The sequence below is a fragment of the Xanthocytophaga flava genome, from assembly GCF_030068545.1.
Classification (GTDB): domain Bacteria; phylum Bacteroidota; class Bacteroidia; order Cytophagales; family 172606-1; genus Xanthocytophaga; species Xanthocytophaga flava.
Genome location: NZ_JASJOR010000015.1, coordinates 115,343 through 173,013, shown reverse-complemented (window position 1 = coordinate 173,013; position 57,671 = coordinate 115,343). Strand labels below are relative to the sequence as shown.

General features: G+C 38.9%; 39 protein-coding genes (1 of these 39 cut by a window edge). 21 read left to right on the top strand and 18 right to left on the bottom strand.

Annotated features, from left to right (window positions below; translation table 11 throughout):
• Positions 1–272: 272 nt before the first annotated feature.
• The gene (gene bla, locus QNI15_RS21690) at positions 273–1,016 is read left to right on the top strand and encodes a subclass B1 metallo-beta-lactamase (protein WP_314033458.1); all 744 of its coding nucleotides are present in this window, start codon (positions 273–275) and stop codon (positions 1,014–1,016) included.
• 65 nt (positions 1,017–1,081) lie between these two features.
• Positions 1,082–1,825 carry a dual specificity protein phosphatase family protein gene (locus QNI15_RS21685; protein WP_314001021.1) on the top strand — a complete coding sequence of 248 codons (744 nt, stop codon included), beginning with the start codon at positions 1,082–1,084 and terminating at the stop codon, positions 1,823–1,825.
• Between the two features lie 21 nt (positions 1,826–1,846).
• Here QNI15_RS21685 and QNI15_RS21680 read toward each other — a convergent pair whose 3' ends face one another.
• On the bottom strand, positions 1,847–2,686 hold the full coding sequence (locus QNI15_RS21680; protein WP_314033457.1) for an AraC family transcriptional regulator: 840 nt from the start codon (positions 2,684–2,686) through the stop codon (positions 1,847–1,849).
• 151 nt (positions 2,687–2,837) lie between these two features.
• Between QNI15_RS21680 and QNI15_RS21675 the strand changes: the two genes are divergently transcribed.
• Positions 2,838–3,809, top strand: coding sequence for a phytanoyl-CoA dioxygenase family protein (locus tag QNI15_RS21675; protein ID WP_314033456.1), 972 nt, complete (start codon positions 2,838–2,840; stop codon positions 3,807–3,809).
• Between the two features lie 115 nt (positions 3,810–3,924).
• Here the strand turns inward: QNI15_RS21675 and QNI15_RS21670 are convergent, their stop codons facing one another.
• Entirely contained in the window at positions 3,925–6,321 is a 2,397-nt protein-coding gene (locus QNI15_RS21670; RefSeq protein ID WP_314033455.1) for an ABC transporter permease, read from the bottom strand.
• 309 nt (positions 6,322–6,630) lie between these two features.
• Here QNI15_RS21670 and QNI15_RS21665 point away from each other — a divergent pair, with 309 nt between their 5' ends.
• Positions 6,631–7,224, top strand: a complete 594-nt coding sequence (locus QNI15_RS21665) for a hypothetical protein (RefSeq protein ID WP_314001013.1) — start codon at positions 6,631–6,633, stop codon at positions 7,222–7,224.
• Here the strand turns inward: QNI15_RS21665 and QNI15_RS21660 are convergent.
• The 5 genes from QNI15_RS21660 to QNI15_RS21640 form a co-directional block, all read right to left on the bottom strand.
• Positions 7,176–8,735: a GH3 family domain-containing protein gene (locus QNI15_RS21660; RefSeq protein ID WP_314001010.1), complete on the bottom strand. Its 1,560-nt coding sequence runs from the start codon at positions 8,733–8,735 to the stop codon at positions 7,176–7,178. The two genes, QNI15_RS21665 and QNI15_RS21660, sit on opposite strands and share 49 nt — an antisense overlap.
• Positions 8,736–8,850: 115 nt before the next feature.
• Entirely contained in the window at positions 8,851–9,324 is a 474-nt protein-coding gene (locus QNI15_RS21655) for a response regulator (RefSeq protein ID WP_314001008.1), read from the bottom strand.
• Positions 9,308–12,334, bottom strand: a complete 3,027-nt coding sequence (locus QNI15_RS21650; RefSeq protein WP_314033454.1) for an ATP-binding protein — start codon at positions 12,332–12,334, stop codon at positions 9,308–9,310. Before QNI15_RS21650 ends, QNI15_RS21655 begins: the two co-directional genes overlap by 17 nt.
• 30 nt (positions 12,335–12,364) lie before the next feature.
• On the bottom strand, positions 12,365–13,117 hold the full coding sequence (locus QNI15_RS21645) for a hypothetical protein (protein ID WP_314033453.1): 753 nt from the start codon (positions 13,115–13,117) through the stop codon (positions 12,365–12,367).
• A 130-nt stretch (positions 13,118–13,247) separates the two neighbouring features.
• The gene (locus QNI15_RS21640) at positions 13,248–13,703 is read right to left on the bottom strand and encodes a response regulator (protein WP_314033452.1); all 456 of its coding nucleotides are present in this window, start codon (positions 13,701–13,703) and stop codon (positions 13,248–13,250) included.
• A gap of 430 nt (positions 13,704–14,133) precedes the next feature.
• Between QNI15_RS21640 and QNI15_RS21635 the strand changes: the two genes are divergently transcribed.
• The 6 genes from QNI15_RS21635 to arsN2 all read left to right on the top strand — a co-directional run bounded on the left by QNI15_RS21635 (position 14,134) and on the right by arsN2 (position 18,865).
• Positions 14,134–14,466 (top strand): ArsR/SmtB family transcription factor, encoded by a 333-nt coding sequence (locus QNI15_RS21635; protein ID WP_313982454.1) that lies wholly within the window; start codon positions 14,134–14,136, stop codon positions 14,464–14,466.
• A 78-nt stretch (positions 14,467–14,544) separates the two neighbouring features.
• On the top strand, positions 14,545–15,156 hold the full coding sequence (locus QNI15_RS21630) for a sigma-70 family RNA polymerase sigma factor (RefSeq protein WP_313982456.1): 612 nt from the start codon (positions 14,545–14,547) through the stop codon (positions 15,154–15,156).
• Between the two features lie 48 nt (positions 15,157–15,204).
• Entirely contained in the window at positions 15,205–16,152 is a 948-nt protein-coding gene (gene trxB, locus QNI15_RS21625) for a thioredoxin-disulfide reductase (protein WP_314001003.1), read from the top strand.
• Positions 16,153–16,220: 68 nt separating this feature from the next.
• Positions 16,221–16,850 carry a protein-tyrosine-phosphatase gene (locus tag QNI15_RS21620; RefSeq protein WP_314033451.1) on the top strand — a complete coding sequence of 210 codons (630 nt, stop codon included), beginning with the start codon at positions 16,221–16,223 and terminating at the stop codon, positions 16,848–16,850.
• A gap of 122 nt (positions 16,851–16,972) precedes the next feature.
• On the top strand, positions 16,973–17,845 hold the full coding sequence (locus QNI15_RS21615) for an arsenite methyltransferase (RefSeq protein ID WP_314033450.1): 873 nt from the start codon (positions 16,973–16,975) through the stop codon (positions 17,843–17,845).
• A 75-nt stretch (positions 17,846–17,920) separates the two neighbouring features.
• Complete coding sequence (arsN2, locus tag QNI15_RS21610) at positions 17,921–18,865, top strand: arsenic resistance N-acetyltransferase ArsN2 (RefSeq protein ID WP_314033449.1); 945 nt, start codon at positions 17,921–17,923, stop codon at positions 18,863–18,865.
• On the opposite strand, the gene QNI15_RS21605 is transcribed toward arsN2, so the two are convergent.
• Complete coding sequence (locus tag QNI15_RS21605; protein WP_314033448.1) at positions 18,840–19,661, bottom strand: hypothetical protein; 822 nt, start codon at positions 19,659–19,661, stop codon at positions 18,840–18,842. The two genes, arsN2 and QNI15_RS21605, sit on opposite strands and share 26 nt — an antisense overlap.
• A 69-nt stretch (positions 19,662–19,730) precedes the next feature.
• Entirely contained in the window at positions 19,731–20,159 is a 429-nt protein-coding gene (locus tag QNI15_RS21600; RefSeq protein ID WP_314033447.1) for a hypothetical protein, read from the bottom strand.
• A gap of 274 nt (positions 20,160–20,433) precedes the next feature.
• Here QNI15_RS21600 and QNI15_RS21595 point away from each other — a divergent pair, with 274 nt between their 5' ends.
• Both QNI15_RS21595 and QNI15_RS21590 read left to right on the top strand, forming a co-directional pair.
• Complete coding sequence (locus QNI15_RS21595; RefSeq protein ID WP_314033446.1) at positions 20,434–20,787, top strand: hypothetical protein; 354 nt, start codon at positions 20,434–20,436, stop codon at positions 20,785–20,787.
• Positions 20,788–20,801: 14 nt separating this feature from the next.
• The gene (locus QNI15_RS21590; RefSeq protein ID WP_314033445.1) at positions 20,802–21,161 is read left to right on the top strand and encodes a hypothetical protein; all 360 of its coding nucleotides are present in this window, start codon (positions 20,802–20,804) and stop codon (positions 21,159–21,161) included.
• Positions 21,162–21,245: 84 nt separating this feature from the next.
• On the opposite strand, the gene QNI15_RS21585 is transcribed toward QNI15_RS21590, so the two are convergent.
• A complete protein-coding gene (locus QNI15_RS21585; protein WP_314033444.1) occupies positions 21,246–22,307 on the bottom strand; it encodes a DUF6340 family protein in 1,062 nt (353 codons plus the stop codon).
• Between the two features lie 839 nt (positions 22,308–23,146).
• On the opposite strand from QNI15_RS21585, the gene QNI15_RS21580 reads away from it, so the two are divergent.
• The 5 genes from QNI15_RS21580 (at position 23,147) to QNI15_RS21560 (ending at position 27,418) form a co-directional block, all read left to right on the top strand.
• The gene (locus tag QNI15_RS21580) at positions 23,147–23,791 is read left to right on the top strand and encodes a Crp/Fnr family transcriptional regulator (RefSeq protein ID WP_314033443.1); all 645 of its coding nucleotides are present in this window, start codon (positions 23,147–23,149) and stop codon (positions 23,789–23,791) included.
• An 87-nt stretch (positions 23,792–23,878) separates the two neighbouring features.
• Positions 23,879–24,682: a sulfite exporter TauE/SafE family protein gene (locus tag QNI15_RS21575; protein ID WP_314033442.1), complete on the top strand. Its 804-nt coding sequence runs from the start codon at positions 23,879–23,881 to the stop codon at positions 24,680–24,682.
• Positions 24,683–24,781: 99 nt separating this feature from the next.
• The gene (locus tag QNI15_RS21570; RefSeq protein WP_314033441.1) at positions 24,782–26,203 is read left to right on the top strand and encodes an MBL fold metallo-hydrolase; all 1,422 of its coding nucleotides are present in this window, start codon (positions 24,782–24,784) and stop codon (positions 26,201–26,203) included.
• Positions 26,204–26,271: 68 nt separating this feature from the next.
• Positions 26,272–26,841: a YeeE/YedE family protein gene (locus QNI15_RS21565; protein WP_314033440.1), complete on the top strand. Its 570-nt coding sequence runs from the start codon at positions 26,272–26,274 to the stop codon at positions 26,839–26,841.
• A gap of 34 nt (positions 26,842–26,875) precedes the next feature.
• Positions 26,876–27,418: a DUF6691 family protein gene (locus tag QNI15_RS21560; RefSeq protein ID WP_314033439.1), complete on the top strand. Its 543-nt coding sequence runs from the start codon at positions 26,876–26,878 to the stop codon at positions 27,416–27,418.
• A gap of 398 nt (positions 27,419–27,816) precedes the next feature.
• Here QNI15_RS21560 and QNI15_RS21555 read toward each other — a convergent pair whose 3' ends face one another.
• Both QNI15_RS21555 and QNI15_RS21550 read right to left on the bottom strand, forming a co-directional pair.
• Entirely contained in the window at positions 27,817–28,404 is a 588-nt protein-coding gene (locus QNI15_RS21555) for a Crp/Fnr family transcriptional regulator (RefSeq protein WP_314033438.1), read from the bottom strand.
• A gap of 55 nt (positions 28,405–28,459) precedes the next feature.
• Complete coding sequence (locus QNI15_RS21550; RefSeq protein WP_314033437.1) at positions 28,460–31,840, bottom strand: DEAD/DEAH box helicase; 3,381 nt, start codon at positions 31,838–31,840, stop codon at positions 28,460–28,462.
• Positions 31,841–32,048: 208 nt separating this feature from the next.
• On the opposite strand from QNI15_RS21550, the gene QNI15_RS21545 reads away from it, so the two are divergent.
• Entirely contained in the window at positions 32,049–35,798 is a 3,750-nt protein-coding gene (locus tag QNI15_RS21545) for a sensor histidine kinase (protein ID WP_314033436.1), read from the top strand.
• 370 nt (positions 35,799–36,168) lie between these two features.
• Here QNI15_RS21545 and ppk1 read toward each other — a convergent pair whose 3' ends face one another.
• The 5 genes from ppk1 to QNI15_RS21520 form a co-directional block, all read right to left on the bottom strand.
• Positions 36,169–38,262: a polyphosphate kinase 1 gene (ppk1, locus tag QNI15_RS21540; RefSeq protein ID WP_314033435.1), complete on the bottom strand. Its 2,094-nt coding sequence runs from the start codon at positions 38,260–38,262 to the stop codon at positions 36,169–36,171.
• 129 nt (positions 38,263–38,391) lie between these two features.
• Positions 38,392–40,602, bottom strand: a complete 2,211-nt coding sequence (locus QNI15_RS21535; protein ID WP_314033434.1) for a sensor histidine kinase — start codon at positions 40,600–40,602, stop codon at positions 38,392–38,394.
• A gap of 502 nt (positions 40,603–41,104) precedes the next feature.
• On the bottom strand, positions 41,105–43,129 hold the full coding sequence (locus tag QNI15_RS21530) for an alpha-ketoacid dehydrogenase subunit alpha/beta (RefSeq protein WP_314033433.1): 2,025 nt from the start codon (positions 43,127–43,129) through the stop codon (positions 41,105–41,107).
• A 383-nt stretch (positions 43,130–43,512) separates the two neighbouring features.
• On the bottom strand, positions 43,513–44,241 hold the full coding sequence (locus QNI15_RS21525; protein WP_314000962.1) for a head GIN domain-containing protein: 729 nt from the start codon (positions 44,239–44,241) through the stop codon (positions 43,513–43,515).
• Positions 44,242–44,460: 219 nt separating this feature from the next.
• Entirely contained in the window at positions 44,461–45,495 is a 1,035-nt protein-coding gene (locus tag QNI15_RS21520) for a PorP/SprF family type IX secretion system membrane protein (RefSeq protein ID WP_314033432.1), read from the bottom strand.
• Positions 45,496–46,048: 553 nt separating this feature from the next.
• Between QNI15_RS21520 and QNI15_RS21515 the strand changes: the two genes are divergently transcribed.
• Complete coding sequence (locus QNI15_RS21515; RefSeq protein ID WP_314033431.1) at positions 46,049–50,650, top strand: Ig-like domain-containing protein; 4,602 nt, start codon at positions 46,049–46,051, stop codon at positions 50,648–50,650.
• 303 nt (positions 50,651–50,953) lie between these two features.
• Here the strand turns inward: QNI15_RS21515 and QNI15_RS21510 are convergent, their stop codons facing one another.
• A complete protein-coding gene (locus QNI15_RS21510) occupies positions 50,954–53,221 on the bottom strand; it encodes an aconitate hydratase (RefSeq protein WP_314033430.1) in 2,268 nt (755 codons plus the stop codon).
• Positions 53,222–53,827: 606 nt separating this feature from the next.
• Here QNI15_RS21510 and QNI15_RS21505 point away from each other — a divergent pair.
• Positions 53,828–54,193, top strand: a complete 366-nt coding sequence (locus QNI15_RS21505; protein ID WP_313982509.1) for a hypothetical protein — start codon at positions 53,828–53,830, stop codon at positions 54,191–54,193.
• 17 nt (positions 54,194–54,210) lie between these two features.
• A protein-coding gene (locus tag QNI15_RS21500; RefSeq protein ID WP_314033429.1) for an Ig-like domain-containing protein crosses the window boundary here: on the top strand, positions 54,211–57,671 show its 5' end (the start). It continues 17,275 nt past the right edge of the window; 3,461 of the gene's 20,736 nt are visible here — the first part of the coding sequence; it begins with the start codon at positions 54,211–54,213; the stop codon falls past the right edge of the window.

Genomic DNA, 57,671 nt, shown 5'->3' with positions numbered 1-57,671 from the left:
AACTTCTTGGAGATAAATCTCTACAAGCTGTGTATTCGCCTGCATTAAAAGAAATAGATGTATGGGTATGTATTGAAAGTGATTTTTCGATAGTAGTTGTTCACAGTGAAAATCTGAAATGATGTATTTTCTGTCTCAGGCTTTTTATTTATGTTAACTTTCAGCAAAAAACTATCATCAGCAATGTATAACCGCATCATTTCAACTAACGGATAATTCTAAAAAGCTATATCTTTAGAGTGCCATCACTTCTTCTTTCTTACTGCATACACATGATAAAATATATCCCAGTCGTACTTCTGACGGTTTGTCTTCTGGCCTGCCATTCTACCAGGGTTGCAAAGAATTCACTAAGTCATACTACTGAAACTTTGATTGTGCAAAAGGTGGCTAAACATGTATACCAGCATACCTCATTTCTGAATACAGAGAGTTTTGGCAAAGTAGCCTGCAATGGAATGATTGTGTTTGACAAAAAGGAAGCTATTGTATTTGATACACCAGCTGATACTAAATCGTCTGAAGAACTGATACAATGGATAGAAGATAGCCTGAACTGTAAGGTCAAAGCTATTATCCCGACCCACTTTCATGATGATTGTTTAGGAGGACTGGAAGCCTTTCATAAAAAAGGTATTCCTTCCTATGCGAATAATCTGACTATACAGTTTGCCCGAAAACAAAATGTAACTCTCCCACAAAATGGATTTGATTCGCAACTTGAACTAAAAGTAGGCAGTCGAAAGGTAATGACTGAGTTTTTGGGCGAAGGACATACCAGGGATAATGTAATTGGTTATTTCCCTTATGAAAAGATCATGTTTGGTGGCTGTCTGATTAAGGAGGTTGGAGCGGGTAAAGGCAATCTGGCCGATGCCAATGTCAATGACTGGTCGCAAACTGTGATAAAGGTGAAAACAAAGTATCCTGATACCCAAATTACTATTCCCGGACATGGTAAATCAGGTGGGACAGAGCTGTTGGATTATACTATTAAACTATTTGAGAAGAAATAGGTTTTATTCATGGACTGCAAGGAAATTACAATTGTAGCTAAATAAGATATAAATATTTTCTATAGATGGAACAGTCCAAATATCATTGGATAACAGATCATATTGCTTTAGGAGAAGAACCTGACCTAAAAATGATAGATCAGTTAAAAAAGGAAAATGTTAAAAAGATTTTGGATCTAAGAACATGGGAGCAAAGAGATATCGAATTTCAAAATGAAGTGCAACAACAGTTTTTTTATCAGAATGTTTCTATTGTTGATGGAAAGCCTGTTTCTATAGAGACTATATCATCGTGTATTAGATTTATATCAGAAAGTGTACCTAAAGAGAGGATATATCTTCACTGTCAGAGAGGAATTTCACGTTCACCCATGATATTGATGTGTTATCTTATCTATAAAGGCTATAACGGACTTGCTTCTCATAATTTAATTAAATCTAAGCGAAAGTGTATATGGATTAATATCAATTTTCTTGATAGTATTCTGCATTATGAAGATCAGATCATTGACTTAAGGGGGCGGAAACGTAAGCTTGATAAAGATGTATATGAAAGTATTAGAAATCAGTCTTATCGGAAACTATACGATTTTCTTAAAAGAGTATTGAAAAATAGAGAGACTGCCTCTTTTTACCAGATTGCTATTTCACCAGAGGGTATAATTGATTTAGATTCATTAATTACTTTATTATTTACCCGATATGAATTTCGGACATGGGTAAACAAAGACTCATTATTTCATATGATGAATCGTATTAATTGTCCTATGTTGAAGGGAGTGAATAATAGTGTTTTATTAAATGAGTAGCCAATGGTTATCTCAACCTGCTTACTTATATCTCTTTTTAAAAGCGGAAGGATTCTCTCCAACAATTTTATTGAAGAGTTTATTAAAATAAGATAGACTTTCGAATCCCACCTCAAAGCAGACTTCTGATATGGATTTGTCTTGTAGCAACAGTGTTTTGGATTGTGTAATCCGATAGTGATTGACAAAGTCTGTAAATGTCATTCGTGTTTGTTTTTTGAAATATCGGCAGAAGGCAGCTGTACTGAGATTTACACTGGATGCTACTATATTAACATCAGTAGTTTCATGGTAGTGACTGTGAATGTATTTATAAATAGCTCCCATCCGAATCTTATCATTTAAGAAAAGTTTGATACTGGTGTCCTGGTCGTTGAGTTCTGTTACTTCCTGAGATAAAGCCAGAATCTGAAAGATTTCCAGTAGATGTAACAACTGATCGAAGTATTCCAGATTTTGCATCTCTCTGAGTTTTTTAGTGACAGTTTTCTTTGTCTCTCCTGTAAAAGACAAACCCTTATACGCTCTGGCAAACAAATGCTGGATAGGGGCAAACTCGGGAGTATGTTGTAAGGCATCTCCCAGAAAGTTTTCTTTTAGCTGTACTACAATCTGCTTATACTCAGTTTCTATGCCATAATCGAAGTTTAAGTGTGGGATATTAGGCCCAATCAGTACCAAATCACTTTCCATGTAACTGGAAATATGCTGTCCTACATGGCGTATACCCGTAGATGCTTCTACAAATACCAGTTCGTATTCGGGGTGATAATGCCAGTAAAAGTAATTGCGCAGGCTTGGCTGAAATAGCTTGAAAGATTTACCCGGATCAGGTATAACTACTTCCTTCTGTATCTTCATATCTCTGTATTTTACTGTGAATATACTATTATGTAGCCATGATTCTGTAACATAGTCAATAGAGAGCAAAAGATAGTCATAGGAGTGGATGAAAAGGAATAGGAGCAAGGCTACCTTTGAACTATTCTATCACTCCTAAACACTAGGTTATATGCAAACACAGACAATGGTTCCTACTATGGTTCCTGATAATGCGCATAAGGATATACCAGGCAATCCATCTACTGCAATTACCAGTAAGATAAAACTTAATGACAGAAGTAATAGTCAGACTTTGCGGATACTAAGTGAACAGGACTGGCAATTCTGGATTCACAATGGATACATAGTAATTAAGAATGCCGTACCCAAAGAGCAGGTAGAAAGACTGGCAAACTTCTTATGGGAATTTGAAGAAAAAGATCCTGCTAATCCTGACACCTGGTATGCGCCAGCCCGGTCAGAAATGAAAATGAAAGAGCTAACCAATACAGGGATGGTAGAAGTATATAATCACCAATACCTCTGGGATAACCGCCAATATCCAAAAGTACATGAGGCTTTCTCAGACATCTGGGGAACGGAAAAGTTATGGGTAACCATTGATAGAGCCAATCTGAATTTTCCTATCCGGCCTGGGCATGAGTACAAGGGATTTATTCACTGGGATTATGATCCGGAAACCAAACCTCAGAATGTACAGGGCGTACTGGCATTAGCTGACCAAACAGATCCCAACATGGGTGGATTTCAGTGTATACCGGAACTATATCGTACCTACGATACCTGGAAGTTAACCCAACCTGCCGACCGAGATCACTTTAAGCCGGATGTAACAGGTTTTGACATTGTAAAGGTTCCTATGGAAGCAGGTGATTTGCTGATTTTCAACAGTACGCAGCCACATGGCATCCGGGCTAATACAAGTGGAAATAAAGTACGTATGGCACAGTATATTTCCATGATGCCCGCTGAAGAGGAGAATGAAGCTTTACGTCAATGGCGTATTTCTTCCTGGAGAGAACGAAAAGCTCCTGAAGGATTTGCCTTTCCTGGCGATCCGAGAGGTTGGGAACAAACCAGATACAACACTGCAGAATTATCTCCTTTAGGCCGTAAACTCCTGGGACTGGATAAATGGTAGTGTCGGGTAAACTACTTTGATTTTTTCTATGGTTTAGAAAGTACAAATGTGTATAAAAAGTATAAGGACATCCTAAACTGTAAGATGTCCTTATATCTCTGACCAACTCGGATTTTTATTCTGTACGTAGTGATTTTACCGGATTAGCTAATGCACTTTTGATAGCCTGGTAACTTACTGTTAGGAGTGCAATTGTCATTGCCAGAACTGCTGTGAGTAAAAAGATTGACCATCCAATATCTGTTCGATAAGGATAGTTTTCAAGCCATTTGTTTGCAGCGAACCAAGCTACTGGAAAGGCGAATACAAAGGAAATTCCCACCAGTTTTATAAAATCTATGGAAAGTAATTGAACGATACTGGATACACTGGCACCTAATACCTTACGAATGCCAATCTCTTTTGTGCGTTTTTCTGCAGATAGAGTAGCTAAGCCAAACAATCCTATACAGGAAATAAATATAGTGAGAATAGCTCCAAATAACATAATTTGTTTCCACTTTGCTTCCGATTCATAGTTTTTAAGGTTCTCCTGTTCCCTGAATGTATATATATAAGGGTTAATGGGAAATAGCTTTTTAAATACTTTCTCAATATGCTGAAGACTGGCAGTTTCTGTATGTGGTCGGATTTTAATAAATGCCATACCATATTGATTCTTGGGCTTCATCGTGAATAGTTGAGGCCGGATTTTTTCATTTAGAGCGCTAAAGTGATGATCTTTCACAACGCCTACTACTGTATATCTCTCATTGTCGTTATACCAAAAATTGACTTCCTGGCCAATAGGATTTTTCCAGCCAGCCTCTTTTACAAAACTTTCATTGACTAACACAGACTTTGTAGAATCTGTAGGTAGCTCTCCTGAGAAGTTACGTCCCTTACTAACAGGGATGTGTAATAATGGTAAATAGGTCGCATCTACCGTCTCATAGGAAAACTGAATGTCTTGATCTTTATTGATTCTGGCACTAGTACCCCAACTACCTCTGTTTTTTAAGGCAACATCTTCAATTGCAGGGTTAAGTAAGAGCTGTTCTTTTAACAATTTGCCTTCTGTACGAGTCAAATTGCTTTTAGGAATAGTAATCAGATTGTGATCATCGTAGCCAAGATCTTTATGAGTCAGATAGGAAAATTGGTCAAATATTGTGAGAGTAGCAATGATCAGAAAAGAAGCAAGAGAAAACTGTAGTACTACAAGCGACTTTTGCAGATAATTCTTTCCTGAGATCTGAAACCGATTGTATAAGGTTTGCACTGGATTGTAACTGGACAACACCAAAGCAGGGTAGAAGCCTGCCAGTGCTCCTGTAAGTAAAAACAGGAGAATGTAGGTAGCTATCAGTTTTACATCTACTAGATAGGATAAGGCTAATTCCTTATCGGCTAGCTGATTAAATGTAGGAAGAATAATTTCTACCAATCCTATCGCTAATCCAAACGCAATGGAACACAAGACAAACGATTCCCCCATAAACTGCATAATCAGTTGTTTTCTGCCGCTGCCTACCACTTTACGTACTCCAATTTCTTTAGCTCGTTTGAGTGATCGAGCCAGCGTCAGATTCACAAAGTTAATACAGGCAATGAGTAAGATAAATAAGGCAATACCAGACAGAATGTAGGAAAACATGGGATTACTAGCATTCTGCAACCCATTTACTACTGGTAGTTCCTTACTGAGGTGCATATCAGTGAAGGGTTGAAGTCTGTAGTAGGTAGTATTTTTGAAGTTGTATTTTTCATGCATACTCTGGATTGCATCTTTTGCATCTCCTAAGTATATTCTATTCATTTTGGCTTCAAGAGTAGAAGTGTTTGTTCCGGGTGCTACCAGAACAAACGTATTCAGAAACATATTAAACCAGTTTTCTTTATTCTGTATTTCCTCTTCAGTTACCACTATAGGCATCAGGATATCAAACTTAATAGACGAGTTTTGGGGACTCTTTTGAGCAATGCCGGTAACTGTATAGGGTTCAAAGGTTTCCTTGTCTTTAATCAGCATCACTTTACCCAGAGCATCAGTGGTTCCAAATTGCTTAAGCGCCATTTCTTCTGTCAATACTATTGACTTAGGGTGTTGCAGTGCCGTTTTGGGATTCCCTTTGAGTAATGGAAAGGAAAAGACCTTGAAAAAACTGCTATCCGTAAGATAGATTTCCTGTGACTTGACTTCTGTTCCTTGTTTGACATCGAGTTGGGTAGAATGATATCGTACAAAGGATAGTACTTCAGGAATAGTTGATTGAAACTTTGGACCCTGTAGATAGCCGGTAATCGTACTTTTCCCTTCTACATCGCCATTAGGTGTTACATTATCACTGACTATCCGATATAAACGATCCTGGTGAGCATGAAAGCGGTCATAACTGACTTCATCTTTGGTATATAATAAGATCAGCATAGCTGCTGCCAGACCAATCGTAAGTCCTGCAATATTAATGAGGCTATATATTCTGTTACGAACAAGATTACGTAAGGAAAGAATAAAGTAGTTCTTTAACATAGATAGAAGATAGGTTTGGATGTCTGTTCATAAAAAACTTGTCTGAATTACTGAAAGAAATACAGCAAGTTGTTAAATGTCGCAAACACAAATCTCTTGCCAGAATGGTAAAAATAGGGTGTAATGATACTAAGAGCTATCGAAGTAACAATACCTTAGGTTATGTGTATCAAAACCGAACACTTCCTGTACGCTTTAGGACGTTCAAAAAATGGTAGATACATATCTTCGCTGATAAATAAACAGCAGGTATCGGATTTGTTATGTATCTTTAAGCGATCTGATGTTTAGATTTTTATTTGATGGAGTATGCTGGAACCTACTAAACACTTATCTCAGTCTGTAGATTGGGAGTCTCTGGCTCACAAAAAGCTAATCCCTGAGGAGTTACGAGAAGAAATTTTAATAGCACTATCCTATTTCCCGGAGTTAAAAGATACTCAGATTGACTTTGTTTATGTGGAGAATATCCGTTCGTCAATCATGCAGGCACAGCCTAAAGCACGAACACTATTCAGAAAAAAACATCGTCGTCATTATATTATTCGTATAAGTCGATATTTTCATCTGAGCAAAACCCATATGAAGATCGAAGACTTGCCTAAAGACGTTTTGATTGGCTGGATCGGACATGAACTTGGACATGTAATGGACTACTTGTATCGGGGTCGACTGGGAATGGCCCGATTTGGTGCTGGATATGTATTCTCTAAAAAGTACATTCGTAAAGCCGAACGGGTTGCCGACACCTATGCCGTAAAGAGGGGACTACTAGATTATATTCTGGCTACCAAAAACTTTGTTCTGGACCATGCCGAACTGCCAGCATGGTATAAGAACAAAATCCGGCGACTTTATCTGTCACCGGATGATGTCATGGCATTAGTTACTTCTTCTGAGTGAGATTTTACAAACTCTTCCCACTCATTGAATTGCTGTTCCTTCATTACTCTAGGCACTTTTGTCTGCCCTCCCAGCTTTTTGGTCGCTGCATTCCAGTCATGAAATAGCTGTGTAGGAATAACAGTGACCTTCACATCTTTCAATGCACGACTACGAGCTACTGCATAGTTTTTATTGATTTCGCACAATGTATGATCCAAATGAGCTGCTATCTGTTCATTGTCTATAACTGTATTGGCTCCAACATACCATTGGTGAATAAATTGTCCATCTCTGCGTACTTCTGCTACAGTAAATTCTGTAATATCCATGGAAAAATGTTGATTCAGCTCCTGAATCCCTTGTTCCATCTGATTAACAGACAGCTGGCAACCAACAGCATTGAGGAAAAATTTCGTTCTTCCACTAATAATAAATTCATAGCGACTTTTATCCGTAAACCGTACTGTATCTCCAATCATGTAACGCCATGCTCCTGCTACTGTCGATATGAGTAGCACATAGTCTATTCCTTCCTGAACTTCTTCAATAGAGATGGCTTTAGCAGACGGGTCTAGACCTCCATCTTCCTGAATGATATTTTCTTCAAAAGGCACAAACTCAAAATAGATGCCATTGTCAAAAACAGGACGCATACTTTCTGTATCTGGACGATGCTGAAAAGCCAGGAACCCTTCTGATGCCAAATAGGTATCTGTATAAATCATCGGGCGGCCAAATAGTTTATCCAGACTACTTTTATATGGACCTAAAGCCACTCCACCGGAGGCATATACCATCAGGTTAGGCCATATATCATGAATAGTATCTACTTTATGGTATTCAATAACACGCTTAAGCATCAGTTCTATCCAGGCCGGAATCCCTGATAGACTACCAATATCCCACTCCTTTGCATGTTGAGCAATCTGTTCGATCCGGGTATCCCAGTCATCAATACTGGATATTTCAATACCAGGCTTGTAATAACTCCTAAACCAGAAAGGGATATTGCTGGCACTGATACCACTAATCTCGCCTTCTTTGTGATCTTCTTTCTCTTTAAGATGTGTGCTTGAGCCAAGCATCATAATCTGTTTCTCAAAAAAAGAAGGTGGAAGGTTAAATTCTGATAAACTCATTATTTGTCTGATTGCAGAGGTTCGGATGGAGGCCAGCATCTCATCTGTTACAGGAATATGCTTACTATGACTGGTTGTACCCGAACTTAATGCAAAGTAATGAGGCTTTCCTGGCCAGGTAATGTCAGTTTCTCCAGCCAATACCTGATGCCACCATTCACTATGCATTTTATCATAGTTGTGGAAGGGTACTGTTGCTGCAAATGCTTCTTTCACAGATGGGCTTGCTAATATTCCCTCAAATTGATAATGCTGACCAAATGCGGTATCCTTGGCTTTTTCCAGTAATGCACGTAAAACTTTTTCCTGTGCTTCAGCAGGGCTGCCTTCATTGACAAATGTGTCGCTAAACTCAATCAGTTTTTTTAATAGTGCACCGATAACAGGCATAAGATTATAGTTGTTATATTGTTTACTATAATCCTGAACAAAAGTAATGCCTTGCTAGTGGTTAAGATTTGATAATCAGTGAGTAGGGAAAATTATACTCAAGCCTTGCACAAGATTAATTTGTATCCTGGCTGATGCGTCTGGATTCGGTTTGAAGTGCTTCTTTCAAGGTGGAAAGTGGCGTTTGGACTATAATGGTTAGAAAGTTCTGCAGATGTCTGAAATCATCCGGTTTTGTCAAAAAATAAAACGCTCCAAGATCCTGAGCAATTTTTACATCTTTTTCGTGAGAAGAGGTTGAATACATTATAACAGGAACCTGTTTATACTTTGCCATACTTTTTAACTGAATCAAACATTCCCAGCCACTCAGATCTGGTAAGTTGATATCTAAAAAAATAAAATCAGGAACAGATATATTATCTGATTTTAGTCTTTTGAGTGCTTCTTCTGCTTTGGAAGCAGTATAACATATTGCTGTTGGATCTGCTAATGATAATGCTTCTACAAACAACTCCCTATCATCCGCATCGTCATCTAGTAAAAAAAAGCTTTTGGTCATAATGTTTTCATTAAATACTTTCTTCATTTTGTTTCAGAGGTAGACATACTATGAAGGTAGCTCCTGTTTCGTTATCGGATGAAGCATAGATATGGCCATGATGCCTTTCTACTATTTTTTTACAAAGTGCCAGACCAAGTCCGGTACCTTCATACATGTCTTTGGAGTGTAACCTGGTAAAGGTGTTAAATATATCCTCTGCATTCTCCTGGTTAAATCCAATTCCGTTGTCTGAAATCTGGATATTGGCAAAATCGATACTATTGTCTTTCTCGATTAAACTGGAAATGGAAATAACAGGTTGCCTGTCAGGGCTGGAAAATTTAAGAGCATTATTAATAAGATTGTAAAACAACTGATAAATCAAGACGGCAGCTCCTTCAATAACAGGTAAGGATTGCCAGGTAATAATGGCATTTTTCTGTTGAATTAACAGTTCAAGGTCTGTCTTAATATGTCTGCATACTTCATTCAGATCAATAGGTTCTGAGTGTTGTTCACTTGCATTTAATTTGGAATAGGCCAATACTCCATCTACCATCGATGTCATTCGGTTTGTGGCATTCCGTATTTTTTCAAGAAAGATTTTTCCCTGTTCTGGAAGAGAGTCACTATATTCATCCTGTAATCTGCCACTAAATGTTTTTATCTTTCTTACGGGCTCCTTCAGATCATGACTGGCAACATGAGCAAACTGTTGCAGATCCTCATTCGATTTTCTGAGCGATAGATTCAATTCCTGTAACTCCAGCGTACGTTTTTTCACTTCAGTTTCCAATATGGTTGCATATTCGCGTGAAACATGAATATCAGTAGTTGTACCAAACCATTTCGTTATAGTACCTTGTTCATCTTTCTGAGGGATACCACGGCTTAAATGCCAGCGATAACTACCATTATGCATCTGAAAGCGATGTTCATATTGGAAAGTTGTTTGATGTGTAACAGCTTCCTGCCACAGACGATTGGTTTCGGGTTGATCATCAGGATGAATTAAATCCTGCCATAACCAATTGCCATTTTCCAGTCTATGTGCTCCTGCAAATTCTGAAATCCGGTTATTAAAATACTGAATTTCCCCCTCAGGAGTGGATACCCATACCAACTGAGGCATAGCATTGGCAAGTTCATTCAGCGATTGTTCACTTTCTTCTATCTTTTTGCGGTTCTGAACTGTTTCGGTGATATCCATCGCAAAGTTCAGGATCCCTTGTATCTCCCCCTTGAGATCATACCAAGGCTGATAAACAACGTTCAGGTATTTCTTGGAAGATTCTCCTTGTTCATTTAGTATTGTCAAAGGCGTTTCCTGTTGATTAACCGTCTTGCCTGTACGATAGACCTCATCCAGCAAATCAAATACTTCTTGTTCAAGATCTGGTAAGGCTTCTTTGATGGTGAGTCCGGTAAAATCTTTATCACCGAAAAGTTCTTTGTTTTTGGGATGGAAGAATTCATACCGATGCTCTGGTCCTTTGAGTACATTAATGATAGCTGGTGTTTGCCTGAATAGCAGATAAAATTGTTGTTCTGTTGCACGACGTATCTGATTAATACGAATATGGTTACTAACCCGGACAAGTAATTCTTTGGCTGAAAATGGTTTTACCAGATAGTCATCTGCCCCAGCATTTAACCCTTCTACTTTGGCTTCCTCCCCTGCCCGGGCAGATAAGAAGATAACAGGTGTATTTGTTATATCCGGATGGTTTCGTACATTTTTTAGTAGTTCGAAGCCATCCATTTTAGGCATCATGATATCTGAGATAAGAAGTTCTGGCCTAAACTGAAGCATTTTATCTAATGCATCTTCACCATTAGTAGCGGTGATGACTGTAAAATGGTCTGATAACAAGCGTTGTACATAATCCCGCATATCCGCATTATCATCAGCAAGCAAAATCCGGTTTTTATAGGTTTCAGTTGTATGTGTAGATTCTGACTCTGTATGCCATGTAGATTGATTGGTAATCTGTTCTGAAGAAGATTCTGATTGAGGCAACCATTTTAAGGCTTCCTGAACAAATGCTTCTGTTTGTAGAGATGCAAGCTCATAGGTAACACTTTGGGTTATTTTATCTTCAGGCAAATGATCTTTTCCGGTTGGAAAGACAATTGTAAATGCAGAGCCAGCACCAAGAGTACTTTTTACAGAAATGGAGCCTTTATGTATTTTAACCAGTTCCTGTACCATCGCCAAGCCAATACCCGTGCCTTCCTGACTTCGCCCTTCAATATTCTCAATCCGATGAAAGCGGCTAAAGATTTTTTCCAGTTCTTCCTCCGGTATACCAATCCCTGTATCTGTAACTGTCACATGAATAGTATTGCCACTTTGTGCAGTATGAAGGCTGATAGTTCCCTTGTGACTATATTTGAATGCATTGGATACCAGGTTCAGAATAATCTTTTCCCACATATCTATATCAACATACACTTCATCCGTAATAGAATTATGGGTAATCTTTAATTCCATTCCTGCTTTTTCTATAGCTGAACGAAACGTACTTGCCAGGTCAGTAGTAAGAGCCACAAGATCTACTTTGGTAAATTTGCCTTCTACACGACCTGCTTCAATTCTGGAGAATTCCAGTAATGTATTGACAAGCTTTTGCATCCTTAAGACATTCCGGTAAGCTACTTCCATACGGGACTTATTCCGTGCATTGGTTTGTTCGTCATTGAGTGCATCCTCGATAGGACCTAACAGCAGGGTAAGAGGAGTGCGAAACTCATGACTGATATTCGAAAAGAATGTAGTTTTGGCACGGTCTATTTCTGCTAATGCTTCTGCTCTTTTCCTTTCTTCTTCCAACATATGCACATTACTAAAGCTTGTCGCAATCTGATCTGTCACAAGGGAGAAAAATCCACTATATTTTTCATCTAACAGCCTATAGGGATTACAACCTATTACCAGAAATCCATAAGGATCTTTGGCACCAGGCTGTACAATAGGTAGAATAATTGCCTTATCAGAAGAAATTTCCCATGCTCCGGTTGGCATTATTCCTATTGTGTCCTGCAGCTTTTCCAAAGTTTGTATCTTACGACTTGAGGAAGCCTCCTATAAAAGATCGGCGATCGGGGATGAAAGACTTAGATCTATTTCTTTGGGTACTATCTGTAGAGAATCTCCCAAATCTGTAGACGAAGCAAAGGTAGCCTTATTATCTGTCAGCATATAGAAGACAGCAAAAGGGAAGTCATGTTTGTTCTTATTAAGAGTAGATATCGTCTCACCAATAACTTCTCTGTTTGATTTGGCATCTGTGAGTCCTGAACTCAGTTGAGTTAGAGTTTTAAGTTGACGTTCACTAATGATTCTGTCTGTATCATCCGTATTGGCACAAATCATTCCCGCTGTTCCTCCATCATCTCCGGGAATGGGAGTATAGGAAAATGTGTAATAGGTTTCTTCCGGATACCCATTACGAACCATGATAAGTAATTGAGATTCTACATAGGTCCCTTCGTCTTTTTCCATTACTTGTTTGAGCATAGGCTCAATATCCCGCCAGATATCTTTCCAGACAACAGATGCGGGAGAACCTAATGCCCAGGGATGCTTGCCGCCTACAATGGCTTTATAAGGGTCGTTATAAAATTTGATTAGTTCTTTACCCCAGCCAATCCAGATCGGTTGGCGAGATGTTAGCATAATCCGTATACAGGTACGCAGACTTTGTGGCCATGTGTCTACAGGACCAAGCGAGGTCTTTGACCAATCATATGTCCTGATAAGTTGCCCCAGTTCACCTCCTCCTGACAAAAATTCAGGTGTATTGGTTAGTGTATTAGAAGGGAGAGGTGTATCCATAAATCAAAAGAAAAACGGTAATGATAACGTATACTTTTGTAACCATTTTCTGTAAGATTTTATTAAAGCAACAGATTGGTTTCAAAAGGAAGCTGTGATTGTAATTGTAATAGATATAGTTATCTCTTTCTCAAATCAACTGTAAATATTTGTATACTGCTTCGCAAATAGAATCCACAGCTTTTTTATTCATCTTTTCAACAACTATTTCCAGTATTGCCTTTAGACGTTTGAAATCGTCCGGTTTGGTAAACAGGCAAATTGCACCTCGTTCCTTAGCAAGTTTTTTATCCTGAGTATGAGATGATGTGGTATGAATGATGACAGGTATATTTTTATATTCCTGAAGGGATTTTAATTGATTTAGACAGTCCCATCCATTCATTACTGGCATATTCAGATCAAGAAAGATAATGTCAGGCTGATCTATTGCCTGAGATGCTAGCTTCTCTATCGCAGTTTGTCCATTGGCTGCACTATAAAGTACAACTTCTGCTTCTACAGCTGTTAATGCTTCTCTGAATAGTTCTCTGTCATCACTATCATCATCTACAATCAAAAATCTTTTTCCAATGTTTATACTCATCTGCTCATTAGCTTTAATAGTATTAATTCTTTAGTTTACGTTGTTCTTTCTTAATCAATTGAAATATAGTATAAAAAGCTTGTCTATATAAAAAACATAGAAATAAGTTATAATATAGATGTTGCCTTTAGGTTAACGAGCTATCTTTATACTATCTACATAAAGTCTGTATCTATCACAGGTTGATATCTCTATAAAAAAGTGTTCCTTACATTTAACCATCCTATCTAGTGATAACAAGTTCCTGATACAACAGGAAAGTGAGAAAATTGTTGATCTGGAGTATTGATGATCTCAATTCTTGATTTTGTTAGCAGATTTACCTACTAGTCAATAAATAAAGGATCTTTTTTGTTTATTGTCTTGTTCTCTAAATATATTAATCGTAATATTGCAATGAAGCAATTGACTTTGTTTGAACTTTGTTGTTATGGGACTTACTAAAACAGAATTTTTTACGCAAGAACAGAATCAACTGGCCGCAATCTTTAAAGCCTTGGCTCATCCTGCACGTATAGCAATCTTACAGGTTCTTATCGAAAAAGATACTTGTATCTGTGGGGACATTGTGGAAGAACTACCGCTTGCTCAACCTACCGTATCGCAACATTTGAAAGAATTGAAAAGTGTAGGACTTGTCAAGGGTGAAATCGAAGGAACAAGTATCTGTTATTGTATTAATCAGGAGACCTGGAGTCAAGTGAAGCATCTAGTCGATGATTTGTTTACTGCTTTATCTGTTAATCAGAAGTGTTGTTCCTAAGAATTTTAGTGTTCCCCAGTTATGGGGCTTTTTTTGATTCTGTTTTATCGTAATATTACAATATAAATAGGATTAGGTATGTACGGACCCTATGATACTCCTAAGTTTTGGAAAGACTACAACCAACTGCTGACAAATTTTGTGCGTAAGCGGGTGGCTTGTCATGATGATGCCAAAGATCTTTTACAAGATATCTTCTATAAAATCTATACGTATTGCCAACGGCACGAATTTTCCTGTGAAAAAGCAGGTATCCAGAATCTCCGTTCATGGATTTTTCAGATAGCTCAAAATACCATTACTGACTATTATCGAAATAATAGAAAGTATCTTGATCTGGAAACGGTTGCTGTTCCAGTGAGTAATTCCGATATAAATACGTATGGTGACATGTCCGAATATGTGGAACCACTTCTTTCATGTTTGCCTGAGATGTATCGTATTCCACTGGCAATGGATCTGGAAGGTACTCCTCAAAAGGAAATCGCTGTAAAACTGGGAATGGGTTTGCCCGCTATTAAGTCACGCATTCAACGATCAAGAGTTCTGATGAAAGAATTATTGTACGAATGTTTTTACCTGAAAATAGACAATTTAGGTCAGATTGATTTCTTTGAAGTAAAACCAGATTGTGAGACATTGCAATGTTTTCTGGAAGAAAGAAAATGTACTGCCAAGACCTGTATTTGATTCATACCAATATAATATATATACTAAGTATCCTTATCTTTTAAGAAAATGGAACATATTCAAACTATAATTATCGGGGCTGGTCCTGCTGGATATACGGCTGCTATTTATGCTGCAAGAGCTAATCTCAAACCTGTCATGTATGTAGGTTTACAACCAGGTGGACAACTAACTACTACTAATGATGTAGAAAACTTTCCTGGGTTTCCGGATGGTATTGAAGGTCCGGAGATGATGGAGCTATTTCGTAAACAAGCCGAACGCTTTGGGACAGACATTCGCTATGGTGTGGTCACAAAAGTAGATTTTAGTTCAACACCTCATCGCTTAACTATTGATGATACAACAGACATAACAGCTGATACAGTAATTATTGCTACTGGAGCAACTGCCAAATGGCTGGGTTTACCTTCTGAGCAAAAGCTGAATGGTTTTGGAGTTTCTGCCTGTGCTGTATGTGATGGTTTCTTTTACAGAGGCAAAGAAGTGGCAATTGTAGGAGCTGGAGATACTGCCTGTGAAGAAGCCTTGTATCTGGCAAAGTTATGTACGAAGGTGCATATGCTGGTTCGTAAAGAAACTATGCGGGCATCCAAAATTATGCAGGAACGCGTGAAGGCTACTGCCAATATTGAAGTGCACTGGAATACAGAAACAGAAGAGATTTTAGGTGATAATGTAGTAACAGGTGTAAAAGTAAAAAACAATCAGACAGGTGAATATAGTGAAATACCTGTAGATGGATTTTTTGTGGCTATTGGTCATCAACCTAATACCTCTTTGTTTAAGGGGCAATTAGATATGGACGAAGCCGATTATCTGGTTACTAAACCTGGATCTACCAAGACAAATATACCAGGAGTTTTTGCCTGTGGAGATGTACAGGATCGTCAATTCCGTCAGGCTATCACTGCTGCCGGAACAGGGTGTATGGCGGCTCTGGAAGCTGAACGTTTTCTGATTGCGCTTGAAACGCCTGTAGTTGTTACTATTTAATTATATACACACATACAATCCCGAATTTCTGTAGAAGCAGAGATTCGGGATTTTTAGTTTTTGTACCTATGACTAAATTATTTACTTCTCTTCAACTATATGTCAATGAGCTAGTGCAGGAGTTCGACCAGATTCCTGCTAAACGTAAAGGATTGCTCTTACATCTGACATATTACATTCAGTCTTGTATAAATCAGCGGAAAGAAGTGGCACTCACCTTTATCTGCACACATAACTCCCGCAGAAGCCACCTTTCACAGATATGGGCACAGACAGCAGCTTGTTATTATGCCGTTCTAAATGTAAGCACATATTCTGGAGGGACAGAAGCTACTGCATTTAATCCAAGAGCTGTGAAAGCTATAAAAAAAGCTGGTTTTCAGGTAGAAGCAGAGGATGATACCGATAATCCTGTATATCTGGTTCGGTTTGCAGCAGATCAAACGCCTATAAAGGCATTTTCAAAGATCTATGACCAGGGAGGTAATCCTGTCAGACACTTTGGAGCGGTAATGACCTGTACGCATGCTGATGAAAATTGTCCCTATATTCCAGAAGCTACCCGTATCTCCCTGCCATTTGATGATCCCAAGGCTTTTGATGATACACCTCTTGAAGAGACTAAGTACGAGGAACGAACACGTCAGATAGGACGGGAAATCTTCTTTGCCTTTAGTCTGGTGAAGGTATCTGAATAATTGTAAAAAATATTTCTCAAAGTTTGCATCTTTTGGAAGATGACCCCGTCATGAATGTGATTTTACTGATTAAGCATTCATTATATCAATTTTAGTATCGTTCATCTAATCTAATTATGTGTATGGAAACTTTGATTAACAATGGCAGCAGTACTTCTACATCAGAAGTGTTAAAACAATTGGTTCGGGATAAATATACCCAGATAGCAGATCAGTCAAAAGAAGCCAATGAGACTTCCTGTTGTGGAGTGGGATGCGGATGTTCTACCATCGATAGCGCTATCATGGCTGAGAACTACCAGCAACTGGAAGGATATGTGGCTGATGCTGATTTAGGATTAGGGTGTGGATTACCTACTGAATATGCCCATATTAAAGAAGGAGATACCGTTGTTGATTTAGGAAGTGGAGCTGGAAACGATGCTTTTGTAGCCCGTTCTCTTGTAGGAGAAAAAGGTAAAGTGCTAGGGATTGACTTTACAGAACGTATGATAGAAAAAGCGCGTGAAAATGCTGAAAAGCTAGGCTTCAATAATGTGGAATTTCGTCAGGGTGATATTGAAAAGATGCCTCTATCGGCAAATGTAGCAGATGTAGTGGTGAGCAACTGTGTATTAAATCTGGTTCCCAATAAGTTAAAGGCATTTGCGGAGACACTGAGAATACTCAAACCAGGTGGTCATTTCTCTGTATCAGACATTGTACTGGAAGGGAACCTGCCTGAGGGTCTACAGAAGGATGCCGAAATGTATGCTGGGTGTGTGTCTGGTGCAATTCAAAAAGAAGATTACATGCAATTGATTGAGATTGTCGGATTTAAAAACGTACAGATTCAAAAACAAAGACGGATAAATATTCCTGTCGAAATATTGCAGCAATACTTGTCTTCTTCTGAATTGGAGGCCTATACAACCGGGCAAAAAGGAATCTTTAGCATTACTGTATACGGAGAGAAGCCCGTGCCTTGTTGTGAACCTGGCTCTGGTTGTTGTTAAGTGTCTTACGTCTGGTTGCCTATAAAACAGGCAGTCAGACGTAGTTTGTTCACATCCTGTTAACTACATATTCCCATGACATTTTCCATCCGAACTCTCGTATCTGAAGATTTGCCTGTTGTTAGGGAAATCTACCAACAAGGCATTGATACACATATAGCAACTTTTGAAATACACGCACCTGATGTAGAAACCCTTGATAAGAAGTTTTTACCTGTATGCAGATTAGTAGCTGAGTGGGATAATAAAGTGGTTGGATGGGCAATGCTTTCAGCTGTGTCAACACGAGATGTATATGCAGGTGTTGCAGAAGTAAGTATTTATATTAGTCCTATCTATAGAGGAAAAGGAATTGGTAAGGCACTAGTACAACAACTGATTAAAGAAAGTGAACAGCATGGATTCTGGACACTTCAGGCTGGCATATTTGCTATCAATAAATCCAGCATTGTTCTTCACGAAAAAGCAGGTTTCCGTATGGTAGGCTATCGGGAAAAAATCGGACAGTTGTATGGACAGTGGTATGATACTGTGTTGCTGGAACGAAGAAGCCATGTAGTCGAATATACTTCAGATGATAGCATACTAGAAATAAAGCGGATTGAATCAGGCGATTTGGAGAATATAACTCAGTTGCTTACGGATGCTCATCTTCCAATCAGTGATCTTCCATCCGGATTGCCTCATTTCTTTAAAGCGATTCCTGATAAAGGTGGTCAGATAGCCGGAATCGTAGGTCTGGAATTATATGGACCCTATGCACTACTTCGTTCTCTGGTGGTAGATTCGTCATTCACAAATAAAAAAATAGGCTACCAGTTAGTACAGCATGCCCAGAAGTATGCAAGTGAACAAGGGGTAAAAGAATTATATCTGATCACCAATACAGCCGAAGGTTATTTTGAAAGACTAGGATATAACCGGGTTGAGAGAAATGTGGTTCCAAAGGAGATTCAGGAGACACAACAGTTTCAAGGTGTGTGCCCCAGTAGTGCTACTGTGATGTATTATCGACTTTAGTTGATGTTCTATTTAGATCTACCCATATTGTATCAAGTTCTGCTTCCTGATTACGTTGTATAATTCTTATTTTACCCTTTCTTCTTTGGATGATAAATCCTTTAAAGCTTTTGAGATCGCGTTCTGCGTTCTGATAGGTTGTATCATGGGATACATCATCGATTTCTTTATCCACGAGACCAAAAAGTCCATAGTTGTTCTTTACTTCTGGTAAATCGGGCAACTGCCAATCCCAGATACCAAAAGTATACAGTTCTTCCCATTTTCCGTTTTGGTATGTCATAATTACATAGGTATTTATGTTAGACCAATCAGCCCAGTTTACTACATATGATAGTTCATCTGTACCATCCTGATTCAGGTCTCCTTCATTTCGGGCAAAAGCAACTCCCAACAATTGCCCACCTGAAGCAATCTCTAAAGTATCAATTTGTGAATCAGAACAGGTAAAAAAAGACACAGGATTCTTTTGTATGGTTAAAGCAACCAATTGATCATAGTCTTTTAATCCCTGATAAAATTTGTTAGTCTCCTGATGAGTGATTCCATTGATAAAATGTTCCTTAAGTACTTCTTTATATCCGTCTCCATTGAAATCTCCTTGTATATGGAATCGATACCCAAATACTGGTTTTACAGAATCGGAAATAGAGTTTAGTGTCTTGGCAGTTAAGTCTTGCCTTGCTGGTTCTTTTTTATGGGTTGTATCTTTTTGAGATTCAGTATGTTCTGTACTGGTATGACATGATGGTAATACTATGCAGAATAATATAAAGAATAGAAATATGTTTAGCATAAGTCACTGAGTAGTATTTTGTTATTCAAATACTGGAGGTGTCAGAAATATTCATCTATCTTACAGTCCTTAAACAATGGTCTGTCTTAGATTTAACCAGTATCGTATAGTCCTAATCTTGTTTGGGTCAAGTTTTAGTGCGTCATGCTCTTCAAGTACCTCTTGTAGTTTAGGTAAGCCATAATTGATTTGTAACCAGATAGGTAGCTGCTCAACACTCACATTCCATTCTTTAGTTGTACGTGTCAATACTTCTTTGAGGTCTTTATGAGTTTTTGGGTTTATTTCTTCTAAAACTTTTCCGGCAAACTCCTGGGCCAAGAAGTTATTGGTGTTTTCAAAGATCCTTATTATTCCTTCTACAATAATTTCCTGGTCTTTTATAAGCAGTAAGATTTTGATGAATTGTCTTATTCTAAGGTCGCCAAAGTTTTGGGCTTTTTCTGATGAAATCAGAATTTCATTTTCTATATCTTCCGGTGTTTGTGGAAATTTCATTGATTAAAATAGAAGATGAGTTAGCAAAATAATAAATTTACTGTACTGTTTCTTTGCAAAAGACTCATACATGTTAAACGGTATTTCTTTTAAATTAAAAGATCATAGAGTTGATAAGATCCTTCAAAAAGAAGGATATCAACTTGCAGAATGTGAAATATTCTATAGCCCTATTCAATCAACTTTAAATTATCTGGCTTTAGGCTTTCTTATACTATTACCTTTATCGATATTCTTGTTAATAAAAATAGACATGTACTGGCACTATCTCTGTATGTATTTCTTACTAGGGTATGTAGTATGCGGATATCTAAACAATACATTTGTATTTACTACTGACAAACTTTTGGTTATCAATCCTAACTTTCCTTTCACCAAAGTTGTGACCTATAAGCTGAATCAGATTGAGAATATAGAGATATATCGATCATTATGTATACAGGGAATTGGCTGGATATTCTTTCAGTCTGGCAATTATGTAACAATAACTATTGGTGGAGATAGATTCCGATATTACTGTGGGTCTTTATGTGTAGATACGTTTGATGAAGATATAACCGAAAAGACAATGGATGATTTTCATTATGCTTTGAAAGAGAGAAATATCTCTGTCCAATTCAGATTATAAGAATACATAACAACATGGATGAAAACTTTGAGACTACAGAAGAGGTTGTTTCTTATCTGTTAACTAATTATACCAACTTGATGACACTGAGCGAAAATGCCGCTTGGCGTAATTTTTCACTCGATCCTAGGCTAAAAGCCTATCAGCCAACAGGATCTCTCTATATAGATAGAATTGAGGCATTGAGAATCAATGTACCGCAGGTTACTGCATTAATGAAAGATGGTTATGATACTTTCATTCAAAACTGGATCAAGCGAATATTGAACGAGGATCTGGACAAAATTCATTTTAATTGTTGTATCCAATGTGGGGCATTGGCACGAACTCCCTTGGCACAACAATGTCGGTTTTGTGGGTATGACTGGCATTAGTTGGTACTATATTTTGTAAGTGCGAAAGCCACCTTCTAGTAAGTTTAGGTGGCTTTTGTGTAGATAGAATAGGTATAGATCTTCTTATTGCTGGCTATCAGCGGTCTGACGTCGTTCTATTTCCTGTACATGTGCTTTTCTTTGTTTGAGTACATTCAGATAACGTAGCGCTAAACGGTTTTTGTAGTCTGTATAGGCTCTCCCTGCCCATTCTATTGCCTGATCCAGATTGCCATTGATTTCGCTACTGATCGCCATGTTGTAACAGGCTCTGCCTGCTACTTTGTTTTTGGGATGTTGAGTTTCTCTTTCCCACAGTTCTGCTGCTCCTGCCCAGTTACCAGTTTGTGCTCTGCGTTTGCCTACTTTAAATGAGTCGGTACCCCGTACATAATATTCGCGCCATACCCGGATTTGGTAAGGAAGTAAACTAGTGGCATATACCTGACCAATCTGGTAACTGGTTTGTTTCACAGCTTCTTTTCGCTCCAGCAGTGCTGTTGCAGCTGCTACAGGATTAATGCCCTTACCCACACTGGTCATTTGCCTTGACATAGGATGCTGGTCAATGATCACTTTATTTTGTGGGTCATAGATGCGCCACCCTGTTTTTATGGAAGTAAGCATAGTCGCCTGATGTTCAACAGCTGGAATTTTTACTCCCAGTGGGCCATTTAAGGTGATAGGTGTAGCAGAATAATTGATCTTGGAGTTGGTGTCAAAAAACTCCAGTACAAACAATGCATCCAGTTGATTTTCCTGGCATATCTGAGAGACAGTTTCCCATGCTAAAGGAGCAGGAAATACATCCATGCCTGGTCCTGTGAGTTCAGGTTTATCCAATTGCTTCACTAAAAGAAATCGGTTGTTTTTCTCCAGATCAGCTGCTAATCCACGAATGCTTTCTTTCGCCCCTTCCTTATCTAGTCTGGCTCCTTCTATAGACAAGACCTGATCTACCTTATCAATGGCTCTGGTTTGCTCTGATGGCTGAGTACGACCAATGATACCTACTTTCTTCAAATGAGGAGGCATCCAGATAGGAGCAGGTTCATTTACGTTCAAAGTTAATCCATTGGTAGATCTGCAAGCTATCCATGCTGGAATACATGCAAGTAAAATAAGGGCTCTAAATACGGTTTTCATAGCTTTTATTGATCTCATACAATACTGTCCTACAATAAGAACATGGATACACTATCTCTATAGAAGAGACACAAACATAAGTATTCTACAGAGTCTATATTGTAATAAGGGAAAGGCTAAATTACAGAGGTATGATTTTGATGGGTAATGTATTTGTACTTAACTGTATATCAGGAGATATGATTGTTACTTTATTACAATGTGCTAATTAGGTGAGTGGCATGATAAAGCACTACTTCTTTTACCACATCCGAAATAAATAGGGTACTGACTGTAGAGGTGAAGTGGACTGTTCCCAAAACTGCTCCCCAAGCTAATTTACCTCGATTCGTAACTATCAGAAAAATGATAGAAAAGAGTGATTATCAAAGTTCTGATAATTATTTGCAACCATCAGAACTTTGATACTAATAAAGCTTCATCCGTTTTCTGATAGTAGCGAACAATTACTGGATTTCTGATCATCAGTATAGGCAGATAAATTTTTATCCAATATCAATTCGTTCATTGTTTTATCAGAAGTCTGATAAAGAAGCTGTTTAAACAAATTAGTAAAGGCTACAAAGGCATCTTTTGGGCTGCGCCTTCACCTATTTTTCGGCCCATAGCCGCTGGCTATGCCCCTTCAAAATACGCTCGTCTCGCTCCAAAATCTACTCTTTTTGCTTCTTTAAAATTTGTTTAAACAGCTTCAAACGTAAAATATCTATCAGATTTCTGATCTGTTCTACATCCTGAATTTTATTTTGATATTATTGTTATACTATTTATCTCCATTATTTTTAGTGAAATAAGCAGAGAAACAACATCTAATATCTCACACCACCGCGTATAGATAAATGTCATTATCTTCTACAGAAACACAGTTAATGCAGCAACAGTTTACAGGAGTATTTGAAGCACAACTTCTACAGGAATTATCTCAGGTAGGAAAGTTTATGGAGGTAGAAGCTGGTACAGTGTTGATGCATGCAGGAGGATATATTCGTTCTGTTCCTATTTTACTTAGTGGTTCAATTAAGATTCTTCGGTCAGATGCGGATGGACGAGAAGCGTTGTTATATTATCTGGGGGCAAAAGATTCTTGTGCTATGTCATTAACATGCTGTCTGAATCATAAACAGAGTGAAATTACCGCTATCGTAGACGAAAAATCCAAGCTAATATTGGTCCCTATTGACAAAATAGAAGAATGGATGGGGAAATACAGATCCTGGAAACAATATGTTTTTAGTACGTATCAGCAGCGTTTTGATGATTTATTAGTGGCTATTGATCAGATTGCTTTTCATAAATTGGATGAACGATTATTGCTACTTCTAAAAAGAAAGTCAGAACAATACAATTGCCAGGTATTTAATGTGACGCATGAAGAGCTTGGGAACGAACTTGCTACTTCCCGAGAAGTAATCTCCCGATTACTTAAACAGCTGGAAAAGATGGGTAAAGTAAAGCTGGCTCGTAATCGAATAGAACTTTTGTAAAAAAGAAGCGCCTTTGTAACATATATCACTGAACCGGAATCTAAGCCAGTCTACTTTTGTGCTATTAACTTTCTTTTGTACAAAAGTATGCAAATCACAGATGTTTTTGGTTTCTTATCTTCTATACTAATAGGTGTCAGTCTTGGATTGATTGGGGGAGGAGGTAGTATACTTACGCTTCCTGTGCTGGTATACCTGCTTCATATCAATCCTGTTCTTTCTACTTCCTATACTCTATTTGTTGTTGGCATTACATCACTGATTGGGTCGTTGAACTACATGCGACGTTCTCTGGTCGATTACAGAGCTGCTGTGATTTTTGCTGTCCCCTCATTTCTAACTGTCTGGCTTACCCGTCACTATCTTCTGCCTCTGGTTCCTGACGTATTATTTGAAATCTCAGGATTTAGTGTGTCTAAGGATCTGACGATTATGCTGCTGTTTGCTTTGGTTATGTTGCTGGCATCTGTATCCATGATCAGGGGCCGTAAAGCGATGGTAACAGAATCTATACAAGTGTCCTTTAATTATCCATTGATTGGATTATATGGTGTTGCCATCGGTATACTTACGGGAATAGTAGGTGCTGGAGGTGGATTTCTGATCATTCCGGCTTTGGTGTTATTTGCACATCTTCCTATGAAAATGGCAGTAGGAACTTCATTGCTCATCATTGCTGCTAACTCTCTGATAGGATTTGCCAGTAACGTAGCAGCTATCTCTATTAACTGGCCCTTTCTGTTTGAATTTACGGCTCTTTCTGTAGTGGGTATCTTTGTAGGTTCCTATATGTCCAGATTCATTGCCGGAGAAAAATTAAAAAGAACCTTTGGATGGTTTGTATTGATCATGGGGGTTTATATTCTTTCCAAAGAATTGATTTTTAGATAATTTTATAAATAAAGCTTCTGTGTAACATATATCACTGACAGAGTCTATAGTAAATCTTAATTTTATATCCAATACATCGAATACTATAAATATAAAAATATGCTAATCGAACAAATCTATACAGGATGTTTAGCTCAGGGGGCCTACTACATCGAAAGCAAGGGAGAAGCGGCTGTAATTGATCCCTTGCGGGAAGTACAACCTTATCTGCAACGAGCTAAACGGAATGGATCAACAATCAAATATATTTTTGAAACCCACTTTCATGCAGACTTCGTTTCTGGTCACCTGGACTTAGCCAAACAAACCGGAGCCTCTATCATTTATGGACCCAATGCCAATCCTGCTTTTGAAGCCATCATTGCACAAGATAATCAGCAGTTTCAACTCGGAGAACTCACCATTCGGGTACTGCACACTCCTGGACATACCCTGGAATCGAGCTGTTTTCTGTTGATTGATTCACAAGGCAACTATCAGGCAATCTTTACCGGAGATACGCTTTTTATTGGTGATGTAGGTCGTCCCGATCTGGCTCAAAAATCAAGTTTGACAATGGAAGATCTGGCAGGGTATCTGCACGATTCATTGCATACCAAACTGATGCCTTTACCTGATGAAGTGATTGTCTATCCAGCCCATGGAGCAGGCAGTGCCTGTGGTAAGAATATGAGCAAGGAAACGTCTGATACGCTGGGACATCAGAAACAAATCAACTATGCCCTGAAAGCCACTAGCAAAGAACAGTTTATCAAAGAGGTAACCGATGGACTTTTGCCTCCTCCTTACTATTTTCCTCAGAATGTACAGCTTAACAAACAAGGATATGAAAGTGTAGAAAAGGTGGTATCACGAGGGTTGACTCCGCTGAATGCGGATACTTTTGAGCTGGTAGTCAACGAACAACATGCCTTAATTCTTGATACTCGAAAGCCTCAGGTATTTAAAGACGGTTTTATTCCCAATTCGATCAACATTGGCATTGACGGCGATTTTGCCCCCTGGGTAGGAACACTGATCACTGACATCAACCAACCCATTGTGCTGATAACGGAAACAGGCAGAGAAGAAGAAGTAGTTACCCGTTTGTCCAGAGTAGGCTATGATCATACCTTGGGTTATTTGCAGGGAGGAATACAGGCATGGAAACAAGCGGGAAAAGAAATTGATCAGATTGAATCAATCTCTGCTGATGAGTTTGCTTCCCGCTTTCAGAAGGGTAACTTACAAGGCGATACTTTACAGGTAAAAGATGTACGTAAGCAAAGTGAGTATGAAGCAGAACATATGGAAGGGGCTGAGAATGTGCCTTTGGCGTATCTGAGTGAGCATATGGGTGAATTTTCCAAAACAGAACCTACCTATATTCATTGTGCAGGAGGGTATCGGTCTATGATTGCTGCTTCGATTCTCAAAGCCAGAGGATATGACAATATTATTGATGTAGCGGGGGGATTTAAAGCCATTGCACAAACCAACATATCTAAAACAGAGTACGTGTGTCCCTCCACATTGAAATAACAAATCAGAATAGCGCAAAGCATAAGTAAATAATAAACATCTTACTTAACCAAAATTTTGTTTTTAGTATGTTAGAATTGATTCGCCACCCCTGGCATTGGTCCATTGCTGGTTTTTTGATTGGACTCACTGTACCTGCCTTACTACTGATTGGCAATAAGTCTTTTGGGATTTCTTCTTCGTTGCGACATATCTGTGCGGCGTGTATACCAGCAAACATTCCTTTTTTTAAATATGACTGGAAAAAAGAAGTCTGGAATTTGTTTTTTGTGGCCGGAATCTTGATTGGTGGATTTATAGGTAACTACTTTTTATCTAACCCAGATGCCATTGTAATTTCCCCGAATACACAGGAGACTTTACAACAATTAGGAGTGAAAGATTTTTCAGGGCTGATGCCTGTAGATATTTTCAGTTTTGATAATCTATTGACAGCGAAGGGTCTGGTGTTTTTTGTAATCGGAGGATTTATGGTAGGATTTGGAACACGCTACGCAGGAGGTTGTACATCCGGACATGCAATAATGGGTCTGTCCAATTTACAATGGCCATCACTGATAGCGACCATCTCCTTTATGGTGGGTGGCTTTGCTATGACTCAGCTTTTGTTGCCATATATCATGAATTGGGTAAACTAAATAGATCCTCTCTTACAACTTTGTATAGCAAATTATGGAAAAGTCAGTAAAAATACCTCACGCAGATGAGTTTGTAATTCTTCCTGAGAAAGGAGAAAAAGTATATGTCAATCCTCATCCTGTAGAATGTGAAGCGCCTAATGAACAGGTGAAAAAAGAAACTATTTTCTCTAATCTGAAATATCTTATTGTTGGAGCTATCTTCGGAATTGTCTTTGTGAAAGCAGAGATTGTTTCCTGGTTCCGTATTCAGGAAATGTTTCGTCTGAACTCCTTTCATATGTATGGGGTGATAGGTACAGCAGTGGTAACAGGTATGTTATCTGTCCTGCTAATCAAGCGGTTAAATATAAAAACTTTGCAGGGAGAGAAAGTACAATTTCATCCAAAGACATTTAATAAGGGACAAATTTTTGGCGGATTGATATTTGGTTTGGGTTGGGCTATTACAGGAGCTTGTCCCGGGCCATTGTTTGCTCAGATTGGGGCAGGTTTTGGTGTTGTGATTATAACATTACTCAGTGCTATTGCTGGTACGTGGGTATATGGTTTACTTCGTGAAAAACTTCCTCACTAATAGTAAAAGCCATTACATTTACTATACAATGGAGCAACACTTGCAACAAATAATGCAACGAGCTGCCAGTCTTTTGTATTGGCCGGCATGGGGATTTTTGTCATTGCACTACGTATTAGTATATGGGTTGGAACCTTGCTTCTACATGTAAAGGAAGGTAGTAGATTAATTGCAAAGGAACATCTGCATTCACCAGATAGTTTGAAGCAAGACAATATTTATGTGAAAATACCTTGCATGGCCGGAAACTGAATAAAACCAGTGTCTTAGCTTTGGACAAACCGTTCCTTCGGGTGTAGTTGAAGTAATCCTTAAGCAGGAGCAAGGATGGGCTTACCTGAAAGGTGGTTTATAATAGCATTTTGTATAATCTATGTGCTGATTTACTATAACTATCCTTACTTGTTTTGCTTCAACAAATCATTCCGCATTTTGCTTAAAAACTCAGGAGTAACTCCAATATAGGAGGCAATATATTTCTGCGGAATATGATTGATCAGGGTTGGATACCGCTTGCAAAAACGTAGGTAACGATCCTGAGCTGTCATACTGAGATTTTCCAGCGTCCGTTCCTGGTAGCTGACAAGCGATTTTTCTGTGATGATTCGAAAGAATCGTTCAAACTGAGGTATCTGAATGTATAACTTTTCCTGATCTGCTTTGCTTAACAAAAGGACCTCTGTTTCTTCAATAGCATCAATAGTAATATGCCCTGGTTGTCCACTGATAAGGCTATACATATCTGCTATCCACCAGTCAGGAGGAGCAAAGTTAAGAATGTGTTCAAATCCATTGAAATCCGTAGTATAGCCACGCATACAACCACTGAGCACAAAAGTCGAGTGTTTACAAACCTCTCCCCGATACAAGTGAATTTGTTTTCTCTTAAGTTTCAGTGGCTGAAGCAAACTCATGAAATGTGCCTGCTCATCTGCTTCCAGATGGATGTGTTTAGCTATATTATTTAGGATAAGTTCGTTATACATATTCTTTTGTACGGTGATTGCCTGCAGGACCCGAAAAATAGAAAGTACAGATCTATTAACCAAGCAGGGCCAATAGATCCATACGTGAAAGGGATTTCAGCATATCTGAGTCTGTTTTAATCAGATCACCAACCAGATCCTTTTTCGTCTCCTGTAATTTCATGATTTTTTCTTCGATGGTATTGGGACAAATCAGTCGCACTGCCACTACATTTTTCTTCTGTCCGATACGATAACACCTGTCAATAGCCTGATTCTCTACAGCAGGGTTCCACCAGGGGTCAACCAGATAAACATAGTCAGCTTCAGTCAGATTTAGTCCTATTCCACCTGCCTTCATGCTGATCAGGAATACACGGACATTGTCCTCTGTTTGAAAAGTCTCTACCTGTTCAGCTCGGTTTTGAGTTTGTCCGGTAAGGTAGGCAAAAGAAATATTTCTGCTTTGCAATTCTGTTCGGATTAAGTCGAGCATGGTTACAAATTGCGAGAATACAAGTATCTTATGATAGGGGGACTTATTCTCAATCTCTTCCAATAATGCGTCCAGTTTTGCAGAGGCTGTTCCATAATAGGCTTCATCACTAAGCAGTGCAGGTGAGTCGCAAATTTGGCGCAGTTTGGTTAGCCCCTGTAGGATGTGCATAGTTTCCCTGGTAAGGTCGCCTTCGTCTTTTGTCAGAAGGAAATTGCGAAACTCATCGGTATACGCATTGTACAGATTACGTTGTTCAGTTCCCATTTCACAGTAGATCACCATTTCTGTCTTTTCAGGTAGTTCATGGGCTACTTGCTTTTTAGTGCGCCGTAATATAAACGGATGAATTCGTTTTTGTAACTCCCGTGCTCTCTGACTGTCTTTAAACCGGTCGATAGGGATTGCATAGATATCTTTAAAGCGTTGACGTGTGCCCAATAATCCAGGGCAGGCAAAAGACAACTGGCTATATAGATCAAAGGTGTTATTTTCAACAGGAGTGCCTGTCAGTACAATCCGGTTTCGGGATTGTAGCATACGTACTGCCTTATATCGTTGCGAATCCGGATTCTTAATGGCTTGGGATTCATCCAGAATCACATAGTTGAATGAATAATGTTTCAGAAAACGAATGTCTGACAACAGAGTCCCATAGGTAGTGAGAACAATTTCATAGGCATCAAACTGCCGGGGATTTGTGATACGATATGCTCCATGCAATGTCAATACCTGAATGGATGGAGCAAACTTTTCAATTTCTGCCTGCCAGTTAAAGATAAGAGAAGTCGGGACTACTACCAGGTTCGTATTTTGCTTTACTTTATTCCGTTGAGATAAGATAAAGGCAAGAACCTGAATTGTCTTTCCCAATCCCATATCATCTGCCAGACAACCTCCAAATCCAAATTCATCCAGAAAGTGTAACCAGTTTAATCCCTGATGCTGATAGCTTCTAAGGGTTGCTTGCAAATCATGGGGAACAGGAACTGTTTCAATAGTATCAAAATGAGCTATTCTGGATCGTAATGTTTTGAGCTGGTTTTGCACATCAGCGGACAACATATCCTCATCATAGAGTTCTTCTATCAGGGAGAAATTCACCTTCGCTGTTCGAATGGATTCGTCCACAACCTCACCTGCCTGGAAATAAGAAGCTAACTTCTCAATCCATTCCTGAGGAAGAATGCCTTGCGTGCCATCTCCCAACTGTACAAATTTACTTTTGTTACGAACTGCCTGAAGCAAATGTTTTAGTGAAACCTTCTCTTTTCCATAACGGATAGTGACTGTCGTATCAAACCAGTCAATACCGCTGTTTACAAGGATAGAAATTTTGGCTTTGTTCTGATTGAGAGAATTGTTCTTTATATCATTGAAGCCAAATATTGTAATATTCTGATTGGTCCATTCTTCAAATACATCCAGAAACCAGTCTTCATTGAGGAAGTCTTTTTTGGGCAGGAAGAAAAAGTCTTTTCCTGCCTGAGTCATAAAGTCCAGATGTTGTCGGAATATAATGGCAGTAAACCAGCGTTCAATTGTCTCGTTTCGGTCAACCATAAACGGCTTACCCAACAAATCGAGTGAATAGATTTGCTTTTTCGAAAGTACAGGCACCTCTACTTCTCCATATCTGATCACTGGAGTAATGAGTACATAATTTTCCCAGTCTGACAGATAGATAAGGTATTCAGGTGCATTCGTGAAATTATGTAGTGCCAGTTGCTGAGGAGTCGCCGGTTTTACATACGAGTAAATGATTTGAATCTGGTTTTCCAACCGGGAAAGGATAGTCTCTCGAAAACGTTCATATCTGGATTGATGGACAATCAGAGAATTATGGTGTTTTTTGAAAAAGCTGATTAGTCGTAACAGATCCGGATTAGCAATAAGATAGAGTGTATCTGCTATTTGAATAAAGTAGTCATACTTAATTTGCAGGGTCTTTAATGCATAAGCTCTTTCTTCCAATACAAGTTGGCCTGTGATTTCAAAAAACTCTCCCTTCTGATCAACTGACAAACGCATCTCAGAAGTCATTACCTTTAGCTGGATAGGGACTATAGAACTGGCATTAATCTGACTGGATACATTGGCATCATGGTAAAAGAAATCCAACTCCAATGGATTCTTAATCAGTGCTGTCAGACCTTCTATGTCTGTTTCCGATTTGCTGGAATCGTAGTTGTGTTGAAATTTGGCAATAGCTGTATAAAAACGTAACTCATCTGTCTGATTGGTGGTCCATAACAGATCCAGAGGATTAATACTTTCCAGAGGACTTTTTACTTTACCCTCACGGGTTACTCCTGTTTTAAGCAATTCTACAGTCAGATGGTCATAGTACTTGTGTTTACGAAGTACAACAATGTATTTTGCGTTAACTGCCGAATGAGTAGTAGTAGAGAGAATAGATTTTGGATTGGAGAATAACTGCTCCAATATATTTGCCTGGCTGGTTTCATTTACTGGAAAGAGTTCTTTCATGCGTGGTTTGATAGAAACATCTCTGCCTGTATATTCTAGTTCGAAGAATTTATCCAGATTAGTTACTTGTTCCAGACCATAATCTATAGCAATTTGCCGGATTCGGGTGTGACGTAGTTTATCATCAAAGAAGATTCGAAGTTCATCTCTCTTCACTAGATTATACAGTACTTGTCTCTGCGATTCACACAATGAAGACTCTGAGTGGTTACAGGTACAACGCGCAATGATATCATTCGTTTGCTGATGAATAGTAACCTGAGCAATTAATGGATGAGAAAACGAAGCGGAATCTAGCGATATGGAAGTTGGGACAAGATCAAAAAAGCCTCGGGTATCAATGGGGGGATGTATACTACTATGTGCTTCAATCACTGTAGAAGTAAGCGTTGTAAGTACGTGTCCTTCCAGAATATAGAAATGTGGTTCATTCGTATCGGGTAAATACTCCTGTAAGTTTTCAGATAGCATGTTGTCTTTTCCTTTTCTGCAACAGTCAATGTTATTTGAGGTGGAAAGTTAATGCATTTCATGCTTCTTTTCTGTATAAAAGAAGTTAGCTTTCTATTTAAAGGCGAAGGACGAGTAATTTGGCAAGCGGTTTGTGCAAAAGTATGTAAGAGTGCCAGACTGCGGAGAGATCGTGAATACTGTTTTATTTTGTAAAACCTCTACTTTTGTGAAAATACTTCGAATGCATACAAAGTTCTGGAATATCCTGCGAACCTATAGTTTAGTATTGGTGCTTCTCATACTAGCTGTAGGCCTGAGTTGGTTTTATAAAGCCTATTATCATGATGATGCCCGACAAAAAGTAGAAACACTCCGTATTCAGGTTTGGCGGGAGATTGCCAGAACTGAGCAGGAGCAGATTGAGATAGAAAAAGAATATATGCGGAAAAAGCTTCCAGGCCCTGCTGTTCTTGATGTTTCTCCTACTCATCCATTCTGCATTTTTAAAGAAGGTAATCTGGTATATTGGTCAGATAATCGCCTGGTGCCACAGTATAACCAGTTGGCGAGTGATCAGAAAACACGTTTGGTGAGTTTGAAAACAGGAAAGTTTCTTGTGAACAAGCGAGCCTTTAAGTGGGTAAACGATGATATTGAGATATTTTCATTGATTTCTCTGCAACGTCGGTTTAAAATAGAAAACGATTATCTTCAGGAAGGATTCAACCACCGGATCATTCCTTATTCCAATGTACAGCTTGGAACAGAGCTATCCCGTAACGGTGCTAATATCTATTCTCCGGACGCAGTATATCTGTTTTCTCTCGAATTGCCCGAACAAGTACCCGAATCTCAGAGAAAAACATTTTTTATACTCTTTTCTGTAGCTCTGATGGCATTTATAACGGGTGCTGTATGGCTTAAAAACTTTCTCTCAAAAATACATTTACATCCATCACCTTTCCGATACGAAATAGGTTTTGGTCTGTTAGCTGGTTATCTGTTATTGTTGCGATTTTTGATGCTTCGGTATTCTATTCCCAATGCATTGATTGAAACAGAGTTTTTTAATCCCAGGTACTACGCCTCGTCCCGTTATACTCCTTCATTGGGAGACTTGTTATTAAACTGCTTTACAGCCCTTGGTCTGGTTACTTATCTGATTCGATATTTTTTTCGGTCTCAGACTTGTAAATTAATACTACAACTGCCACAACGTTCTAAATGGATGTTGACTGTAGGATTGATGGTTGTGAGTTTTGGTTTGTTAACTGTTCATTTTTTATTTATTCGGACTTTATCTCATTACTCGCAGATTAGCCTGGATATTACAGAAAGTATTCATTTTCCTGATCCACGAATTCTGGCACTGGTTACCTTCGTACTAAATACCATCTTATTCTTTTTAGGTTCTTATCTGATTGTTCGTATCCTGATGCCATTTCGGTTATCCTGGTATGCATTATTTTTAGCACTGGCAGTTGCTGTTAGCCTCTATGATGTTGTTGCCTGGTTTATGGGTGAATTGCATCCGGAGATACTTATAGGTGGTAGTTTGTACTTACTTATTTGTTATTATTTCCAGTTGTCCCGTTTACTGGTAAAACTGACTTACAAGATTTCGTTGTATTTTTTCCTGACAGCCGCTTTATGTGCTGCTTTAGGTGCCTGGGCAATATATGAAATGGAACTGGATAAGCGATTGACAGATAAGCGAGACTTTGCCAATCAATTATTGTCTGAAAATGATCCGTTGGGAGAATATTTATTGAATGGTGTAGCTGATGATGTTCGCAAAGATGAATTTATACAATCCCGTTTTGTTGGACCGTTTATCTCTAAAAATGACATTATAAAGAAGGTCAAACGCTACCTGGGAAGTTATTTTGACAGATACGATGTAAAAATCAGTGTCTTTGATCCCTATGGCTTAAATTTAAAAGGAGATGATTACCCGCAGAGTTACGCTGATTATGTGGTGAATTTCCAACGTATGGAGAATGGAAAATATGTGTATGGGACAACCTACGACCATTTGTATTTTATGCCCTCCATGGGTGGTTCTGTCATCAAACAGTACGTAAGTCTGATTACGATTATCCGGCAAAGTGCAATCATTGGATTCATTGTACTGGATCTTCAGCAAAAAAGAGTAGTTCCAACCAATGTTTTTCCCGGATTGCTACTGGATAAGCGATTTGTTGCTTCTCCTGCTGCTCGTACATATAGCTATGCCATTTACGATCGTGATAATCTGGTATACCATGAAGGAGAGTATAACTATGAAAAGTATTTCAATACCAAACGTCTGCATAGTAAAGAATTATTTGAAAGTAGTTTGGTAACAGATGTTTATCAGCATGTGGGGGTAAAGAACGACAATGGAAGAGTAGTTGTAGTCTCAGCCTTAAAATACAAGTATGCCAGTATCTTCAGTAACTTCTCTTTTCTGTTTCTGATCCTGGTGCTGATAGTGGGTGTGTATGTTATTTTCTACATCTTATTTTTCCAGACGCCTTATGCCCGAAGTGGGTTTGCTACCCGTATTCAGATATACCTGAACCTGGCATTCTTTTTACCGCTGATTACAGTAAGTGTGATTACAGTAAGTCTGTTAAGTGCTAACTATCGGGAGAATCTGACACAGTCTTATCTGGATGTAGCACAGAATATCGCAACAGAGCTTCGCTTCCGGCTGGATGATTTGTGGCAAAAAGGAGTGAATATAGATACGTACGAGCCAGAAATCAATGAACTAGCTCGTTATACCCGATCAGACGTCAGTATTTTTGATCGGGATGGAGAACTTATGTTATCTAGTCAACGACAGATCTATGATGATGAATTGTTATCTCCCTATATCAATCGTCAGGCATGGCATGCTATTGCCAGACAAAATTATCTGAGTCAGCAATTGAGTGAATCTTTGGGCAACTTGCAGTATAATGCTGTTTATGTGGCTATTCGGGATGCTTCAGGTAAAGACTTGCAAGGGATTCTCAGCATTCCTTTCTTTGATTCCAAAGCAGAACTGGATCAGCAAATCGGGACTGTGTTAGCCACCATTCTGAATATATTTACCTTTATCTTCCTTGGATTTTTATTACTTTCCTACTTTGCCTCACGTATTCTTACTGTTCCCTTAAACCTTATCACACAGAAGTTAGGAAAAACATCTTTGCAAGAAGAAAACGAACCTTTGGAGTGGAAGTCAGAGGATGAAATAGGATTACTGGTACATGAATACAACCGCATGTTACGCAATCTGGAAGAAAGTAAAGAGGCTTTAGGTCGTAGTGAGAAAGAGTCTGCATGGAGAGAAATGGCACAGCAGGTAGCACATGAGATCAAAAATCCTCTGACACCCATGAAGCTTACTTTACAGCATCTGCAACGAACACTCTCCCGACAGGAACCAGAGGCATTGATGCGTGCAGAAAAATCCATTGGTACATTGCTGGATCAGGTAGATACGCTCAGTGATATAGCAACATCTTTTTCTGCTTTTGCCAAAATGCCTATACCCAAAGACGAACAGTTTGATGTAGCTGCTCTTCTACGAAAGATTACAGAATTATATATTTCTGATCCGAAAATTTGCTTTGAGATTTCAATTCCGGAAGGCGTTTTTGTTGTGAAAGGAGATGCTCAATTGATGGGACGTATTTTCACTAACCTGATATTAAATGGAATACAGTCGGTGCCAGAAGGGCGTACGCCTTGTATTGAAGTAGCTCTTGTCTGTCCTAATGGACATGTAATGGTATCTGTAAAAGATAATGGATCAGGTATTCCGGACTCTATTCGGGGAAAAGTTTTTTTACCTCATTTTAGTACCAAAACTTCTGGTTCTGGTATTGGACTGGCTGTAGCTAAACGAGGTGTAGAACATGCTGGTGGGCAGATCTGGTTTGAAACAGAAGCAGATAAAGGAACAACCTTCTATGTTCAGCTTTCCTTATACAAGAAAGAATGACTACATGATTTACTCTAAATTTCGAGTAAAAGAATTTGATTTTGAAGCCATAATAGTGGATTAGAATAAATAAGCTACAAAGAGAGTATATATTACTTCAATCGCGAGTGGTGGTGTAGGTGCGGTGGCCATCTTTTTCCCGCGAGGTTGGCCTTTGGCCTTGCGGGGGGAAGGATCGCTGGAGGTGTCCTTTTTTTGGTTACTTTTTTGGGCAAGCAAAAAGTGACAAGGCGATAAGAAGGGATATGTTATGGATTTTAAACAAATGAAGAAAGAGAGCTTTCATAAAAATTACCTCAAGCCTACACTATTTTCAAAAGTATAGGCTTGGGTTTTACTCAAATCCAACATCCGAGATGACTCATGTAGATTAGTCTATATCTGCTGGAACTGGTTGCTGAGCTTCTTTCAGAAAAGAGTAAATAGCTTGTTGTGCTTGTATAGGTAATTGTGAATTACTTATAGGATGCATTTTCATGTATTGATCAATACTACATGCTTGTTGGTTGTCTGCTAACTGTAATTGAATGATCTGTTGAATCTCAGATTGCAGTGTCGGATTATATAGTGGGAAACATACCTCAACTCGTCTATGTATGTTCCGGTTCATCCAGTCGGCAGAACCCAGAAAGGTTTGAGGCTGACCATTGTTATGAAAAATAAAAACACGCGCATGTTCCAGGTAACGATCAACAATTCTACGTACTGTAATAGTGGGGCTTATATTCTTTTGTTGAGGTATAAGACAACATATGCCTCTGACAATCAAATCTACAGGTACACCTGCTTTACTTGCTTCATACAGCTTATCAATCATATGTCGCTCCTGCAGATTATTCAGTTTAATTGTGATCCGGGCAGGTAGTCCTGCCTGATGATTGGCAATTTCCTGATCTATCAAGCTTTCAAATTTATTTTGTAAATTGAAAGGTGCGACTAAGAGATGTTGAAAAGAAAATGATTGATTGACTGGCTGCTCTCTGCTTTGTAAATAGGTAAATAAAGTATCCAGTTCTGACATTATGCCTTCATGACAGGTAAGTAATGCATGATCCGTATAAAAACGGGCTGTGCTTTCATTGAAATTTCCGGTTGCCAGTAATCCATAACATTGGGTCTGTATAGCTGAGGCTTTGCGTTTAACAAGCGCTATTTTAGCATGGACTTTCATGGATGGAATACTATATACAAGATGAATTCCTGCAGCCTGCATCTTTTTTGCCCATTTAAGGTTATTAGCCTCATCAAACCTGGCCTTTAATTCTACAAATACAGTTACCTTCTTTCCATTTTTGGCAGCACTAATTAATGCATTGGCAATAAAAGAATCTGAGGCTATTCTGTAGAGTGTAATCATAATCTGTTCTACAGTAGGATCTATTGCTGCTTCATTAAAAAATCGTAGAACATAGTTATAGGACTGATACGGAAAGTGTAATAGCCGATCACCCTGCTCGATGGAAGTAAAAATTGATTGATTCCAGTCTATGTCTTTATGATGTAATGGGAGTTGAGGGGGATAGTTCAAATGTGCTTGTTCTGCAAGAGGAAGTGAAGAGAGATCTTTGAGATTATGATATCGTCCACCTGCAATCATCTCCTGAGGATTGAGTACAAAATAATCTGCCAGAAATTGTTGTAATGATGTTGGCATACTTTCATCAAATAAGAAGCGGGTAGGAAAGCTTGCCTGACGATCTTCCAGCATCTTGGCAATTTGTTTGTCAATTTCGCCAGAGAATTCATCTGCAATATCTATATCTGCATTTTGATTCACTTTGACACAATAACAACCATAAATAGTTTGGTTTGGGAAAATCTGAGGCAGATACTCCCGAATAATATCGTCAAGAAAAAGGATATGTGTATCTGCATTTGGGTGAGTAATCTTAAAGAAACGGGGTAAAGACGAATGGGGGATATTAAGCAGACTATAACTTATCTTTTCAGGTTGTGCTGAGGTCGAGAACGCTAGTATAAAATACAATACATTGTCAGTGAGTTGAATCTTACCTTTGTGTTCAGGGGTAAGTTGTTCTGGTTGAAGGAAAGATAATATCCTGCTAAAGAAATACTCAGAAATAAATGGCTTATCAATATCTGAAAGGTCTTCCTTGTAATATAGATGAATGGATTGTTGTTGCAGTTCTGGTAGAATCTTCTGCGTAAGTAGTAAACCAAATTCTTCCTGTTGTTTGATAATGGTATGTTGCACCTCTTTCAGTAGCTCTTCTTCTGAACTAAATACGGTAGAAGATAATTCTTCGTTGACAGATAGTTGAGTAATCGCCTGCAGAGAACGCATTCGAACCCGAAAGAACTCATCCAGATTAGAAGAGAAAATAGATAGAAACCGAATTCTTTCAAATAACGGGACTTTGGAGTTGTTTGCTTCTTGCAGTACGCGATAATTAAAACTTAACCAGCTTAGGTCCCTATTAAAATAGTGTGCAAAAGAATTCATAGAATGGTTTGAACATGGGTTGATTAGAGAGCAAGTGTACTAACAAATGATTACAGAAGATAGCGAAAAAGAAAAAATAAAAATATAATAACAATACGTTCTTTTTCTTGTAAAAGAACAATGGAGATATTACAAAGTGGGGATGGGGATATTTTTACAGGGAATAACAACCTGAAATTGGGTAAGACCAGAGGATGACTCCACTAGTGAAACAGTTCCATTTAGCTTAGCTGCCGCACGTTTAACCATAAAAAGTCCCATTCCGGTATTACGATATTTATCAGCAGCTTTACTGAACATATCAAAAATATATGGAACGTCACTGGCTGGAATGCCTATACCATTATCTGTGATCTGAATGACCAATTTATGGTCCACTGCTTGAATACAGATTTTGACATAGGGCTCTTTTTGCTTCAGATCCTGAAACTTAATAGCATTTTCTGTCAGATGGCTCAGCATAAAGAGCAATACATTATAATCTGATTCAAAATAGAGGTTATTGTCGACTTCAATCTGGAAATCAACACGTCCAAAATTGTCAACAAAGATTACTTTGTTAAGGAGATCATCCTGTAACTTATTAAAGTTAATGGGAATGATATGTATTTCCGATTGATTAATCTCATAAGCTACAGACAACCGGGTCAAAATAGAATCCAGATGTAGAGCCTGGTAATATAGTTTCTCGAAATAATCAAGTGCTGTAGTGTCTTTGACATCAATATTAGCAACCAGGCACAAGCCTAATAACCGGGCGAGAGGTCCCCGAATATCATGACTGGTACGATAAATAAATGTATCCAGCTCCTGAACAGCTTGTTTCAGCTTATTAGTTCGTTCCTCAACAATGTATTCCAGTTGGGAGTTGGTTTCTGCCAGTTGTTGGTTTTGAAGCGATATGGTGCCTTGTAATTCCAGCAAGGTTTCATTGGCCTGTGCAAGCTGAGTATTCTGGGCTTCTATTTCTTCTTTCTGTTCCGTAATCTGAGCGGTTCGCTTCAGAATCTTTTCCTCGAGTTCTTTATTTTTTTGAAGGATTAACTGTTCTCTCTCATCAATAGTACTTTGCTCTAATCGTTGATTTTCTGCTATCTGTAATAAGAGTTGATTTTGTATCCAGTCAATACGCTTTACCAGACCCATTGAAAAAATCGAAACCTGGAGGACTGCTCCAATCTGGATTCCATAAGATGCCCAAGGTATTGTGCTCTCCAATAACTGTTGGCCAGCATAGATCAGACAACTAATAAGAAAGATGAGATTGGCTGTCAGAAAATACCATGCAGGTGAATAACCTCTGTGCAAAGCATTGATTGACAAATAAATAAGGAAAGGGATGCTTATAAGCGTAAGAATTATAGACATCATTCTTCCTTCATACCAGTATCCTAGCAGGATGAGGCCTATATTAAGAAGAAACGCAATTAATAAACCATTCGCAATCTTATGGAGCCATGTTGCATATTTCCTTTCAAGATAGGAGCAGCTAAAAGCAATATAGACAAACAATGTTACCGGAGCTGAACAAAACTTTAGATACGTGTCCAGTTTGGGGAAATTTTCGAGCCAGAATATATAAAGATAACCACTATTGGCAGAGATATAGATACATAAGCTCAAAAGGAATGATGCAAAGAGAAGATAAGTAGATTGCCGGAGAGAAACGTAAACAAACAAGTTATATAATAGCATTACCAGCATTGCTCCATAAAAAAGGGCCTGGCGTGCCATGCTTATAGTATATCGGTTCTGATACTCTATTTCAGGATATAGCTTGCTGTTTTTTATGGATCTGACTAGTAGACTTGTGGATGATGGCTTTGTAATTTCTAAACGGAGGTACAATGTTGTTTTCTCCCTATAAAGAAGTTCAAAGCGATGCATATCTTCCAAGCCAATAGATGCATTTTCCTTAGTAAGAGGGTAGCTTATTGTATATTTTTGATCAGATGTAGGTATATACAGAAGCGTTTGCGCTGTTGGTACATTCAGTACAAAGGTTGTATGCAATGAGTCTGTATTATATAACTGAAAACGTATCCAATGAACAGATCTTCTGGATAACGCTGTCTGCTCAGAAGCTGAGAGAGACGAAAAAGGGATAAACCGTTGATTAGTAAGTGTTTTTAAATCTAAGGCTGTATCAGATAGGTTAATAGATGGAAGTAGGATCTGTACATGGTCAGCGATAAAATAACGTGTTTGGCCTTTTTTAAGGGATAGGGTAGATAGAGAATACTGTGCATTCACAGGCATCCCCATAATGACAATGATGACTATACACAAACGCCAGGCACGAATACAAATAGCTTCTGAAAGGAGAAAAAACGCTTTCAATGAATCTCCAGTTTGAAGTGAGACTTTAACAGATCAGATAGAATGCAATGAAATTATTGAATGTTAAAGAAGCAGAATTTATCTGCAAAAAATAAGAGTTCTTACAGACATACACTACAATGCAATAATTAAGAAAAAAAAGTATCTGATTTTTATAGCTCCCTGATTCAGATATATATAGGGTACACCCTGATAACATATTTTTACCTTAATGTTTCAGGAAAAGATTATGTGTGAATAGAAGAAAGAATATCTGTTACAACAATATTCTGTATACTATTGCTCAAAAAAAATAGAGCGATGGGATTAAAAGATGATAGATTAATGAGAGGTAGTGAGGTACTTACTATCAAGGAAGTTGAGCAAATCGTGCTATTTTTCAATGTAAGAAAAATAGGGAAAAGAATAAATTTATAAGTCTTAAAAGAAGGCTTGGTTCTTTACATAAGAAGAATGGTAAGTAAGTATAGTCCAGGTCAGATAGCCTAACCTGGATCATTTGTTAATAGCTTAATAACTGGCCAATAACTTCTGCAATTTTATCTGCTGTGGGAATAGCTGTCTCTGCTAGCTGTTGATTTACAGGAATAGCAGGAAGAGAAGCTGCTCCACAGGTAAATACGGGTGCATCCAGAAAACGGAAACATTGTTGAGTAATTCGGCCTGCCAGCATTTCAGCAAAAGAACCTCGTTGAGATTCCATTGTTACAATCATTGCTTTCCCATGGCGTTTCACTGCTGACATAATTGCATCCCAGTCAAGAGGACTTAATGTACGTAAATCCAGTACTTCTACAGATCCAGGATAGTTAGCTGAAGCTGCAATAGTTCGATGGACACCTGGGCCATAGGTGATTACAACAAGTGAATTTCCTTCATTTCTGGATTCTTCCGCAGAATATTGAGCAATGCGTGATTTTCCAAGAGGTAATACATAATCGGAAGCAGGGGCAGGTGATTCTGCTTCTTTCAAATCATATAAGCTTGTATGCTCAAGAAGGATAACTGGATTTGGATCAACAAACGCAGATTTTAAAATCCCCTTCATATCTGCTGCAGAGGATGGATAGGCGATTTTTATACCCTTAAACTGTAACAGCAATGTTTCAATTCCTACTGATTCAATCGGAACCCGAATAACAGAAGAAACAATAATTTTTCCATTAGATAAGTAGAATGCTTCAGAAAGTCTGTTCAACTGGTTCATTGCCAGAAAAATACTTTTAGTAGAAGGCATGCTGACTATGGGTTTGCAACCTGCTGCTGCCAAACCCATAATGGACCCTATTAGATAGGATTCTGCTGCAGGCATACTTATAACTCGTTCATTTCCATGTTTCTGTGCCAGTCCAGCTGCTTCTCTATGAATACCTCCCAAAGGACTGCCTATTTCCATTCCGGAATAAATTGCTTCCGGATTCTCAGTAAGTAACTCATCTAGTGCTTGTATGGCGGCCTGACGCATGGTGATTTTTTCAGATGCATCTGTATTGCGATTCCCTTCTTCTTCAATAACCTTTGTTGGAGCAAACCGATACAGCATAATATTACCTGTGTCTGGTTGTTGTGATATAGAGGCGTATTCAAAACTATCATTGATAGTTTGTTCAATGTTCTGTCCGATTTTGTCGATGCTCTCTTCTGTTTCTCCTTCAATGAGCAGATAGCGTCTGAGTCTCTCGATTGGCTCGTCTCTCTGATGTAAAGCAAAATTTTCTTCACTTCGGTAAAGTGTATGAGAAACTCCCGAAATATGATCATCCAGCAAAGGACATTTGGCATGAAGTAATACCGGCATTCGTTCCAGACGAGCATAGTCAATAGCTATCTGAACTTTATCATAAGCATCCACAAAGTCGGCTCCATTAATACGTACACGTTTCATACCTTTAAAGCCACCTGCCAGCTCATAGGCATCTACAGCCCGGATTTCATCTGACTTTACAGTGCCTCCCCAGTCGTTGTCCTGCACCAGATAAATGATTGGTAATTTTTTCAAGATGGCAATATGAAATGCTTCACTAATTTCTCCTTCTGTAATAACCGCGTCTCCCAGAGAGCATAGTACAACCGGACGATCAAAATCCATGCGGAGGTTTTGTGATAGCAGGTACATCAAACCCTGGGCAAGACCTGTAGCCGGAATGCTATGTGATCCTGTATAATTTCCCGGTATGGGGATTTGTGGCATATCCTCACGTTGCAGGATAGGGTGGAGATAGGGCATCTTTCCCCCGGAAAACGGATCTTCTTTACGGGCGAGAAGTTGAAGCATCAATTCATAAGGCTGTATCCCCATGGTTAATAACATGGATTCATCCCGATAATAGGGAAAAAGGAAGTCATGGGGTTTCAAATGCATAGCTACTGCAATCTGAATTGCCTCGTGTCCACGGGACGAACTATACTGATAGGGAATTTGATCCGCATTTTTTTTATATACGTTTTGAATGTGTTGGGTTGTACACATCAATTCGTAGGCTTTCTTTAAGGTATCTGCGTTTAATGTCGTGTAATATTTGCTCATCGTCGAATGACTCAGCTGAAAACTGTAATAATTATAAAATTTTTAAGGTGCAAGAAATTATTTTTCCAGACTCTGCACAAGAGTACCGGAGCCCGATACAGGTTGATAGTCTGTGGTCAGGATGTAGGGTATCCATTGAAATATATCTGCAAAAGAGATACATTTTTGTCAAATAGCCAATAGTATGAGTATTGTACTATTCTAAAAATGGGTTTGAAAATACAACTAATTGACAATAATATAGTAATGGTTAAATAAAAAAATCCGGAGAGTTTACCCACCGGATTCTGAAAGTATTTACATGTAATAAATTTAACCAGAACGTTAACTGAAAAAACAAGGAATCATATCTTTATGCATGAGATCCTCATAGAATTTCCAGATTATACTTTTTTTACTTTGCCAATACCGGATGCATTCAATTGAAGCGTTTTTGCATTTCCCTGATACCGTACTCCTCCAACTCCACTGGCACTAATGGATATTTCTTTCTCCGCAGTTACTTCTGCACTACCTACACCACTACAGTTCAAGTCCAGTTTATCTACCACCAGATCAAACGCTTTGAGACTTCCTACTCCTGAACATTTAATCGTTGCATCTTTTGCTGTTCCTGTCAGATTTAAACTGCCTACCCCATCATGGCGAATAGTTAGTGACTGAACATTCAGCGCAAGGTTGGTTTCTCCAACACTATTTACATTCACTATCAGATCCTGTAATTTCAACGTGTTGGTAGTCTGGAGTTTTCCAACATGGTTAAGATTTAGCTCCTGAAGATTCTTAAAAGTGATATAGAGATCCGATTTTACATTGTTGATAGATTGATTTTTGTTTTTATTCCATTTCACCACTAAGCGATTATTATCGTTTTCAACTGTAATATATTGAAGTAGGTTATCATCAATAGACACTTTTACAGATTCTGCATTTCCTTGGATAAGGTGTATGGTAAATACACCTTCAATTTTAATTTCATCAAATGAGCTTACTGAAAATGTTTTTTCCACAATGTGGCCATTGCCTTTAATCCGATCCTGTGCACAGGAGGTAAGATAAATATTTACAATACAACTTAAAATGAATGTGAGAAGAGTGATTCTGGTTTTCATAGGTAGAGCGTGTTGTCAGGTTGATAATGAGTAACTATGTATAGTTGTAGTAGCAAATCACCTATAAGATGAGAATACTACATGGAAAGTTGCATGGAAAAACTATTTTCTATAAAAAATGCAATACAGGTTGACTATACGTACTGTAGATCCGGAATGGGAAGGGTACTTAGAAATAAAAAAGCCGCAATAAACATTATTGCGGCTTTGATATGGCTATTAAAATTTCGGACAAGGTAATCGTTTTACTCTTCTCTTAACATGCTTTTTGGGGGCAGCTGGTGGAAATTCATACGAAAGAGATAGTTCATGTGAACCACCAGTAGCGGTTCCCAGATTGGAAATTGTGAGGTCATAACTATATCCAATGGATAATCCTGATTGTTTAAATCCAACTAAAAATACCATTGCATCATTATTGTTAATTCCTACTTCATAACGTTTAATAGGAAGTCCTCTATACCATAATCCAAACACTACTGGTTCATAGGTTAGATACATACCTACATCGAACTGATCGTATTTGCCTTGGGCTTTGTAAAGGAATACTGGGCTTATACTACGTTCCGGGGCTGTTTTATCCTCTGCCAGCCCATGCTTGGTATTATCATCCAAGGGAATTTTGAACCCTCCATGTACTGTAAATCGCACAGGAAGAGGACTATTTGCCTCTGTATAAGCTTGATTAGGTCGTGTTAGATTACTAGCTGAAAATCCTAACCACGCCCGACTGGTGTATACCATGCCCCCAGCAGAAACGTTCAGATAGTTTAGTGCCGCAGGATTTTTATTAGCCAGATCATCATTACTTGGAAGAGTAAAGCCTCCCTTTCCATCAAATTGATCTCCAAAAGTGAGTCCAAAATAATTAATACTACGGTTTACGTAGGAAAACTGTAAGCCCGCCCGAACAGCTATTAAATCACTCACCTGCAATTCATAAGCATATTGTGCACCTATATCAATCGAATTATACCGTGCAAAGGCTTGCTGATCCCGCATAATAATTAAACCAATCCCACTATTGATCCTGGGCAGATAGGTATCTACTCCTGCAGAATATGTAAGATAATTAGCATCCAAAGAAGGCCATTGATGCCTATAGTTTGCTGTAAGGCGTGTTGCATGTGCTCCCCCTGCCAACGCCGGATTGAGATAAAGAGGATTGGCATAAAACTGTGAGAACTGAGGGTCCTGAGCCCAGGCAACAAGATTGCAGAAAACAATCAAAATTATAGATAAAAGCTTTCGCATGAATATTTGTATACGTTGAGATTATAGAGCACCAATGTAAAGAAACAGACCAATGTATGATTCCAACGCTAAAATTAGAAAAAAATTGAGCGTTGCTCAAAAATGATTTTATATAGTTAACTTGTTTTAAAAGTAGTAGTTCATAGTCAACCAGTTGTCTTAAAGGAAAGTTTTCACAATCAGCCTGATATATCCACAGAAGTAGTCTACTGTCATCAAACCATACAGAATCATGTAATAAACATGCGGAAAATTACTTTTTTACCGTTATTTTGCTGCGTATATCTAAAGATAGAGTTTAGTGGAAAATGGTCTGTTTAGTGCTGTATACATGTTATGATAGACAGTTTTGATATGCCATAACTAGAACGATTTAATCTTTAGATGTATTGATATTCATATTCAGTAGGTTATTGCCTTTATGAAGTCTTAGGCTGTTTCAATACAATTGATACTGAGAGTTAATTATAGATTTTGAGTTCTTATACTTTCTGTTCCAGGTGTTTTATAAAATGTTTTGTGATATTATTCGTTAGTTAAACACAAATCCTCTGTGATCATACAACTTAATTATTCTGATAACAAGACTACTTTACACGTTTCGACTGCTATGGTTCTGGCCTGCAAAAAGATACCAAGGTATCTGCGCTCAGTGAGCTTATTGTGTATTTTATTTATTTCCAGTATTTCTATAATCAATGCACAGTGTCCGGACTTCACTATTCCATCACCATTATGTGCTGGAGGTAACTGTGCTGGGGGCACCCTAATTACTCCTGGTTTAGACACGGCAGGGATATCAGGTTACATATGGTATGTAACACCGCCCAGTGGAGATAAGGATACTTTGTATTCCAAAGACCTTGTGTATTCTTTTGGTGTTGCAGGTTTATATAAGATTTCTCTTAGTGTGATTAGGGGAACTGATACCCTGCGTTGTAGTGAAAAAGATGCTAATGCAGTAGAAGGTGTTGCTGAATTTTCGATAAAGCCTGATAATAACCTGGGAGAGCAAGACGAGGAGATCTGTAAAGGTTCTTCTATCACATTTTCTGCTGGGTTTGATTCAGGTGGAAGTCTCCCCAATGGGGCTAAATATTTATGGTCTACAGGTGATAGTACTGCAACAATTACTGTGGATAGTGCAGGATGTTATTCTGTAACAATTACAGATCCTGCTACAGGTTGTTCCAGAACCAATAAGGTAAATCTCAAACTTTATAAACCTACACCAGATGACCCTCAGAAAAAGAAGGAAATATCCCGTTGGTACTTTGGTAATGGGTCTGGAGTAATTTTCTATAATATATCAGACCCTGAAGCTACTTCAGGAAGCATTAATACTCCGGAGGGTACCTCTGCTGTATCGGATGCATCTGGTAAATTCTTATTTTATACAGATGGTAGAAATGTATATGATAAAACTGGTGCGCCAATGACAGACCTGGGAGGTAATGATGTAATTGCCAATAATGGTTTACATGGTGGTGAGAATTCAACACAGGCAACTCTCATTGTTGCACAACCCGGATGTAGTGATTGTGATCCTGTATATTATGTATTTACTACTTCTGACATATCTTCTACTGGCTCTTTACTAGAATATAGTATTGTTGATATGCGTCGTAATGGAGGATTAGGACAGGTTACCAAGAAAAATGTCAGATTGTTTAACTCCAGTACTGAGAGATTAGCATCTATTAAATCAACAGATACAAGTAGTACTGCTGTTGCTACAACATGGATTGTTACCCATGACTTCAATACCAGTACATTCAGAGTATATCCGCTTACTGCTAGTGGATTAGGTTCGCCTAAGACATATAATGTAGGGAATGTGAATGGGCCTAATACTGAAAATGGGGAGGGATACATGAAAGTATATGAAGATAAGGTTGTTATTGTAATACCAGGCGCAAATGGCGAAGAAAATATTGTACAGGTATTTCCTTTTGATAGCTCTACCGGAGAAGTAAAAGCTCCTCCAATTACACTTACTCTGGGGATAGCACCTCCAAAAGCTTATGGTGTAGAAATAGTAGGTGATAGTACATTGTATGTATCGTTGGCTGGAAGTGGATTGGATAGTTCACGAATTGTTGGTTTTAATCTGGGTTCAGGTGTTGATAGTTTAGTTCAAAAGACAATGCGGTCTATTTATGCTACTACCAGCTTTACAATTGGTGCCTTACAACTTGACCCTACTGGACAGAGATTATATGTTGCTCAGGAAGGGCAAACCTCATTGGGTGAAATAACAGGCCCAACAACTCTTAAGAGTGCAGGCTATACTACTTCTTCCATTACGCTTACATCTACTTCCGGACTTGGTTTACCCAATACAGGTCCTCCTCAAAATGATGGAACTACTGAGCAAAGTTTTTCAATTTCTTCGATTCCTTGTACACTTGAAAATACACCAGTAGTCATCTCCTTCCAGGCACATCCGGATAGAGCAGGTGGTGATGTAACCAAGTCATCCTATGCCTGGACATTTACTACAAAAGATGGAAGTACTCTTATACAAACTATCCCTGATATGGGATTTGGTAAGAATGATAGTGTTTCTGTAACTTTTCCTGGACCTGGACAATACAAAGCTGCACTAACTATTACCAATGATTGTTTGTCTGAGGTTATTGATCCGCAGGATTTTACTATTCCTCTTCAACCACCTCCTACAAACATGCGGGATACTTCTGTTTGTGCAGGAACAGTGGTTAGATTGGATCCATACCGTAATGTACCTGGACCTTCCGGAACTGTGACATATACCTGGATTACTCCAGCTAAAGATACCATTCCTGGTACTGCTGGAGTGGCCACATTTGATGCAACATTACCTGGAGTTTATACAGTGATTGTTTCTACAGGACTATGCTCTGTGACGGATAGTATGCGTGTTAGCTATAGTTCTATCGATGTGAATTTAGGTAACGATACACTTCTATGTAGTCAGAGTACACTAGTGCTGAATGCTGGTAATCCTGGTGCTAAGTATGAATGGTATCAATTAGGTGACCCTCAGGTAAAAAGCACGACTCAGACTTATTCAGTTACTCCTACTACCAATGTTTCCTATTTGGTAAAAGTAACAGATGCCGTAACAGGCTGTACTGATAGTGATACTATTTCTATTGCTGTAAAGAAGAGTCCTAATGTAAAAGTTACTACTACTCCTTCATCAAGTTGTTCTTCTGGAAATGGAATAGCCGAAGTGACTATTATAGACAAAGATCCGGCTGCTACCTACCTATATTCGTGGTCAAGAAGTGATATGTCACCACTAACTCCGTTTTCAGTTGAAAAAGTTGAAGGTCTTAATCCTGGAATTTATTATGTTCGTGTTGCTGGTAGTACAATGTGCGATACTACTATTGTTTTCTCAATAGAAAACTCATCAGCAGATGCACCTCAGTTTATGAGCAACGCACCTGTGCAGTTAACTTGTGATCAAACTACTGGTACATTAGAGTTAACTCCTTCTACATCTAACATTACCTCTTATCAATTAGCAACTACAGATGGATTTGTTGTTCGAAGTGGTGGTGCCTTAACTGGAATGCTTACTATCAGTGGATTATCTCCAGGTTCTTATTTGTTAACAGGAAATTATGGTGGTTCTGGTTGTACATTTTCTTTTACATATGAAGTAAAAGCTGCTCCAGGTAAACCTCAGGTACAAGGTGTGGGCACTGTTACAGATTGTCAGACTGCTCAATTATCAGCGACAGGTATATTGACTAATGTTTCTTTCCAATGGAACAGATTGGATGGTACTGCTATTACAACAAGTGCCGATGGAACTGCTACTGTAACACAATCAGGAACATATATTTTGTCAGCCACAGGGTCTACAAGCTGTGTAGCCAAAGATACTGTAGTTATTACACTAGGTTTACCGGGTACAGCTTCTATTGCAAATTATACACCTGTATGTGAAGGTAGTAGTGTGGTATTGACTGCCAATACTAGTCCTGCTTTTGATAGCTATACCTGGGTTCGTCCGGATGGTACAAGTGTTGCCGGAACCCAGATTACTGCAACGATTCCAGGTGAGTATAAGTTGAGAGCTCGTAATACAGCGACAAATTGTGCTGATTCAGTATTGACTAAGCCATTTTTTGATCCAACTGTTCCACCTACTTCTATAGCACCAATTACAGTTTGTGCTGGAACTTCTATACAAGATCCTGCTGAATTGACTGGATCAGTGAGATGGTATGCAGATGCAGCTAAAACACAGTTTTTAAGTGATTTACTCACTTATCTGTCCACACTCAAGACAAATACTCCTGGCACTACTACTTACCATGTTAGTCAACTTAGCAAAGATGGATGTGAAAGTTCAACCACTCCTGTTACGGTAATAATTATTGAAGGTCCTACAGTAAACCTGGGTAATGATACCACTGTATGTGCGGGTAATCCTGTGGTATTGAATGCTACAGTGTCAGGTACAGGTGTAACATACAAATGGAGTACAGGAGCCACTACGCCTACTATTACAGTTAGCTCGGCAGGTACATATAGTGTGGAAGTGAAATCAGGTTCTTGTACTATAAGTGATGATATTAAAATTACTTATTTACCTGGCCCAGTTGTAAATGTTGTAAGCAGACAGGTAGCACTTTGTATGGATAATAGCACTATAGATTCTGTGGCATTAGATGCAGGACCTGGTATCAACTATACCTATGTCTGGACACTTGCAGGTAGTGCAGTAGTTTTAGGAACTGAACAAAAGTTGACTGTTTCTCAATTAGGAACATATGTAGTTACTGTCAATAATGGTAGTGCATGTCCAGGTAGAGATACTATAAGAGTAGTTAATATCTGTGATCCAATACTAAAACTTCCAGATGCTTTCACTCCAAATTCTGATGGACATAACGATGTCCTGGAAGTGTTCTCAAAACATGTGGGATCGTTTAAGATTATGATTTTCAATCGCTGGGGCGAAGTTGTATATGCTTTTGAGACAACTAATCTATATGAGGCTGTTATAAATGATGCCTTTCCTTTGTGGAATGGTAAATACAGAGGGCAAGATGCTCCTACTGGTACCTACTCATGGCGTGCAGTATACACATCCCGATATTATCCTGAGGGTACTCCAGTGGAGAGGAGAGGTGGTATACTGTTGATTCGATAGTTTATTAATACAGGATTGTGTAAATACAAAGGCCTCTGTGATCACAGAGGCCTTTGTATTTACAGCGACTAGATAATGACCTGGAAGCAGTTGATTAAATAAAAAATAAAGCCTGGCTAGCAAACCAAGATTTCAATTTTCAGGTTGGTATCACTAATCTGTATGATCGTAAATAACTCGTTGGTGATAACACCAACGAGGGGGAGCAGAAGGTGCAGCCTACAAGATGCCTTTGTAGCCTTTATAAATTTGTTTAAACAGCTTCAAAGCTGTACTAAACAACAGCTATATACTAAGCCAAACTTATTGAGCTACCGACTGACGAATGATGTTTAAGGCTGCACCTGCTTTGAACCATTCTATTTGTTGCTCATTGTAGGTGTGATTCGCTTTGATTTCGTCTTTAGAACCATCTTTGTGATTCAGAACGATAGTCAATGGAACACCAGGCGCAAAAGTAGTCAAACCCAGAATGTCAATGCTGTCATCTTCCTGAATTTTATCATAGTCAGCAGGATTTGCAAAGGTGAGTGCCAGCATACCTTGCTTTTTTAGATTGGTTTCGTGGATACGGGCAAAAGATTTAACCAGAATCACACGTACACCCAGGAAACGAGGCTCCATAGCTGCGTGTTCACGGGAAGAACCCTCTCCATAGTTTTCATCACCAACTACAATAGAACCAATACCCGCGGCTTTGTATGCACGTTGTACTTTGGGTACCTCATCATAGCTACCATCCAGTTGACTTTTAACTTTGTTGGTGGCTTCATTGTAATAGTTTAATGCACCAATCAACATGTTATTAGAAATGTTGTCCAGATGACCACGATATTTCAACCACGGACCTGCCATAGAGATATGGTCAGTTGTACATTTTCCTTTTGCTTTGATCAATAGTTTCAATCCTTTCAAATCCACACCTTCCCATGGGGCAAATGGATCAAGCAATTGCAAACGGTCTGATTTAGGATCTACAAGTACCTGTACTTTGCTGCCATCTTCAGCAGGAGCCTGATAACCAGCATCTTCTACTGCATACCCTTTGCTTGGTGCTTCCAGACCAACAGGTTCATCCAGCATTACTTCCTGACCATCTTCATTGATTAATTTGTCTTTCAGTGGGTTGAAAGTCAGATCACCTGCAATAACCATAGCTGTTACAATCTCAGGAGAAGCAACAAATGAACGGGTTGCCGATAAACCATCATTCCGTTTTGCGAAGTTACGGTTGAAGGAAGTGATGATAGAGTTGGCACGATTCGGATCGTCAATATGGCGCGCCCACTGTCCGATACAAGGCCCGCAGGCGTTTGCCATTACTACACCACCGATGCTTTCAAAAATGCCTAACAAACCATCGCGTTCAGCTGTATAGCGTACCAGTTCAGAACCTGGAGTAACTGTAAATTCGGCTTTTGCTTTTAGCTTTTTGGTCGCGGCCTGTTTGGCAACAGAAGCGGCACGAGTCATATCTTCATACGAAGAGTTGGTACAAGATCCAATCAGACCTACTTCCAGCTTTTGAGGATAGTTATTTTCTTTTACAGCCTGAGCAAATTTAGAGATAGGCCAGGCCAGATCCGGCGTATATGGTCCGTTTACATACGGTTCCAGTTCTGATAGGTTCAATTCCAGTAACTGATCATAGAATTTAGCAGGGTCATAATATACTTCAGCATCCGAACGTAAATTATCTTTTACTTTATCCGCTTCTGCTGCTACATCTGCACGACTGGTAGATTCCAGATACGCCTTCATTTTTTCATCGTAGGCAAATACAGACGTGGTAGCCCCAATTTCTGCACCCATGTTACAAATAGTAGCTTTACCAGTTGCAGACATGCTTTCAGCTCCATCTCCAAAATATTCTACAATATATCCGGTACCACCTTTTACGGTTAACTGGCCTGCTACCCACAGAATAACGTCTTTCGCAGATACCCAGCCACTTAATTTTCCGGTTAACTTCACACCAATCAGCTTAGGCATCTTCAGTTCCCATGCCAGACCCGCCATTACATCACACGCATCTGCCCCACCAACACCAATCGCGATCATACCCAAACCACCTGCATTCGGTGTGTGTGAGTCTGTACCAATCATCATACCACCTGGAAATGCATAGTTCTCAAGCACTACCTGGTGAATAATCCCGGCACCTGCTTTCCAGAAACCAATACCATATTTATCTGAAACAGAAGCCAAAAAGTCATATACTTCTTTATTGATATCTTTTGCTACTGCCAGATCTTTCTCTGCACCAACTTTTGCCTGAATCAGGTGATCACAATGTACAGTACTTGGAACAGCTACCTGAGCACGACCTGCCTGCATAAACTGAAGCAATGCCATCTGAGCCGTTGCATCCTGCATCGCAACACGATCCGGTGCAAAATCTACATAATCTTTACCCCGCTCATATGGTTTAGTTGGTTTGCCTTCGAATAAGTGACCATATAAAATCTTTTCTGCTAAGGTCAACGGACGTCCTACCGCCTGACGGGCAGCACTAATGCGCTCTCCCATTCTGGCATAGACACCTTTAATCATTTCAATATCAAAAGCCATATTCAATAGGTTATAAAGTTAAAAGAATCAAATTCTGAAGGTTTGGGCTTCATATATACAAGATTACACGACTGTCACGAAAATACCAAAACCTATTCAATTTTAATGCCACCTGATAGTTACTCTCTTTTTCTAGCATCTCTGAGGTAACCGGTAATTCCCATCTTAAAAGATACTTTTTCCTATAAAATCTTACCTGCCAACTACAGTAGGTTTCTTTCAGACCTTCTTCAATAATCTGTGCAAATGTTACATGCGTACCCAAACACCCTTTTCTTGTATGGGTTTGGGCGGTTACCCCTCGTAAATTGTATATACAGTTTCAGAAGATGTCTGACTGAGAGACGGAATAGGAAAAACCCTCAGGTTACGAAAATAAAGCGGATTTCGCTCAGATAAGTGAATAAAAGACTCAGGCGTATATTCTGATAGGAAATTTGAAATGAAGAAAATACACGGATGATCTCTTTTTGAGACAAACAGAATTATCAACTATACGCAGAATAAGTAAGGGATTTAAAAAAGTCATACAATAAAATATTACGAATAGAAAAGTTAAAAAATTACGATTATCCATAAAACCGGTTTTTTAAACCAGCTCAAGAAATGAAAACGATACAAAAATTCTTACAGGTGTTTCTTCTGATAGCAGGACTGATTATCCTATCAGAAAGAGGTACTGCACAAAATCTGAATCAGTTTTCAGTAGAAGTGCAGCATACAACATCCAACAAGTCAAATGGCAAAATATACATTAGCTTATCAGAGGGTGCTGGCAGCTATACCTTTAAGCTGTATGACCTCTATGACAACGAGAAGAATTTTAAAAAAGTAATACAAAATCACCCTATGCAAACGGGTAAGAAAGAGCTTATATTCAATGGATTACCTGCTTCTGGTTACGTGATACAGGTGATAAAAGATGGAAAGAAACTTATGTTGGGAGGAATGAACGGTTTTATCATTCAATGATGCAATACTAAAAAATTATGAAAAGATATTTACATATACTTATTGCGTTTTTAAGCTTGTTAAGTGCAAGTCAGCTGTATGCGCAATGCCCTGTGGCTTCTGATTTTTCGGTAACATCTACTAAAGATGTAACCTGTTTCGGTGGTGCAGATGGAGAGATGGTCGTAACAGCTTCAGGAACAGTTAATACTGCTTTATATAATTTCATTCTCCGGGATATTCTTGAGCCTGGAACTCCTATTGTTACATTTCCTCTGGGATCTGTAACAGTAACGGTTTCCGGTCAAACTATTACCTTTCAAGGACTTACTGCCAGCTCTTATATCATGCAGGTGACCCGGAAAAGTCCTAATTGTAATATAAATGTTTTCTCGGGTGTTAACATTAACCAACCCGATGAACTTTTATTGTCAGTTACTGCACAAACAAATATTACAGGATGTTTTGGAGATAAGACAGGAAGTTTCACTGTATCTGCTACAGGAGGAAACACCGGATATGAATATTCGATTGATGGCACAACATTCCAGACGTCTCCTACTTTTTCGGGATTGGCTGCTGGCAGTTATACTGTTTCAGTTCGTGATGGCAAAGGGTGTATTAATACTACTACAGTTACATTAACTCAGCCGACGTTATTACAGTTAACATTAAGCAGCAAGACTGATCCATTGTGTAATGGAAATTCGAATGGAACTATTTCTGTTTCTGCCTCTGGCGGTACGGCTCCTTATACCTATTCAAAAGATGGAATTAATTTCTCAAATACAACGGGCAATTTCTCCGGGTTAGCAAGTGGTAATTATACAATTACTGTAAAGGATAGTAAGGGGTGTACTGCTCAGGTTTCAAATATTAGTTTAGTTGATCCTGCTGTTTTAACAGTTGATCTGGGTTCAAAGACCGATATTTTGGGCTGTTATGGAGATGCAACAGGTCAGATTCAGGTAACAGCAGCGGGAGGAACAGCGCCCTATACCTATTCAATAAATGGAGCATCATTTGTTTCCAATGGTGGATTGTTTACTGGATTGACTGCTGGCACTTATACTATCGTTGTAAAAGATGCCAATGGTTGTACTGTAACGCTGGCTCCTGTAACGCTGGACCAGCCTACTAAACTTACGTTAGCATTACAAGCACAGACAAATATTTTGGGCTGTAATGGAGATGCAACAGGGGATATCACAGTAACGGCATCAGGAGGCCAGCCAGCGTATGAGTATTCAAAAGATGGAACAACGTTCCAGGCTTCTCCCACATTTACAGGATTAACAGCTGGAACTTATACTATTACAGTTCGGGATACAAAAGGTTGTACGACTACTGTCAATGCTACACTTACACAACCTACAAAAGTTGTTGCTACAACTTCTTTCTCCAATCCATTGTGTAATGGCGATTCAAATGGCTCTATTACAGTAACGGCATCAGGAGGGCAGCCAGCATATGAATATTCTATCAATGGAGGTACATATCAGACCAGTAATGTGTTTTCGTCTCTTATTGCAGGTACTTATTCAATTAAGGTACGGGATAGTAAGGGTTGTGAGATTACCTTACCTGATGTAGTATTGACTGAACCAAATGTTCTGGCGGTTACAATTGCTTCTCAACAAGATGTTCAAAACTGTTTTGGAGATAAAAGCGGACAAATAACAGTAGCTGCTACCGGAGGTACTACCAATTATCAATATTCAATAGATGCAGGTACAACCTATCAGTCTTCTCCAACTTTTTCAAACCTTGGAGCGGGTACATATACTATTATTGTTAAAGATGCTCATAACTGTACAGTTACAAGTGTTGGCGTTACTATTGCACAGCCAGCTTTATTAACACTGAGCCTTACAAGCCAGGTTGATATCTTAGGCTGTTATGGAGATGCAACAGGTCAGATTCAGGTAACAGCAAATGGCGGTACAGCACCTTATACATACTCAAAAGATGGTACAACATTCGTTTCTAATGGCGGATTATTTACTGGCTTAACTGCGGGTAGTTATACTATCGTTGTAAAGGATGCTAAGGGATGTACTTCTACTGTTCCAGCAACCTTGACTCAACCAACTCAGTTAACTTCTTCTCTTGTTTCTCAGACTAATATATTATGTAATGGAGACGCAACAGGGGATATCACAGTAACGGCATCAGGAGGCCAGCCAGCGTATGAGTATTCAAAAGATGGAACAACGTTCCAGGCTTCTCCCACATTTACAGGATTAACAGCCGGAACCTATACTATCACAGTTCGGGATACAAAAGGTTGTACGACTACTGTCAATGCTACACTTACACAACCTACAAAAGTTGTTGCTACAGTTTCTGCCCAACAGGATATTAGTTGTAATGGTGGATCTAATGGTAGCATTACTGTTAATGTAAGTGGTGGAACAGCACCCTACACCTACTCGAAAGATGGTATAACCTTTGTTTCGAATGGTGGATTATTTACTGGTTTGACTGCTGGCACTTATACTATCGTTGTAAAAGATGCCAATGGTTGTACTACAACTCTGGCTCCTGTGACGTTGATAGAACCAGCTGTTTTACAGGTATCTGTAGCCTCTACAACAGATGTTAGTTGCAATGGAGGTAATACGGGTTCATTAACTGTAGCTGTTACCGGAGGTACTCCAGGTTACCAATATTCAAAAGATGGAACAACGTTCCAGGCTTCTCCCACATTTGCAGGATTAACAGCCGGAACTTATACAATCACAGTTCGGGATACAAAAAATTGTACAACAACTACAACAGCTACTATTGGACAGCCAACTGCCTTGGTATTGACTACTTCGTCTACTAACGCATCTTGTAATGGTGTAGCTGATGGAACAGCTGGAGTAGTTGTAAGCGGAGGTACTGCAGCTTATACATATAGCTGGAATACATCTCCTGTAAGAACAACTGCTACCGTTTCAGGATTAGCTGCTGGTACATATACAGTAACAGTAACAGACGCAAATGGTTGTGTAAAGACGGCTAGTGTTACTATTACTCAACCTGCAGTAGTTGCTGCACCAGTAGCTAACAATCCGGCTGCGATCTGTACAGGCGGAACAATTCCAACCTTAACAGCAACAGGCTCAAACATACAATGGTATAGTGATGCTTCACTGGCTACATTGGTAGGAAGTGGAAATTCATTTACGCCAACAATCAGTAATGCAACGGCTGGTACATTTACTTTCTATGCAACACAAACGGTATCAGGCTGTACAAGCACAGCAACTGCTGTAACAATAACAATAAACCCAACTCCTGCTACGCCAACAATCAGTGGAACACTGACTTTCTGTACAGGTAGTAATACTGTTCTTACGTCAAGTGCTACATCTGGCAACCAATGGTTCTTAAATGGAACAGCTATTTCCGGAGCAACCAATCAGACCCTAACAGTTTCAACGGCAGGCGATTATACAGTAAGAGTTACTTCGGGAAGTTGTTCGGCTACTTCAGCTATTGCAACCGTAAC

What these genes read in the sequence shown, in the direction of transcription:
- QNI15_RS21585 (WP_314033444.1), bottom strand. Translation starts at nt 22,307, where the DNA reads ATGAAAACCGTATTTAGAGCCCTTATTTTACTTGCATGTATTCCAGCA.
- QNI15_RS21665 (WP_314001013.1), top strand. Translation starts at nt 6,631, where the DNA reads ATGCTGGAACCTACTAAACACTTATCTCAGTCTGTAGATTGGGAGTCT.
- ppk1 (WP_314033435.1), bottom strand. Translation starts at nt 38,262, where the DNA reads ATGAATTCTTTTGCACACTATTTTAATAGGGACCTAAGCTGGTTAAGT.
- arsN2 (WP_314033449.1), top strand. Translation starts at nt 17,921, where the DNA reads ATGACATTTTCCATCCGAACTCTCGTATCTGAAGATTTGCCTGTTGTT.
- QNI15_RS21560 (WP_314033439.1), top strand. Translation starts at nt 26,876, where the DNA reads ATGGAAAAGTCAGTAAAAATACCTCACGCAGATGAGTTTGTAATTCTT.
- trxB (WP_314001003.1), top strand. Translation starts at nt 15,205, where the DNA reads ATGGAACATATTCAAACTATAATTATCGGGGCTGGTCCTGCTGGATAT.
- QNI15_RS21590 (WP_314033445.1), top strand. Translation starts at nt 20,802, where the DNA reads ATGGATGAAAACTTTGAGACTACAGAAGAGGTTGTTTCTTATCTGTTA.
- QNI15_RS21655 (WP_314001008.1), bottom strand. Translation starts at nt 9,324, where the DNA reads ATGAAGAAAGTATTTAATGAAAACATTATGACCAAAAGCTTTTTTTTA.
- QNI15_RS21620 (WP_314033451.1), top strand. Translation starts at nt 16,221, where the DNA reads ATGACTAAATTATTTACTTCTCTTCAACTATATGTCAATGAGCTAGTG.
- QNI15_RS21600 (WP_314033447.1), bottom strand. Translation starts at nt 20,159, where the DNA reads ATGAAATTTCCACAAACACCGGAAGATATAGAAAATGAAATTCTGATT.
- QNI15_RS21555 (WP_314033438.1), bottom strand. Translation starts at nt 28,404, where the DNA reads ATGTATAACGAACTTATCCTAAATAATATAGCTAAACACATCCATCTG.
- QNI15_RS21660 (WP_314001010.1), bottom strand. Translation starts at nt 8,735, where the DNA reads ATGCCTGTTATCGGTGCACTATTAAAAAAACTGATTGAGTTTAGCGAC.
- QNI15_RS21510 (WP_314033430.1), bottom strand. Translation starts at nt 53,221, where the DNA reads ATGGCTTTTGATATTGAAATGATTAAAGGTGTCTATGCCAGAATGGGA.
- QNI15_RS21640 (WP_314033452.1), bottom strand. Translation starts at nt 13,703, where the DNA reads ATGAGTATAAACATTGGAAAAAGATTTTTGATTGTAGATGATGATAGT.
- QNI15_RS21580 (WP_314033443.1), top strand. Translation starts at nt 23,147, where the DNA reads ATGTCATTATCTTCTACAGAAACACAGTTAATGCAGCAACAGTTTACA.
- QNI15_RS21630 (WP_313982456.1), top strand. Translation starts at nt 14,545, where the DNA reads ATGTACGGACCCTATGATACTCCTAAGTTTTGGAAAGACTACAACCAA.
- QNI15_RS21645 (WP_314033453.1), bottom strand. Translation starts at nt 13,117, where the DNA reads ATGGATACACCTCTCCCTTCTAATACACTAACCAATACACCTGAATTT.
- QNI15_RS21635 (WP_313982454.1), top strand. Translation starts at nt 14,134, where the DNA reads ATGGGACTTACTAAAACAGAATTTTTTACGCAAGAACAGAATCAACTG.
- QNI15_RS21680 (WP_314033457.1), bottom strand. Translation starts at nt 2,686, where the DNA reads ATGAAGATACAGAAGGAAGTAGTTATACCTGATCCGGGTAAATCTTTC.
- QNI15_RS21550 (WP_314033437.1), bottom strand. Translation starts at nt 31,840, where the DNA reads ATGCTATCTGAAAACTTACAGGAGTATTTACCCGATACGAATGAACCA.
- QNI15_RS21525 (WP_314000962.1), bottom strand. Translation starts at nt 44,241, where the DNA reads ATGAAAACCAGAATCACTCTTCTCACATTCATTTTAAGTTGTATTGTA.
- QNI15_RS21570 (WP_314033441.1), top strand. Translation starts at nt 24,782, where the DNA reads ATGCTAATCGAACAAATCTATACAGGATGTTTAGCTCAGGGGGCCTAC.
- QNI15_RS21675 (WP_314033456.1), top strand. Translation starts at nt 2,838, where the DNA reads ATGCAAACACAGACAATGGTTCCTACTATGGTTCCTGATAATGCGCAT.
- QNI15_RS21565 (WP_314033440.1), top strand. Translation starts at nt 26,272, where the DNA reads ATGTTAGAATTGATTCGCCACCCCTGGCATTGGTCCATTGCTGGTTTT.
- QNI15_RS21595 (WP_314033446.1), top strand. Translation starts at nt 20,434, where the DNA reads ATGTATTTCTTACTAGGGTATGTAGTATGCGGATATCTAAACAATACA.
- QNI15_RS21520 (WP_314033432.1), bottom strand. Translation starts at nt 45,495, where the DNA reads ATGCGAAAGCTTTTATCTATAATTTTGATTGTTTTCTGCAATCTTGTT.
- QNI15_RS21670 (WP_314033455.1), bottom strand. Translation starts at nt 6,321, where the DNA reads ATGTTAAAGAACTACTTTATTCTTTCCTTACGTAATCTTGTTCGTAAC.
- QNI15_RS21530 (WP_314033433.1), bottom strand. Translation starts at nt 43,129, where the DNA reads ATGAGCAAATATTACACGACATTAAACGCAGATACCTTAAAGAAAGCC.
- QNI15_RS21685 (WP_314001021.1), top strand. Translation starts at nt 1,082, where the DNA reads ATGGAACAGTCCAAATATCATTGGATAACAGATCATATTGCTTTAGGA.
- bla (WP_314033458.1), top strand. Translation starts at nt 273, where the DNA reads ATGATAAAATATATCCCAGTCGTACTTCTGACGGTTTGTCTTCTGGCC.
- QNI15_RS21615 (WP_314033450.1), top strand. Translation starts at nt 16,973, where the DNA reads ATGGAAACTTTGATTAACAATGGCAGCAGTACTTCTACATCAGAAGTG.
- QNI15_RS21505 (WP_313982509.1), top strand. Translation starts at nt 53,828, where the DNA reads ATGAAAACGATACAAAAATTCTTACAGGTGTTTCTTCTGATAGCAGGA.
- QNI15_RS21575 (WP_314033442.1), top strand. Translation starts at nt 23,879, where the DNA reads ATGCAAATCACAGATGTTTTTGGTTTCTTATCTTCTATACTAATAGGT.
- QNI15_RS21605 (WP_314033448.1), bottom strand. Translation starts at nt 19,661, where the DNA reads ATGCTAAACATATTTCTATTCTTTATATTATTCTGCATAGTATTACCA.